Origin of the sequence: Flavobacterium sp., assembly GCF_031411595.1 — a bacterium.
In the GTDB taxonomy this organism is placed as follows: domain Bacteria; phylum Bacteroidota; class Bacteroidia; order Flavobacteriales; family Flavobacteriaceae; genus Flavobacterium.
This window is the reverse complement of the sequence record NZ_JANOBI010000005.1, coordinates 1-51,657: the sequence shown is the minus strand read 5'-3', so window position 1 is coordinate 51,657 and position 51,657 is coordinate 1. Positions and strand designations below refer to the sequence as shown.

The window sequence follows — 51,657 nt, the reverse complement described above, 5'->3', positions numbered from 1 at the left end:
ACAGCTCTAATTTCGGAGTTTTAGCTACGGATCTTAACGGAGATGGTGTTATAGATAACTCGGATCTTGATAATTTGTTTCCAAACCTTGATAACTCGGTTTACGCACATTATCCATTTTAATGTTATAAAAGAATTGAATGAAGATGTTGCTATGGAATTCCATAGCAACATCGGACTTCAATCGAAATAATTAGTAACCAATTTAATTTTAATTATATGAGAATAACTATTAATGTTTTTAGCAAGAAAGCTTTACTTTTTTGCTTGCTGTTGCTCTCCCTTTCGGGAAGCGCGCAGAATCTTGTTTTGACTTTGACGAACCAGTCGTCAACGTCGAACACCTTTGATTTCGACTTGATGTTGACAGTACCCGCAGGAGGTAAGAGAATTTACTCTGTTTCATGTGGTGTTAACTTTAATGCCGCGATCTTGAATGGCGGTACTCCTAGTATCACGACATCTACGGTGGGAGGCGAATCTTTTAGTTTGGTACCAGGAAGCCGCGCCCCTGAGTTCTCAGGAAGCGCTATTCCCGCTCCGACTACCAGTTACAGAGGTCCTGGAACGCCACAATTAAGAGTTGTAACAGCATCGACTGCAAATGTTTTTGTTGATCTTCCAGCCGGAACGTATAGGTATGGTAAATTCAGATTTACCAATACGGTGAACTGGACAGCCAGTAGCAATGCCAATTTATGGATCTCGCCAACGGCACTTATCCCTAACGCTGGAGGTACGAATGCTCAGGTTGGGCAGTCTACTACTGCTTCAACTAATCCGACGACTAATACTACAACAAGCAACCCTGCATTGCTCTTGTCGCACACTTCAACAAGTACGTTTTCAGTTCCTTTGAACTCTTGCCCGTCATCAGTTGCAGCTAGTAATTTAGTTGCTGAATCACCATGTGCTGGTGCTGCTAACGGAAGTGCTACAATCACACTTACAGGAGGAGCTAGCGGTACCGCTACAGTTTCTTACAGTGTTGATGGAGGATCGGCCCAAAATGCTACGATGAGTGCTTTCGCATTCACAGTTTCAGGTTTAACAGCAGGAAGCCACACGGTTGCTGTTACTTATCCTGGTTGTTCTGCTGTTTCGACTTCAGCGTTTACCATTGGAGCAGGAGCACCGCTTACGACTAACGGAAGTGTAACTACTTCTATCTGTGCGGGTCAGTCTTTTACATGGCCAGCAAACGGATTGTCGTATACTACAGCACAATCAAACCTTCAGTTTGTTTCTGGATGTAATACAGCAACGTTAAACTTGTCAATTACGCCACTTACAACAACAGGAAGTGTAACTACATCAATCTGTGCAGGACAAACTTATGTTTGGCCAGCCAACGGACAATCGTATACTACAGCTCAATCAGGGCTTACAGTAGTTACAGGATGTAATACAGCTACATTGAACTTGTCAATTACGCCACTTACAACAACTGGAAGTGAGTCAGTATCAGCATGTGGTACTTCATACACATGGCCATTAAACGGTCAAACGTATAACGCAAGTGGAACTTACACAGAAGTTGTTGGATGTAACACAGCTACATTGACATTGACATTGACTCCATTCACTACAACAGGTAGCGAGTCAGTATCAGCTTGTGGAACTTCTTATGTATGGCCATTGAATGGATCAACGTATACTTCTTCAGGAACTTATACGCATGTTGTAGGATGTAACACAGCTACATTGACATTGACATTAACTCCAGCTACAACAACTGGAAGTGAGTCAGTATCAGCTTGTGGATCTTCATACACATGGGCATTAAACGGTCAAACGTATAACGCTTCAGGAACTTACACTCACGTTGTGGGATGTAACACAGCTACATTAACATTGACATTGACTCCAAACACTACAACAGGTAGCGAGTCAGTATCAGCTTGTGGTACTTCATACACATGGGCAGTTAACGGTCAAACGTATAACGCAAGTGGAGTTTACCCTTACGTTGTAGGATGTAACACAGCTACATTAACATTGACATTGACTCCAAACACTACTACAGGTAGCGAGTCAGTATCAGCTTGTGGTACTTCATACACATGGGCAGTTAACGGTCAAACGTATAACGCAAGTGGAGTTTACCCTTACGTTGTAGGATGTAACACAGCTACATTAACATTGACATTGACACCAAACACTACTACAGGTAGCGAGTCAGTATCAGCTTGTGGATCTTCATACACATGGGCAGTTAACGGTCAAACGTATAACGCAAGTGGTGTTTACCCTTACGTTGTAGGATGTAACACAGCTACATTAACATTGACATTGACACCAAACACTACTACTGGAAGTGAGTCAGTATCAGCTTGTGGTACTTCATACACTTGGGCATTAAATGGATCAACGTATAATGCAAGCGGAACTTACACTCACGTTGTGGGATGTAACACAGCTACATTAACATTGACATTGTCTCCATTCACTACTACAGGAAGCGAGTCAGTAACGGCTTGTGGTACTTCATACACATGGTCAGTAAGCGGTCAAACGTATAATGCAAGTGGTGTTTACCCATTCGTTTCAGGATGTAACACAGCTACATTGACATTGACATTGAACACATCAGCTATCACTTATTATGCAGATACTGACGGTGACGGATTCGGATTCGGAACTGGAACACCATCTTGTACAGGTCAACCAGCAGGAACATCTGCAAACAATACAGACTGTGCACCATCTGATCCATTGAAATGGAGAACTGGTAACTTCTTTGTAGATGCTGATAACGACGGATACAACAATGGATTCCCAGCAGCACCAGTTTGTTACGGAGCTTTAACACCATCAGGTTATGTTGCTGTTAATAACGGAACAGATTGTAATGACAATGTTGCAACGATTAATTCAAATGCTTCTGAAGTATTAGCAAATGGAGTTGATGACAACTGTGATGGAACAACCGACGAGGTAACACCATTATCTTCATTGATTACTACAAGCTGTGGTGTAACATTGACTAACTTGTCAAACACATTGTTCGCTTATCCACTGAGTAACTTCCAAACTCAAACAGGACCTATCCAAGGATACCGTTTCAGAGTAACTAACGGAGCTACTGTAAGAACATTAGATTCTTCAACAAACAGTTTTGCTTTAACAAGCTTAGTAGGTGGAGCAACTTATGCTACTACTTATACTATTGAAGTTTCTGTTAAACACGGAGGATACTACAGAGCTTACGGACCATCTTGTTCAGTAAGTACACCAGCAGTTCCTAACACTACTAATATCTCTAATCCATCTTGTGGATCTACATTAACAGATATTAATAACACTATTTTCTGTACTCAAGTACCAAGTGCTTCAGGATACAGATTCAGAGTTAGAAACGGAGCTACTTTATTAGGTACAGTTGATACAGCGGTTAACCGTTTCAGTTTGACTAGCATTGCTGGTTACCAATTCGGAACTACGTATACAATTGATGTATTGTTAGCATTTAACAATGTTTACCGTCCAGATACTGAGTACGGACCAGCTTGTTCAATTACTACACCAGCTACGCCAGGAACTTCAAGAGTTATTCAACCAACTTGTGGAAGTACTATCAATGCGTTCTGGACTACTATCTTTGCTCAACAAGTAAGTGGAGCTCAAGGATACAAATTCGTAGTAACTAACGGAGTTCAAACAAGACAGTATACTACGGCTAACCCTAGATTTGCATTGCAAAACCTTCCAGGTGGAGCAGCAGCTAACACAGCTTACACCATCCGTGTAGATGTATTGTACAATGCTAGCTATGTTCAAGGAACTGTACTTTGTACCATTACTACATCGCCAACAGCTTCAAGACAAGCTAGTGCAGCTTTAGATATCTATGAAGTTAAAGCGTATCCAAACCCTTATGCAGACACTTTCAAATTGGATGTTAACACATCTAGTGAAGATCAAGTTGGTGTAAGAGTATACGATATGTTAGGTCGTGAGGTAGAATCACGTCAATCTAGCGTAGATGCTATCACTAATTTAGAAATTGGTTCTCGTTACCCATCTGGAGTTTACAACATTATTGTAACTCAAGGTGATCACGTGAAAACACTTCGAGTGATTAAAAGATAATTAATTGTCTTTAATAATAGAAAGCCTCTCCAGCAATGGAGAGGCTTTTTTATTTCAACAAATTAAATATGGGAAGTGAAATCTGAGTGTCGATATTATTTAAGTATTTTTTGATTCCAAATTAATGCTTGAGCCATAATAATGTATTTAATCATTTTATTATCTCGATGAATTGTTGAGACTAATTTTAGTTTACAATAATATTTTAGATTAACATCAGTCTGACTAACCAATTAAAGAAAATTAATTTATAAACAAAAAAAGTCCGATTTCATTATGAAATCGGACTTTAATATATACTTTAAAAAGTAACTTTTAGAACTAAGCTATTTTTCTGTTTTTTCTTATACTGTAGAATGCATAAAGTAATGCAACTATTCCTAACCATAATAGTTTTCCATTAATTGGGGCAGGAGGTGGGTCATTTCCTTCTAATCCACCACTTCCATCATCGTCGCCTGGTTGCGCAAAAGCAACAAAATCAACTAATAAAAAAAAGGTGATTAGGTATAAATTAAATAATCTGTTTTTCATTTCACATAGAGATTAAGTTGCAAATATAAGAATCATTATTGAAATATCGAATTTGATTTTTAAAATAATGAATAGAAACTATCTTTTAATGTTGAATAATGCTATTATTGGTGTCTGTTAATCAAATTCAGAAGTGAAAAATAATTTTACATTTGGGTATTTGCTTACCGTCATTTGAATCGTAAAATCAGAATCTGCTAAAAATACTAATTGATTGTATTTGTCTTTAGCCAAAAATTTTTGCTTGATTCTTTTAAACTCTTTAAACTCTTCACTTTTGGCATCATCCGGTTTTACCCAACAGGCTTTGTGAACAGGGAAATTCTCATAAGTACATTTTGCACCATACTCATGTTCCAATCGATATTGAATCACTTCATATTGCAGCGCGCCAACAGTTCCTATTACTTTTCGGTTATTCATTTCCAAAGTGAATAATTGTGCAACACCTTCATCCATAAGTTGGTCAATGCCTTTGTCAAGTTGTTTCGCTTTTAATGGATCAGCATTGTTGATATACCTAAAATGCTCCGGAGAGAAACTCGGAATTCCTTTGAAATTCATCACTTCTCCTTCAGTCAAAGTATCTCCAATTTTAAAATTTCCGGTATCATGCAATCCTACAATATCACCAGAATAGGAAATGTCAACGATTTCTTTCTTCTCAGCAAAAAAAGCATTTGGACTAGAAAATTTAAAATTCTTTTTCTGACGCACATGAAAATAAGGCTTGTTGCGCTCGAATGTGCCCGATACAATTTTTATAAACGCCAGACGATCGCGATGTTTAGGATCCATATTCGCATGAATTTTAAAAACGAAACCAGTCATTTTTTCTTCTGTAGGATTCACCAATCTTGTCTCAGATTCTTTAGGTCTTGGCGATGGAGCAATGTCTACAAAACAATCTAACAATTCCCGAACTCCAAAATTATTCAATGCTGAACCGAAAAACACGGGTTGTAATTTACCTTCCAAATACAATTTCTGATCAAACTTTGGATACACTTCATCAATGAGTTCCAATTCTTCACGTAGTCTTTCTGCGGGTTTTTGACCGATAATTTTTTCTAATTCCGGATTTTGAACATCTGAAAAAGCAATAGTTTCTTCAATGTTTTTGCGACTGTCGCCACTAAACAAATTGATGTTTTGTTCCCAAAGATTGTATATGCCTTGAAAATCATAACCCATTCCAATCGGAAAACTCAATGGCGTTACAGTCAATCCTAGTTTTTGCTCGACTTCATCCATCAAATCAAAAGCATCTTTTCCTTCACGATCTAATTTATTGATGAAAACAATAATCGGAATATTTCTCAATCGACAAACAGCAACTAATTTCTCAGTTTGCTCTTCGACACCTTTGGCAACGTCAATCACAACAATGACACTGTCGACTGCTGTCAGCGTTCTGAAGGTGTCTTCTGCAAAATCCTTGTGCCCAGGAGTATCAAGAATGTTTATTTTTTTGTCCTTATAATTGAACGCCAAAACCGAAGTCGAAACTGAAATTCCTCTCTGGCGTTCGATCTCCATAAAATCGGAAGTGGCTCCTTTTTTAATCTTGTTGTTTTTTACGGCACCGGCTTCTTGAATCGCACCACCAAAAAGTAGTAATTTTTCTGTCAAAGTAGTCTTTCCGGCATCAGGATGCGAGATGATTCCGAAGGTTCGTCGTCGTTGTATTTCTTTTAAAAAACTCATAAATAGTCGTAAATGGATTGCAAAAATAGTATTTATTCAACAATAAAAACCAATAAGAATTTAAAGTGCATTTTTAAACATTTTACATAGTAAAAAAACAGTAAGAAATACCGTTAATAATTTTTTGTTAATAGTATTCACTATACTTGTTTAATGTAATTGAATTGTTATTTTTGTTGATTCAAATTCAAAAAGAATTAAATTTTAGATACGGCTAATTTTAACTTAAATTATAAACGGAAAATTTTAAAATAATGAAAATAAAACAATTGTTTCTTGGAGTATTACTTTCTTTAAATTTAATAAGCTACGCCCAAAGTAGTAAAAAAGAAGTTTTATTTACAATTGATGACAAACCCTACTTCACTGACGAATTTTCTAGAGTTTACAACAAGAATTTAGACCTTGTTAAAGACGAATCTCAAAAAGACTTAGCACAATATCTCGAATTATTTATTGGTTACAAACTCAAAATCAATAAAGCCAATAAATTGGGTTTACAAAACGGTGATGCCTACAAAGCGGAACTGGCCACTTACAGAACCCAACTTTCAAAAAACTATTTAAGCGATTCTAAAGTAACCAAAGAATTGGTGGAAGAAGGTTACCAACGTTCACTAAAAGAAATCAAAGCTTCCCATATTCTTTTGATGGTAGATGAAAATGCGGCTCCGGAAGATACTTTAAAAGCATACAACAAAATTGTTGAAATCCGCAATCGCGCTCTTAAAGGAGAAGATTTCGGAAAGTTAGCGGCAGAATTTTCTCAAGATCCATCCGCTAAAGACAACAAAGGCGATTTAGGATATTTCAGTTCTTTCAGAATGGTTTATGCTTTCGAATCTGCAGCATTCAAAACGCCTGTTGGAAAAATTTCGAACCCAGTTCGTACACGTTTCGGATACCACATCATCAAAGTGGAAGACAGCAGAGACAATCGTGGTGAAGTAACCGTAGCTCACATTATGTTGCTCAATCCAAAAGATGATAATGCGGATGAAAAAGCTAAAATGAAAAAGAACATTGATGATATTTATCAAAAATTGCAACAAGGTGAGAATTTTGAAAGCTTAGCCAAACAGTTTTCTGATGACAAATCTTCTTCTTCAAAAGGTGGCGTTTTAGCTCGTTTTGGTTCGGGGCAATTGAGTTCTGAAGAATTTGAAAATATCGCTTTTTCATTGACAAAAGACAAACCATTATCAACGCCTTTTCAAACCAAGTTTGGATGGCACATAGTGAAATTGATTGAAAAACACGCTGTACGCACGTTCGACGAAATGAAAGTGGAGCTTGAAAATAAAGTATCTAAAGATGATCGATCTCGATTAATCACCAATTCACTCAACGAAAAATTAAGAAAAAAATACGTCGTTAAAAGAGATGACAAAATGTATGCAGCGTTATCAAAATTAGTTACAAACGACTACTACGATAACAAATGGGAAGTTCCTGCCGACACCAAAGCATTCGATAAAAAATTGTTTGCCATCAATGACAAAATCATCACGGGCACTACTTTTTTAATTTATTTGAAAACCCAACAAAAAGCTGGTATCACTTTAAAACCGATCAATAAATTGGTGGATAGTTTTTATCAGAAATTTTTAGATGAACAATTAACGACTTATTATACGGATCATTTGGAAGGAGAATTCCCTGAGTTTTCTAATGTAATGGACGAATACCGTGACGGATTATTGCTTTTCGATTTGATGGAAAAAGAAATCTGGGATCGCTCTAAAACCGATACGCTAGGTTTGAAAAATTTCTACGAAAGCAACAAAGCGGTTTACCAATGGAAAAACAGATTGGATGTAATCATCGCTTCATCTACCAACATGGATGTCATTAAGAAAGCCCAAAAATTGCTCAAACAAAAAGTGGCTCCTGAAAAGATCAAAGAACAATTGAACACCAAAGATAAAGTAACAGTAATGACGAATGTTGGTGTGTTTGAAGACGGTAATGATGCTTTGCCAAAGAACCTTAAACATGAAGTGGGTGTTTCAGAAATCGAGAAAGATGGCGATTATTATTTCGTAACGATGGTCAATAAAATCATGCCGGCTGGGCCGAAAACCCTCGAGGAATGTAAAGGAAAAGTGATTAATGATTACCAACAATTTCTAGAACAAAACTGGGTTAGCGAATTGAAGAAGGAATTTACGATTAAAACTTTCCCTGATGTTTTTGACAGAGTAAAAAAAGAACTTAATAAATAATGTTCAAGTTTGCTGTTGTTATTGGATTGATGGCTTGCTTTACGGCTTGCAATCTTTTTAAATCCAACACCAAAACTGCAGCCATTGCCCGAGTTAATTCGGATTATCTTTATAAAGAAGATATTGCCAATTTAGTTCCCAAAGGAATATCGAAAGAAGATAGTATTGTCATTGTAAGGAATTTTATAGACCGTTGGGCTGCTCAGAAATTGTTGATTCATGTTGCTGAAGTCAATTTGAATGCCGGGAAGAAAGCGGAATTTGATACTTTAATCCAGCAATACAAAATCGACCTTTACACAAAAGCCTATCTAGAAGAAGTGGTCAAAAGAACGACTGATACCGTTGTTTCTTTAACCGAATTGAAAAAATATTATAGCGAAAACAAAGAGAATTTTAAAACCAACGGAACATTAGTTCGTTTGCGGTACATCAATATAAAAAAGGACAATCCTAAATATGAAATCATCAAAAGCAAATTTTTTGATTTCAGAACATCAGATAAAAAGTTTTGGGATACTTACACTTTGCAGTTGAATAGTTTTGCGTTGAATGATTCCATTTGGGTCGAGTTGAGTCAAGTGTATGCAAAGCTACCTTTCATCAACCCTGACAACAGAGACGACTATATTGTTCCGGGGAAAACAATTCAAAAAACGGATGCCGGAAATAACTACTTAGTCAAAATCAGTAATGTAATTGATAAGAATCAAATCGCTCCTTTTGATTACCTGAAACCAACGTTGCAAGAAGTGATCATTAATAAAAGAAAATTAGAATTAATAAAGAATTTTGAAAAGGAAATCACCGATGATGCCATTAAAGATAAAAAGTATGAAGTGTATAAATAAAAGTGTGGTATTATCCATTTGCTTTTTGATGATGGCGGCAAGTATTTTTGCTCAGGAAATTATTAAGGATACGGTAAAAGCTAAGAAACCTGTAGTTGAAGGCAAGCGACAAAAAATAGATGGCGTGATTGCTACGGTTGGCGATTACAATATTTTAGATTCCGATATCGATAAAACTTTCTTAGAATTATCAAGCCAAGGCAATTCCGTTAAAGACATCACACGTTGTCAGATGTTGGGCAAATTATTAGAAGATAAATTGTATGCACACCAAGCGGTTCAAGACAGTATTATCGTAACTGATGATGAAGTCAAATCAAAAATGGAAGAGCAAACCAACTACATGGTCGAGCAATTGGGTTCGATGGATAAAGTGGTGAAATACTTCAAAAAAACCAGTGAAGCAGATTTTAAAAGTGATCTTTCTGAAATCATTAAAATGAATAAACTTGCGAGTTCGATGCAAAAAAAAATCGTCGATGCCGTGCAAATTACACCTGAAGAAGTTCGGACTTTTTTCAAAAAAATTCCTACCACTGAATTGCCGCTTTTTGGAGCTGAAATGGAAGTATCGCAGATTGTTGTGATGCCCAAAATTTCTGAGGAAGAAAAGCAAAAAGTAATCGACAAGCTCAAAGAATTTAAAAAAGAAGTTCAGGAAGGCGCCAGTTTCTCGACCAAAGCGGTGTTGTATTCTCAAGATCCGGGATCGAGTTCTAATGGTGGTTTTTATAAAATGAATAAGAAAACGCCATTCGTAAAAGAGTTTAAAGATGTGGCGTTTAGTTTGTCTGAAGGCGAAATTTCAGAACCTTTTGAAACCGATTTCGGCTGGCATATCATCTACATCGAAAAGATAAAAGGACAAGATGTAGATCTTCGCCACATTCTTTTGGTACCAAAAACGGATGATAAATCGCTAAGTGAAGCCAAAGAAAGAATTCTACAGATTAAAAAGAAAATTGAAGATAAATCGATTTCGTTTGCCGATGCAGCCAGAACGGAATCTGATGAAAAAGAAACCAAAGCCAACGGTGGTGTTTTGATCAATCCAAAAACGCAAGACACGCATTTCGAATTGACCAAAATGGATCCGTCTTTATACTCACAAGTATCGAATTTGAAAGAAGGCGAAATTTCTGTTCCTCAAATCGATACCGATCAATCAGGCAAGAAAAAATACAAGTTGATTATGGTGACCAATCGTATCGAAGAGCATACAGCCGATTATGCGAAAGACTACATCAAAATTAAAGACTTGGCATTAAAAGAAAAACAGATCAATGCCATTGCGAAATGGTCTGATGAAAAAATTAAAGAAACATACATCAAAATTAATGGTGACTATCGCAATTGTGAATTCACCAACAATTGGCTTAAAAAATAAGATTCAACATTTAGTATTTTCTAAATCTAAAATCCAAAATCTAAAATCTAAAATCCTACCGGAATGTCAGACGTAACAGCAATACAAAATCTCGTTCAAAAAAGAATCGAATTAAAGAATGAAATCTCCAAAATCATTGTTGGGCAAGACGAAGTTGTAGATCAGATACTGTTGAGTATTTTTTCGGGCGGCCATGCTTTATTGGTTGGTGTTCCCGGTTTGGCCAAAACACTAATGGTCAATACGATTGCTCAAGCTTTGGGATTGGATTTTAAACGCATTCAGTTTACGCCGGATTTGATGCCATCCGATATTTTGGGAAGTGAAATTTTAGATGAAAATCGCCAGTTTAAATTCATAAAAGGCCCCATTTTTTCCAACATTATTTTGGCAGATGAGATCAATAGAACACCACCAAAAACGCAAGCTGCTTTATTAGAAGCGATGCAGGAACGCGCGGTAACCATTGCCGGTCACAATTATAAATTGTCTTTGCCGTATTTCGTATTGGCGACTCAAAATCCAATCGAACAAGAAGGAACGTATCCTTTGCCAGAAGCGCAATTAGACCGTTTTATGTTTTCGATTAAATTGGATTATCCTTCTTTTCAAGAAGAAGTGGAAGTCGTAAAAAGCACCACTTCCGATAAACAAGCGACTATAAATCCGTTATTCACAGCGCAAGAAATTATCGATTTTCAACATTTGTTACGTCGTATTCCGGTGCCGGATAATGTGGTTGAATATGCGGTTACTTTGGTAAGCAAAACACGTCCGGACAACGCACTGTCAACAGATTTTATTAAGAATTATATTGATTGGGGTGCAGGACCAAGAGCTTCGCAGAATTTAATTTTAGCCGCCAAAGCCCATGCCGCTTTCAACGGAAAATTTTCTCCGGACAGCGAAGATGTGAAAGCGGTTGCGATTGGAATATTAAGACATCGCGTGGTGAAAAACTACAAAGCCGACGCAGAAGGAATTACTATCGAAAAGATTATCGCTTCGTTATTTTAATCCGAAAGTTCGTTTCCTTTTAATATCGCGTCCAATTCTTTGTCATAAAAAAACAACGACATACTACCCATCATTTCTATGGTATTATTGGTTGTATTGTTTACATTGAGTTGCAATTCATAATCATGATTGTTATATAGCCAAATGCCATCTTCAGAAGTAAAAGATTCAATCTTCGTGATGCCAATTCGATCGGTATGATTGGTGATTTTGCTTTTGAAAATCACTTTTTGTGTGGTTTTATCGAATAAAATTATCGCAGTTGAAAATGGATGCACATGAATCGTAGCAGCATGCAAACGTAAACTGTCTTTAATTTCCAATTGACCATTGACATCGCTTGTGAATGTTTTTTTACCCGGTTGAATCACCCAATGCCCGGAAAGTTTATTTCCATTTTGATCTTGATAAACATGGTTTTTGGTTTCCACCGGAACACACATGTTGCTTGCAGGATCTAGCGGACTTTTATAAGGATCATTTTCATCAAAAGGCAATTCTATAAAAATCGTTCTGCACATTAATGGCTTGGTATTTCTATCTTTTGAATAACGAATGGTTACTTCATGCTTGATTAATTTCCGGATGTCTTTAAGATTATGATTTAAAGCTTGAGTTGAAATGTAAAGCAAATTTTTACCTTTCATTGGAACGCCATAACCTTTCGGGAATTCGTAACTTTCAAAACCGTGTGACAATGTAGCCATTCGTGGATACTGTTTTCCAATTCGATTTTTTAAATTGAAAATGCTATAATAACTGACATCATTAAAATCGATATTGGTGTGGCAAATAAAGTCTTTTGAAATCGTCGCTTTTGTTTTTGAATCAATGGCTTTTACTTTAAAACCGGTGATGTATATCAGACTGCTGTCCGTCGTAAGTTGTACGTAATTGGTAGCTTTCGGGCCTTCCATCGATCGGTAAATGCCATCAATATAAAAGTCGGGCGAAATCATTTTATACTCTATTTTATCATTGCTAACGTCCCATTGATTGTCAATAATTCCCGTTTTATACAACAAGTAACTTTTAACAATGGCCTTATGTCGGTTGGGCAATTGCCAATAAAAAATTCCCGCGGCAATAATGGAAAGAAAAACGACAGCTCCTAAAAATTTATATATCTTTGATTTCTTCATACTTACAAAAGTACAATATTATGCATTTGACTTCAACCAAAGAAAGGGTTTTCGGTTTAGATTTAATGCGTGCTTTGGCTATTATTTTGGTGCTTCTTGGCCATTGCTTGTGGATTTATCCCAGTACTAATGTTTTTTTGACTTCAATATTTCAAGTTTTTGCTTTTCTTGGCGTTGAGATTTTTTTTGTACTCAGTGGTTTTCTTATTGGTTCGATTGTATATCGTTTGTATGTCGATGAAGAGTATAGCAAGAAAACTGTTTTTTATTTTTTAAAAAGAAGATGGTTTAGGACACTACCAACGTATTATTTGGTTTTGTTGATGAATGTTCTAATTGCTTTTTTCTACACTTCTTTGGATGGAAATGTTTGGCGATATTTCCTATTCCTTCAAAATTTTAATGGAACGATGCTGCCTTTTTTTCCAGAATCATGGAGTTTGAGTATAGAAGAATTTAGTTATTTTCTATTGCCTTTAGCGTTATTGCTTTATAAACCTAAAAATCGATCTCTTTCTTTTGTTGTGATTATAAGTGTTTTAATATCGATGAGTTTAATGGCTAAGATGCTATTCCATATCGCAACCAATAATACTGATATTAATCTATGGAATGCTGCGGTAAAATCGGTCGTTGTTTATCGATTGGATGCTATTTTTATTGGTGTTTTGTGCAGTTGGATAGCTTTTAATTTTCAATTGTTTTGGAAAAAATTCAGCAAGATGTTTTGTTTGTTCGGTATTTTGAGCATGGCTTTTTTGTTTGTGGGGATTGGTTATTTTCGAATTTTGATTACAACCCATCCGCTATTTTGGAATGTATTTTATCTGCCTTTGGTGTCGATTTCAATAGCTTTTTTTCTACCCATATTATCGCAATGGAAAACATTTGATTCGAAACTTTCGAAACCAATCACATTCATTAGTATGATTTCATATTCAATCTACTTATTGCATTATAGTATCATTTTGCAATTGATGAAAAGTTGGATAGTTATCGATCCTCAAAATCTACTGAAGCTTCACATTTTTACGGCAGTTTATATTGCTATAACGGTCACTTTAAGTTACTTTGTGTATCGTTTTTTTGAAAAACCAATGATGGATTTAAGAGATAAAAATTAAGAATTTTCATTTTTTCTTACTTTAATTTTGTTATTGCTAAAAAATATCAAACTAAAACGACCTATTCGTAAATTATGTAGTGCAACCAACATATTTGATTAAAAACTTTTTAGTAGTACAACGTTTTCGTAAATTCGCACAGCAAACAAATTAACCTTTATTGATTATGGCTTTTGATATTGAAATGATTAAAAAAGTGTACGCCAATATGACCACTCGTGTAGACAAAGCACGCGAAATTGTTGGTCGACCGCTTACACTTACAGAAAAAATATTATACAATCATTTGTGGGAAGGAATGCCTTCTCATGCCTTTACGCGTGGAAAAGATTATGTTGATTTTGCTCCCGATCGTGTAGCTTGTCAAGATGCGACAGCACAAATGGCTTTATTGCAATTTATGCATGCCGGTAAAAGTAAAGTGGCTGTACCAACAACGGTTCATTGTGATCACTTAATACAAGCGAAGGTTGATGCCAAAACAGATTTAGCACGCGCGAAAACACAAAGCAATGAAGTCTTTGAATTTTTATCTTCTGTTTCTGATAAATATGGTATTGGTTTTTGGAAACCAGGTGCCGGAATTATTCACCAAGTAGTTTTAGAAAATTATGCTTTCCCTGGAGGAATGATGATTGGAACTGATTCTCACACTGTAAATGCAGGCGGATTAGGAATGGTAGCGATTGGAGTAGGTGGTGCAGATGCTGTCGATGTGATGTCAGGAATGGCTTGGGAATTAAAATTTCCAAAACTGATTGGTGTAAAACTTACGGGTAAATTATCCGGATGGACAGCTCCAAAAGATGTGATTTTGAAAGTAGCTGGAATTCTTACCGTAAAAGGTGGGACCGGAGCTATCGTTGAATATTTTGGTGAAGGAGCAACAGCAATGTCTTGCACTGGAAAAGGAACCATTTGTAATATGGGTGCTGAGATTGGTGCGACGACTTCCACTTTTGGTTATGACGCTTCAATGGATCGCTATTTGCGTTCGACCGATAGGGCAGATGTAGCCGATGAAGCCAATAAAATTGCAAAATACTTAACCGGTGATGACGAAGTATATGCCAATCCAGAATTGTATTTTGATCAGGTTATTGAAATCAATTTATCTGAATTAGAGCCGTATTTAAACGGACCATTCACTCCGGATTTGGCGACTCCGATTTCTAAGATGAAAGAAGAAGCTATCAAAAACAATTGGCCGTTGAAAATTGATATAGGTTTAATAGGTTCTTGCACTAACTCTTCTTATGAAGATATTGCCAGAGCAGCATCGTTGGCACAACAAGTTTCCAATAAAAATTTGAAAACAAAATCTCAGTTTACGATAACACCAGGTTCTGAGTTGGTTCGTTATACTATTGAGCGCGACGGTTTTATTGATATTTTCGATAAAATTGGAGCTACAGTATTTGCGAATGCCTGCGGACCATGTATAGGAATGTGGGATAGAGAAGGTGCCGAGAAGGAAGAACGCAATACGATTGTGCATTCCTTCAACAGAAATTTTTCTAAACGCGCCGATGGAAATCCTAATACTTTAGCTTTTGTTGGATCACCTGAATTGGTAACAGCATTAGCCATTGCGGGTGATTTGTCTTTCAATCCATTAACGGATACTTTGATTAATGAAGATGGAGTTGAAGTTAAATTAGATGAACCAACCGGAAACGAATTGCCACCAAAAGGATTTGATGTTGAAGATGCTGGTTTTCATGCGCCATCGGAAGACGGTTCTAAAGTACAAGTTTTGGTTTCGATAACTTCTGAAAGATTACAACTTCTAGCACCATTCGAACCATGGAATAAACAAAACATTACGGGTGCGAAATTATTGATTAAAGCCTTTGGTAAATGCACCACTGACCATATTTCAATGGCTGGACCTTGGTTGCGTTTCAGAGGACATTTGGATAATATTTCCAATAATATGTTGATTGGTGCGATTAACGCTTTCAATCAAAAAGCAAATTCGGTTAAAAATCAGTTGACGGGTACATATGATGCAGTGCCTGCTGTACAGCGCGATTATAAAGCTGCAGGTATTCCAACGATTGTTGTTGGAGATCATAATTATGGAGAAGGTTCTTCTCGCGAACATGCAGCTATGGAGCCTAGATTCTTAGGTGTGAAAGCTGTTTTGGTGAAATCATTCGCTCGTATTCATGAAACCAATTTGAAAAAACAAGGTATGTTGGCTTTGACATTTGCTAACGAATCGGATTACGATAAAATTCAAGAGAACGATATCATTAACTTTATTGATTTAGTTAATTTTGCTCCGGCTAAACCGCTGACATTAGAGTTTATCCACGATGATGGAACAAAAGACATCATCATGGCGAATCACACTTACAACGATGGACAAATAGGTTGGTTTGTTGCAGGTTCTGCTTTAAATTTAATTGCCGCTGCAGGAAATGCTTAGATTTTAATCTTTATAGAAATGTGAAATCCTCGAAGAAATTCGGGGATTTTTTTTTGACTTTTTTTGATGTATTCTTATAATAAGGTTGCGCTAATTTTTTGATTAAATTGTTTTTTTATTTTAAGTGGAATAATTTTCTGATTAAAAAATTACTTATAAACAAACGATAATCAAATAGTTAATAACTTTAATGTCTTATAGTAACGATGATTTCTTACAAGTGTATTAAACTTTAATAGTTATTTCTTACAAATGATTGATTATGGCGTTTTTAAACGTTAAAATTCACATAATTAAGTCGTTCGTCGGTTTTATGTGCTTTTAATCTTGTTATGTTTGTAATGCATTGTTTAGTAATCCCCATTATGAAAAATGCATGTTAAAATAAAACTCAAAATTAATAATTACAATTTTAAATCTTAACCTGCGTGCTATGAATAATTTACTTTTCTTTTGGGATTCTCCCAACGCTTATCTGCATTAATTTTCCCTTAAATAATTAACGACCTATCAAAGAATTTTGACTTCTTTTTTGATCTAAAAGTTTGTTATTTGGGAACTGCTTTTATTGTAAAATGTTTTTTGCTAAAACATCAATTACGTCATCTTTTTTTTTAATTTATTTGTAAGTAAATACTTAATTAAAAATATTTTTTAAGTATTTAATCGAATAAAAATTACACTTTATCGAATATTTAATTTTCAGTAACCAATTATCATATTAATTTGTGGTGTGTTATTATTGTCCCCAAATGATAGTAATGCTTCTCCCTAAAAACAAAGAAGTATGAAAACCTTAACCTACTATTATGAAAAATTTTTTACTCATGTTACTGATAGCAGTAGCAGCCCACGGACAAAATCAAAGCTACACAGCTAGCACAGAAAGTTTCCCGAATCCTGACAGAGGATTTTACCACTATTCATCAAGTGGATCAACAACGAGTTATTCGTTTATAAGCGCAAGTACATTGAGTTCTTACAGAACACAAAACATTTCAGTAGTTCAAAGAATTTTTTATTTGACTCAGTTTACGTCATCGCCAATTTCAAGCGCATTTCTTGCGAATATGCAAACTGATTTTAATACGATCCGAAACTCAGGAATGAAAGTAATGATCCGATTTGCTTATTCACAAAGCGAATCCGCAGCAGTTTTAGATGCTACAAAAGCACAAATGCTAGCTCATATTCAACAAGTAGCACCAATTATTGCAGCCAACAAAGATGTTATTTCAATGTATCAATACGGCTGGATTGGATGTTGGGGCGAAAATTATTACACGAGTCAAGTTGCCGATTTCGGTAATGGCGATTACACCCAATATACTACTACACAATGGGCCAATCGAAAAGAAGTTTTAGAAGCTATGATTAATGCCACTCCAATTGAAATTCCAATTCAAGTGCGTTATCTGTTTTACAAACAAAAATTATATCCAAGCGGGCACAATAGAATCGGTTTTTATAATGATGCTTTTCTTGGTGAATGGGGAGATTCAGGAATGTTTTTAGTCAATAATGTGCAAAGTGCTCCGAGTACAACCGATAGTAATTATCTGGTGGCTCAAACAGAAAACTTACCTATGACAGGTGAAACCAATCAGATTAATGCTCCAAGAACTGACTGTAGTAATGCAGTAGTTGAATTGAACAAATACAATTGGAGTTTAATGAATAAAGATTATTTAACTGCCAACATTACCAGTTGGACATCACAAGGTTGTTACGCTGAAATGGAAAGAAAACTGGGCTATCGATTTGAATTATTAAATTCATCCTTTTCAAACAATACACTAACAATCAATCTTCAAAATTCAGGTTATGCGAATGTTTATAAATCGAGAAAAGCATACGTTGTCTTAAAAAACACCGCAACAGCTACCGAGTATTCCGTTGAAATCAGCAGCGATTTAAAAGCCTGGAAAAAAGGAACAGCAATTCAATTGATTAAAAGTTTAGCCGGAGCAGCTCCAAACGGAACTTACCAATTGTATTTGAATTTACCCGATCAAACACTAACCAATCCATATTTTTCAATTCGATGTGCCAACACCGGAACTTGGGATGCTACCAAAGGATACAATAACTTAAATCAGACGGTTACAATTACAAGTTCAACGACTACCGACCCTGTAATAATAGATCCAGTTGTAATTGACCCAGTAGTAATTCCACCAGTAATCGTGATTCCACCAGTAATAATTGTGCCTGTTGTTTTACCAGTCGAAATATTATTTGTAAGCAGCACTAGCACTCTTGTAATCAATAACCTTCCAAGTCAAAATTATACGATAAAAGTATACAACCAAAACGGACAGTTAAAAGCAACATCAACAGATTTAAGCGGATTACGCAGAGGCTATTACATTGTTAAAGTGAAGTGCAACGGAATAACCACCACGAAAAATATCTACAAGCCATAATAAACCAGACATCATTGCCAAAATACAATTTTTAGTTTATTAATTTTATTTATTATTACACGAAAAACCTGCTCATCAACACGAGCAGGTTTTTTTATTGTTTTTTTGGGAAGTTCAACATATCAACTTTTTTATATCTTTAACCAATACTGAAAAAACAAACCAAAACCGATATTATGGAAAACCAAAACCAAGAACATTTTAAAAGAGAACTCGGATTATTCGACGGAACCATGCTGGTCGTAGGGTCTATGATAGGTTCAGGAATATTTATAGTAAGCTCCGACATTGCACGTCAAGTGGGTTCTGCAGGCTGGCTAACTTTAATCTGGGTAATTTCGGGAATCATCACCATGATAGCCGCAGTCAGTTATGGCGAGTTGAGCGCGATGTTTCCCAATGCAGGCGGTCAATATGTTTATCTTAGAGAAGCCTACAACAAACTCATCGCATTCTTATACGGTTGGAGTTTCTTTGCCGTCATTCAAACCGGAACCATCGCAGCTGTAGGCGTAGGGTTTTCGAAATTTGCAGCCTATTTGTTTCCGGTAATGAGCGAAGAAAATATTCTCTTTCAAAGTGGTGGTTTCACATTACACGCCGCACAAATTGTCTCGATAATCACCATTGTAATTCTGACGTATCTCAATAGTCGAGGCGTAAAAAACAGCAAAACACTACAATCTATTCTAACCGTAATTAAAATTCTGTCGTTGTTGGGATTGGTAGTTTTTGGTTTCCTATTAGGTGCCAAAGCCGAAATATGGAATGCCAATTGGACTGATATGTGGGCCACAAAATCCTACATAAAAGAAACCGCTTCTTGGCTGCCAATTAGTGGAGTAGCTCTAATTTCAGGAATTGCCGCCGCGATGGTAGGTTCATTGTTTTCAAGCGATGCGTGGAATGGCGTAACTTTTATCGCAGGTGAAATCAAAAACCCAAAACGCAACGTTGGTTTGAGTTTGTTCCTGGGAACTTTCATCGTAACCATCATTTATATTCTAGCGAATCTAATGTACTTGGCCGTAATTCCATTCGACGAAATCGCAACCGCCAAATCAGATCGCGTAGCCGTAGTAGCTTGCCAATATATTTTTGGAAATATCGGCACTTTGATTATCGCCGTAATGATCATGATTTCAACATTCGCTTGCAACAACGGATTAATCATGGCTGGTGCACGCGTCTATTATACCATGGCCAAAGATGGTTTGTTCTTCAAAAAAGCCGCACATCTCAATTCGGCAAGCGTTCCCGCATGGGCATTATGGGCGCAATGCATCTGGGCTTCCGCTTTGTGTTTGACAGGCAAATACGGCGATTTATTAGATTTCGTCATCATCATCGTTTTAATCTTTTACATCCTCACGATTTACGGTATTTTCATCCTTCGCAAAAAAAAGCCGGACGCCGAAAGACCATACCGCGCTTTTGGTTACCCATTTCTTCCGGCTTTTTATATTGTCGTGGCTAGCGCAGTTTCCATCGCGTTGTTGTTTACGAAAACGAGCACGTGTGGTTGGGGTGTTTTGATTATGCTGGCAGGAATTCCGGTGTATTATCTAACCAAGTCAAAAGAATAGTTGTAAGTTATTGGTTGTCGGTTTTTGGGCGTGACCACAAGGGTCGGGCTTTCGCACTCGCTTTTTTGTGCCGAACGCCGGCGCAAAAAGAGCTCAGACAATGGCTCTATCCCTCACGCGGGTTTCCGGTTACTAGAATACCCTAGCCCCGATAGTAATGGAAATCCTTTTGTGACGGTGTTCGGCACAAAAGATTGGGAATGGATAGCGGGATTAGCTTCTAAAATAAATAATGACAAATAAAAAATCCGCCTCAATAAGAAGCGGATTTTCTATTTTTGGCGTTTTGACTAACTACTAATAATAAGTATAACGTCTTACTTTCGCAATATATTTCGCCAAGCGAATCACTTGATGGCTGTACCCATATTCGTTGTCATACCAAATATACAACACGATGTTTTTTCCGTCGGCAGACACAATCGTCGCGTTGCTGTCATAAATCGATGGCGCTGAGGTTCCGATGATATCCGAAGAAACCAATTCGTTGTTTAAAGAATATTTGATTTGCTCTACAAGTTCACCTTCCAAAGCATATTTTTTCATAATCGCATTGATTTCGGCGATTGAAGTTTCTTTGCTGACTTCCAAATTCAACACGACCAAAGAACCATTAGGAACCGGAACGCGAATCGCATTCGATGTCAATTTCCCGGTTAAAGTAGGCAATGCTTTAGCCACTGCAGTTCCCGCACCGGTTTCTGTAATCACCATATTAAGTCCCGCAGCTCTACCACGACGGTATTTTTTGTGCATATTATCAACCAAATTCTGGTCATTGGTATACGCGTGAATCGTTTCTAAATGGCCTTTTACGACACCTAAAGTATCTTCAACCGCTTTTAGAATAGGAGTGATGGCATTGGTGGTACAAGATGCCGCCGAGAAAATATCGATTTCATCAGGATTGTATTCGTTTTGATTCACACCATGAACAATATTCGGTACACCTTTTCCGGGTGCGGTCAACAATACTTTTGAAACCCCTTTTGAAACCATATGTCTTGCCAAAGCGTCATGCGTTGTAAAGGCTCCGGTGTTATCAATCACCAAGGCATCACTGATACCGTATTGCGTGTAATCAATTTCTTCTGGGCCATTTGCTGTGATGATATGTACCGTAGTTCCGTTGATAATCAAAGCATTATTTTCAGCATCTGCAATGACAGAACCTTGAAAATCGCCGTGAATGGAATCATAACGCAACAACGAAGCTCTTTTTTCTAAAGTAACAGCGTCGTTTTTATCCCGCGTAACAATCGCACGCAAACGCAATTGGTTGCCTTTGCCCATTTTCGACATCAGTTCGCGAGCAAGCAAACGGCCGATACGACCGAATCCGTATAAAACTACATCTTTGGGTTGAATGTCTTGGGTGTCTCTCGCGTTTCTTAATTTGTCGATAACGAAAGCTCTCGCATTGCCGTATTTGTTGTTTTCTAAATTGAATTCGTAGGTGAGTTTACCAATGTCGAGTTTTGAAGGCGGCAAATCCATTGAAAGGATTGCTTTTGCAATTTCAACCGAGTCGAAAATGGAAATTGGTTTGCCCACAAATTCTCCAGCATATTCATGAAGGTTGATGATGTCGCTCACATTTCGATTGATCAGTACATTGCGAAACAAAACCATTTCGATGGATTTGTCATACCATAAATCGCTGATGACTTTAATAAATTCGACGCTTGCTCTTCGTCTGTCGACTTGAAAAGAAACTTCCTTTTCGTAAGAATTGATGTTGCTCATGTTTGGAAATTATAAAATAGTTAGTGTTGTTTATGCTTTAATTCGGTGCAAAAGTATTGATTTCAAACGTTTTCGTAAAATGTTTTTTAACTTTTTTTGAAATAAAAAAGCCACCTCAAATGTGAGATGGCTTTTTCAGAACTACTAACTAACCAATTTTAAATAATGATTCTGATACGTTGACCTATTTTGTTAATCATTTCGATACTAACACTTTGGTTTTCATCTTTTTTCTCTAAGATTCTCGAAGTGGTTTCGACATCAGTCGTTTTCATATTGTCGATACTCAGAATAATCGTTCCTTTGAGTTCATCATAATACGGTTTCAAATTATCGTTGTTGATTTCTTTGATGCGAACACCCGAATCGATATTGAACTTCTTCTTGTCCGTGGCATCAATGTTTTCCAATTCAATGCCTTTAAATTCCGTTGTTACGAACTCGTTTTTGTTTAATACAACGGGAACAGTATAGGTTTTATTGTCTCTGATGTAAGAAACTTGCACTTTGTCATTCGGTCTTTTCGTATTAATGAAACCCGATAATTCAGCATAAGTGGTAATATTCTGATTGTCGAGTTTTACGATGATATCGCCTTTGGTCAAACCTGCTTTTTCGGCGCCCGAATTTTTAGTTACTTTTTTAATGTAGAATCCTTGCGTTTCTTTGATGCCCAATTCTTTCGAAGCGGAACTGTTGAGTTCGCCACCTTCAACACCTAAAATACCACGTTGCACATTACCGAACTCCATAATATCTTCGATGATTTTTCTCGCAATATTCGATGGAACTGCAAACGAATACCCAACATAAGAACCGGTTTGTGATGAAATCATGGTATTAATCCCAATCAATTCTCCGCGAGTATTGACTAAAGCGCCGCCGCTATTACCAGGATTCACTGCCGCATCCGTTTGAATGAACGATTGAATTCCGTTGGTATCTAAATTTCTGGCCTTTGCAGAAACAATACCAGCTGTAACGGTTGACGTTAAATTATACGGATTACCAACAGCCAAAACCCATTCACCAACTCTTGCATTATCAGAATCGGCAAAAACAGAGTAAGGTAATTTTTCATCGGCATTGATTTTCAATAAAGCAATATCCATTTTAGAATCGGTGCCGACCAATTTTGCTTTGTATGTTTTTTTGTTGTTTAATGTGATTTCGATGTCCGAAGCGTCTTTGACCACGTGATTGTTGGTCACGATATAACCGTCTTCAGAAATGATAACGCCCGAACCGGTACCAACTTGCTCTTGTTGTTGACCGCCACTATACCCGTAGAAAAATTCCATCATTGGATTGGAAACTGTTCTGTAGGAAACATTTTTAACGTGAACCACCGTGTGAATGGTTTTGTCAGCCGCTTCAGTAAAATCTAATCCTTCGGGAACCAAACCTACATTTTTAGCATAATTTTCCGGCGCTAATGTGACTACATTTTTTTGTTTTGAAAAAAATCCGTCATTGTCTATCAATAATTTGTAGCCTCCAAGTGTTGTAGCTCCACTTAACAATGACACTAAAAATAAACTCGAAAATTTTTTCATTTTGCTTTTAAAATTTTAGTTAAACGTTTTGGTTTTTAAATTTCAAACGTAAAATTATAAAAGTATTGTTTTCGAGAAAACAGTTTAACGCTCGTTTAACAAGGATTAACTTTTCATTAGTATTCAAGCGATTCGACAACAAAACGGAGTATTCATTTTTATATATTATTTGTACCTTTGGGATTCATTCGAACACTGTATGCAAATTACATTCTATAAATACGAAGGCACCGGAAACGATTTCGTGATGATCGACAATCGCGGGCTTACTTTTCCCAAAGACAACATCAAGTTGGTCAAACATTTATGCGACCGACGCTTCGGTATTGGTGGCGATGGTTTGATTCTCTTGGAAAATGATTTGGATGCCAATTTCAAAATGGTCTACTACAATTCCGATGGAAATCCAAGTTCGATGTGCGGCAATGGTGGTCGATGTATTGTTGCTTTTGCCCAAAGTTTGGGAATCATTAAAAATGAAGCGGCGTTCGAAGCGATTGATGGTTTGCATCATGCCACCACTTTCGACGGCGGTATTGTATCACTTCAAATGGGCGACGTTGATAGCATCAATATCGAAAAGGATTATGTGTTTTTAAATACCGGCTCGCCACATCATGTGACTTTCGTAGATGATTTGCGACATTTGGATGTGAAAAACCAAGGCAGTAGAATTCGTTATAGTGAATTGTATGGAAAGGCCGGAAGCAATGTCAATTTTGTAAAACAGATTGATGATGTGACGTTTGCGATTCGGACTTACGAAAGAGGCGTAGAAGATGAAACACTTTCTTGCGGAACCGGAGCTACAGCAGTTGCGATTGCGATGCATGCTTTAGGAAAAACAACTTCCAATTCGGTAGAAATTCAAGTCGAAGGCGGAACATTAACCGTTTCGTTTGATGAAAAAGACAACCAATACACGAATGTATTTCTAAAAGGCCCGGCCACTTTTGTTTATAAAGGAGAAATCGCATGCTAACACTAAAAGGAGAATCCATCTATTTGCGCGCGCTCGAACCCAATGATTTGGAGTTCTTGTATGAAGTCGAAAATAATGAATCGATTTGGGAAGTCAGCAATACCCAAACGCCTTATAGTCGATTTTTAATCAAACAATATTTAAAAAACGCGCATCAAGATATATACGAAGCCAAACAATTGCGGTTGGCAATTTGTAAAGACCAAAATTTCCCCGCGGTTGGACTTATAGATTTATTCGATTTTGATCCCAAAAATAACCGAGCAGGCGTTGGCATATTAATTCAAAATCAAGAAGACAGAAACATCGGAATTGGTAAAGAAGCATTAGGATTGTTGATTCAATATGCTTTCAGAAAGTTAAATTTGCATCAATTGTATGCGAATATCAATACCGAAAACCAACCGAGTTTAAGTCTTTTTACTACATTTGGTTTTCAAAAAATCGGAGTCAAAAAACAGTGGAATTTAGTCGACGGCCAATACAAAGACGAAGCTTTATTCCAATTAATCAATCATCAACTTTAAATCATTTACGTTTTGAATTTTAAAAAAATCGCAGCACTGGCTTCCGTAGTTTTAATCACTATTTTAATCATTTACGGCTATATGATGTATCGGGATATTTTTGCCGATAATACGAAATTTTCTGAGGAGCAAGTTTATGTTTACATTCCAACCGATGCGAATTATGAAGCGGTAAAACAAGCCGTAATTCCATACATCAAAGACATGGATCGTTTTGAAAAAGTAGCTCAAAAGAAAGCTTATCCTGAGAGAACCGACAAATCCGGTAAATTTCTATTGAAGAAAGGAATGAACAGTAATGAAATCATCAATTCACTACGCCAAAATGTTCCTGTTAATATTGCATTTAACAACCAAGAGCGACTTGAGAATTTCGCCGGTCGAATTAGTACTCAGATTGAAGCCGATAGTCTAAGATTACTTAACGCATTCACAGACCAAAAGTTTTTAGACGAAAACGGATTCACAAAGCAAAACGTATTGGCGATGTTCGTTCCCAATTCGTATGAGTTTTTCTGGAATACTTCCGCTGAGAAATTCCGCAACAAAATGCTCAAAGAATACCACAAATTCTGGACAGCAGAGCGTTTAGAAAAAGCTAAAAAACTAAATTTGACACCGATTCAAGTTTCCATTTTGGCTTCCATCGTACACAAGGAAACGGTCAAAAAAGATGAAAGACCTAAAGTGGCGGGCGTTTATCTCAATCGCTTAGCAAAAGGAATGAAACTAGAAGCCGATCCAACAGTAATTTATGCAGTGAAATTACAATCCAACGATTTCAACCAAGTGATTAAACGCGTGTTGAATAAAGATTTGGCTACCAATTCACCATACAATACTTATATGTATGCAGGTTTGCCACCAGGACCTATCGCGATGCCTGACATTACTGCATTAGATGCTGTATTAAATCCGGAGCATCACAACTACATTTATTTTTGCGCAAGTGTCACCCGATTTGGTTACCACGAATTTGCTGTGACACCAGCCCAACACGAAGCCAATCGCCAGAAGTATGTCGCCTGGATTTCGAGTCAAGGTATAAAACGATAAATTTTGAAACCAAACCAATTACTATTAACGGTATTTTTTTGCGCCATCGCTTTACCGAATGTTTTTGGTCAAGGTAAACTCGATTCGTTTTTAAAACCGTCGGATACTTTAAATCTTCCAAGAAGAAATACGGTGATTATTTCAGAAGCGGCTGTTTCAGCGGCTGTTTTGGTTGGCTTGAATCAAGTTTGGTATGCTGATTATCCGCGTTCTGATTTTCATACGATCAATGACAATGCAGAATGGCTGCAAATGGATAAAGCCGGTCACGTATTTTCATGCTATCATTTGGGAAGCTTTGGAAAAGACGCTTTGGCATGGAGCGGTGTCAGTAGAAAAAACCAATTGATTTATGGTTCCACGATGGGATTTGCATTCATGTCAGCCGTTGAGGTTATGGATGGCTATTCATCCAATTGGGGCGCTTCATTAGGTGATGTGGCTGCCAATGCTGCCGGAACGGCGTTGTTTGTTTCGCAGGAAATGGTTTGGAAAGAACAGCGAATTATTCCTAAGTTTTCATTTCACACCACACCTTACGCTTCAGCGAGACCAAATGTTTTGGGAAGTTCTTTGGATGAACAAATTTTAAAAGATTACAACGGACAAACCTATTGGCTTTCAGTGAATCTTCATTCGTTTTTTAAGGAAACTAAAATTCCAAAATGGTTCAATGTGGCTATTGGCTATGGCGCCGAAGGAATGATTACGGGAAATGAAGAATTGGTCAACACGGTTTTTCTTACGGAATCGGAAAGATTCAGACAATATTATTTGAGTTTCGACGCCGATTTGACGAAAATTCAAACGAAATCACACGTTTTAAAAACGATTTTTCAGATTTTTAATACGATTAAAATCCCGGCTCCAACGTTTGAAATCAGCGGTCGAGGCGATTTCAAATTTCATTATTTATACTTTTAGAAAAATTTAACTGATTGATATTGAATAACTTATTATTTGTTGTACATTTGCACCGCAGAAATTTCTCGCGTGACAGGTTGAGAAGAAAACCAATGTATGCTCAAAAAATGGATATTCTACAGTAGTTTAACTTTAATAATTGCTTATTTAAGTTCCGGTTTCAAACCCTTCGATTCACAGAATCACAACTGGTTTCAATCGGCAAATCAAAAAGAAATGTCTTACTCATTTCCTTCTCAAGAAGAGCAGGATTACGCCAACCTCAATGTTCCTTTTACCGGAAAATTTTTCATAGGATTTAAAGAAGCGGTGGCTTTCAAAGAATCGCAAGGAAAATACCATAAAGTCAATTCTTTAGGCTATATGGGAAAATACCAATTTGGCTTGGAAACTTTACAAACTATTGGAATTCATGATAGTGTTGCGTTTTTGAACAATCCAAAATTACAGGAAAAAGCTTTCGTAGCGCTATTGTCTAAAAACAAATGGGAGCTTAAAGATGAAATTGAAAAATTCTCAGGTAAAATCATTTCGGGTGTTAAAATTACCGAATCAGGAATTTTAGCCGCAGCGCATTTGGGTGGCGCAGGTTCTGTAAAAAGATTCCTCAATAGTAATGGCGCTAAGAAATGTAAAGACGATTACGGAACTTCTGTTAAAAGTTACATGCGGGATTTTGGTGGTTACGAAACCAGTGGAATTATTGCCGATAACGACGCGAAAGTGAAATAAGAAACATAAAATTCAAAATACAAACCTGTCGAAAGATGGGTTTTTTTATGCCTAAAATTTATGAATGATGAAAATGGTTGGTCGATTGTGTAAGTCGATTTTGGTTTTTTTCCAATCCTGAATTCTCAAAGTTTTGATGTATTCTGTTGGCAATGTAATGTCGGCAGCAATGCACAGATGCGTACTAGGTTGCAAAGTCTGAATAATATCTTCAAGCAATTTGTTGTTTCGATAAGGCGTTTCGATAAAAATTTGCGTTTGATTTTTATCTGAAGACAATTTCTCCAAATGTTTCAAAGCGGTTTTTTTATCGGATTTATCAATCGGTAGATAACCATTGAATGCGAAACTTTGTCCATTCATTCCCGAACCCATTAATGCCAACAAAATTGAAGATGGACCCACCAAAGGAATTACTTGAATGCCTTTTTCGTGGGCAATTTTCACTATGACAGCACCGGGATCAGCTACGCCTGGACAGCCTGATTCGCTCATGATACCTACGTTTTTTCCTTCGAGGCAAGGTTGTAACATCGCATTGTGTTCCGCTACTTGTGTGTGTTTGTTTAAGGTACTCAAACGCAAAGAAGCTTGTACTTTTTCGGGATGAATACTTTTGATGAATTTACGAGCAGTTTTCTCGTTTTCTACGATGTAGTCGTCAATAAAATCAATGGTTCGTTTGATGGTAATCGGCAAAACCTCTAAAGGATCATTGTCGCCTAAAGTAATTGGAATTAGGTAGAGTTTTCCTATAGTTGTCGATTTCATGAAAAGAAGTTATTGGTGTTTTGCAATCAATTTTTCGGCAATAATGGCGCAAGTTTCATCGAGCATTTTATAAACGCTGTCAAATCCGAATTGTGAACCGTAATAAGGATCTGGAACATCTACATTTTCACCGGGAAAAAGTTCATTAAGAATGAGTTGCACTTTGTTTTTATGCGCTTCTTCTTTTGCTAAAGACACAACATCATTATAATTGGTGTTGTCCATGACATAAATATAATCATAAGCATCGAAATCTGCAGGTGAGAATTGTTTGGCTTTCTGCTTCGAAATATCCAAACCATTTTTTTTAGCGACTGCGATTGATCGCTCATCAGGTTGCTTTCCGATATGCCAACTTCCGGTTCCGGCGGAATCCACCAAAAAAGTATTTTTAGGAAGTTTGGAAGCCAATAATCCTTCTGCCAATGGTGAACGACAGATATTACCAAGGCAAACCATTAAAACTTTAACAGGCATTTTCTATAAGGATAATTTTTTGTGAATGTCTTCCACAAATTTTTTGAATTGTTTGTCTGTAGCCACTAAGTTGTCTACTGTTTTGCAAGCGTGTAAAACAGTAGCGTGATCGCGATCTCCAATTTGTGAACCGATATTGGCTAACGAAGCTTTGGTGAATTTTTTAGCGAAAAACATGGCCAATTGTCTGGCTTGCACTACGTGTCTTTTTCTTGTTTTCGATTGCAATACTTCTAAATCTAGTTGGAAATAATCAGAAACTGTTTTCTGAATATACTCGATGGAAATTTCGCGTTTTACATTTTTGACAAATTTCTCAACGACATGTTTCGCCAATTCAATCGTAACTTCTTTTTTGTTGAATGAAGATTGCGCAATCAATGAAATAATAGCGCCTTCCAATTCTCTGACGTTCGATTTGATATTGCGAGCCACATACTCGATGATTTCTTCGGGCATATCAACACCGTCGCGATACAAAATATTTTTCAAGATTGAAATCCTAGTCTCGTAATCCGGTTGGTGTAATTCTGCTGAAAGTCCCCATTTGAATCTCGATAACAAACGTTGTTCAATATCTTGCATGTCAACAGGTGCTTTATCCGAAGTAAGGATAACCTGTTTTCCGTTTTGGTGTAAATAATTGAAGATGTGGAAAAATACATCTTGCGTTCCTGATTTCCCGGATAAAAATTGAACATCGTCAATAATCAACACGTCAATCAGTTGGTAAAAATGAATGAAATCGTTTCTGTTGTTTTTCTTAACAGAGTCGATATATTGTTGGGTGAAAATTTCCGCAGAGATATACAACACGGTTTTTTCAGGGTATTTGTCTTTTATTTCAACACCAATGGCATGAGCTAAGTGGGTTTTTCCCAAACCAACACCGCCGAAAATCAATAATGGGTTGAAAGAAGTTCCTCCGGGTTTGTTCGCTACCGCCATACCGGCAGAACGTGCCAAACGGTTGGAGTCACCTTCAAGGAAATTTTCAAAACTGTAATTGGCATTAAGCTGCGACTCAATTTTTAAATTTCTAATGCCTGGAATTACAAATGGATTTTTTAATTCTGGACTTAAATTTTTAAACGGAGCATCGACTTCTTGAGATTTGATAGAACTTCTATGCGCACTCGGAAGTTGTTCTGTAAATGGTTGTTTGTTGCCGTAAGTGTTCTCCATTTTTATTTTGTAGAGCAATTTGGCATTTTTTCCCAATTCTTTGGTGAGGGCTACTTTTAATAATTTCACGTAATGCTCTTCCAACCATTCGTAGAAAAATTTGCTTGGCACTTGAATGTATAAAGCATTATCGGTTAGCTCAACAGACTTAATCGGTTCGAACCAAGTTTTGTAAGCTTGGTCTTGGATATTGTCTTTTATAAAAAGCAGACAATTTTCCCATACTGATTGCGCAGTTTTGCTCATATTATTTAGTAAATTTGTATTTTTATTAAAGGTTATCTTACAAAGAAAATCAGTCGATTATTCCTTACTTTTTGGGGTAACAAATATGTGAACAAAAATCGTTAAAAAAAAATAAAATTAGGGTTGATTTATTAAAAATATTGTTGTAAGACACTTTTTTTGTGTCGGAAAGATAGTGAAAATATTAAACAAAAATGCAATATGGAGCATCAAATTCAAGTACGCGTTCGTTATTCAGAAACTGACCAAATGGGTGTCGTTTATCACGGCAATTACATTCCTTATTTTGAGATAGGTCGTGTAGAATGGCTCAGAGACAAAGGCGTTTCTTACAAAAGCCTCGAAGAAAACGGTATTGCATTACCAATAGTTTCGATGACTTTGAATTACAAAAAACCGGCACGTTATGATGATCTCCTTACTGTGAAGACAACGTTTAAAAAACACAGTTCTGTTAAGATTGAATTTGACTGTGAAATTTGGAGCGAACAAAATGAGTTGTTAACAACGGCTTATTTTATTTTGGTGTTTGTTGATATGAAAACAGGAAGGCCGATGACTCCGCCGGATTATATTAAAAAGGTGATGGAAATCAATTAAGCCTTTAATTTAATATTGACTTCAAACATATTTTCAAAAGTTTCTAAAACAACTTGTGCATTTTTCTTTCTCGTGGCAATCTCAATCTCGCAGTCGGCTTCCATTTTTTGAGCGATAATGGTCAAGTTTTTCTCTTTAATAACACGCATTACTTTATTCATATTCTTATAATCAAAAGAAATTTGATAGTGGATATCAATCGTTTTTTCTACAATTGGTGAAGCTTCAAGTGCCATTTGTGCTGCGGTTTTATATGCGGTAATCAATCCGCCAACACCCAATTTGGTACCTCCAAAAAATCGAACCACTACAATTAAAATATTGGTTAGTTCATGTGATTGAATTTGCCCGTAAATCGGCATTCCAGCACTATTGCTGGGCTCACCGTCATCATTGGCGCGAAAAATTATTTTTTCAGTTCCAATTTGATAAGCATAACAAAAATGAACGGCATTGAAGTGTTTCTTGCGCAAAGGTTCCATCAAAGATTTGACTTGATCTTCAGTATTTAAAGGGAAAGCGTAACCGAAAAATTTACTGTTTTTTTCTTTGAAGAGGATTTCTTCAGAAGCGAAAGCAATGGTTTTGTAAGTGTCTTTGAATTCCAATAGTTATTCCAATATCTTTTTTTCAAACAAATCTACCACATCTTCTTGACCCACATTCAAATTCCAAACTTGAATGCCTAAAGCCGCTGCGGCATCAGTATTTTCTTTTTTATCGTCAACAAACAAAGTGCGTTTTGGAGATAAATCGTGTTTTTTGAGAATGTAATTGAAGATTTCAGGATCGGGTTTGCGCATGCCCATTTCGAAAGAATAGTAGACTTTTTCAAAACATTGATAAAAATCACTAAAAAACGATATGCCAGCCATGTGCTCAAAACGGCTGATGTGAATCGCGTCGGTATTGGTGAGCAAAAACAAACGGTATTTGTGGGAAAGCATTTGCAGAAATTCCAAACGATATAAAGGAAATTCTCCAATGACGGAATTCCAAGCTTTGCGAATATCGAGTATATCAGCTTCGGGAATATATTTTTTAAAGCTTTCAATGAATTGCAACTCGGTAATTTTGCCTCTTTCGAACAAATCATTCATGGTTAACAATTCTTCATTCGGACCGTCTAAACCTAATTTTTTAAACTCTACAATAGAAGTTTCTTTTTCTAAGTTGACAAAAATGTCTCCAAAATCGAATATTATCGTGTTAATCATGGTTTCTAAAAATTAAAAGTTCATCTTCTAGAATCGACTTTCTAATGGTTTCTTTTGAATGCAATTCTGGTGCTTTGACGCCGTTTTCTATTAGGATACTTCCTTTAAAAACTCTTGCTTCATCCCAAAGATTCTCATCAATAAAAGTCTGTAAAGTCTGCCTTCCGCCTTCAATAATGACGGATTGTATTGCATTGTCAAATAAAAAATCAGCAATCTGTTTTCCTATTTTTTGCGTGTAATCAATTTCGTTGGCAGTAAGCACAATGGTTTTTGATGTATTTCCAAAGATATAATTTTCTTTTGAAATTCGATTGCGTTGGTCTAAAACTATTTTAACAGGATTTTTGCCGGTCCAATCGCGCACATCGAGTTTCGGATTATCATCAATAACCGTTTGTGTTCCGACCAAAATCGCTTGTTCTTCGCTGCGCCATTTGTGAACAAGTTGTCTTGAAAATGTATTAGAAATCCAGTAAGGTTTGCGTTCATTCGCTTCCAAATCTTTGCGAAATTCATTCGTTGGTGCGATAAACCCATCTTGGCTTTGCGCCCATTTCAAAATAATGTACGGTCTTTTTTTGTTGTGAAACGTAAAAAAACGTTTATTCGATTCGATGCATTCTTGCTCTAAAACACCAATGATTACTGTTTTCCCGGAAGCGATGATTTTTTGAATACCTGTTCCAGAAACTTTACTATTGGTATCCACAGTTCCTACTATAATTGTTGGAATTTCATGCTTGATAATCAAATCACAACAAGGTGGTGTTTTTCCGAAATGACTGCATGGTTCGAGGCTTACATATAATGTCGATTTTTTCAATAGTGACTGATCTTTCACAGAACGAATCGCGTTCGCTTCCGCATGTGGTCCGCCGTAAGCCGAGGTGTAGCCTTCGCCAACAATTTTGTCATCACATACAATCACAGCACCGACAGATGGGTTTGGCATCGCGTTAGGCAATCCATTTTTTGCTAATTCCAAGCAACGTTTCATGTATTTTTCGTGTATCTTCACAGCACAAAAATAAGACTTTACTTTTACAATGAATACGATTGTGATCAGACCGATTCAGAAACAAGATAATGCCCAAATTGCAGCGGTCATTCGCAAGGTTTTAATCGAATTGAATGTGCCGAAAGTTGGAACTGCTTATGCCGATCCGCAACTCGATAGCATGTTTGAAACGTATGATCATCCAAGAGCGATTTATTATGTCATCGAAAATAACGGCATCATCGTTGGCGGTTGTGGCGTGAGTCAATTGGAAAACGAATCGGAATCCATTTGTGAATTGCAAAAAATGTATTTTCTGCCAGAAGTCAGAGGTTTAGGATTGGGCGTCCAAATGATTCAGAAATGCCTTCAAAGTGCTCAAGAATTTGGATTTAAAAAATGTTATCTCGAAACCATGCCTTATATGGAAGCGGCCCAACAACTCTACAAGAAAGTTGGGTTTGATTATATTTGTGCTCCAATGGGCAATACAGGTCACGTTTCTTGTCCGGTTTGGATGTTGAAAGAACTATAACGAAACCATGCGAATCAAAAATTACAGAACTTATTTTGTCGAAACACTAACGCCAATCTATGATGCGATTGAAGCCGAAAGTTTTTTTTATTTGATTTTAGAACAGCAACATCAAATGAAAAGAATCGATTTGGCATTGCAACCCGAATCGACTTTTTCTGAAAAGCAAATCGATGATTGGAATGTTATTGTAAAGCAACTCCAACAAGAAATTCCGATACAATATATATTAGGCAAAACGTCTTTCTACGGATTGGATTTTGAAGTCGATGAGAATGTATTGATTCCACGTCCCGAAACTGAAGAACTTGTCGATTGGATTTTGATGGATTGTAAGACTGTAAGATGGCAAGATGGTAAGATTGTCGATATAGGAACAGGAAGTGGTTGTATCGCGATTTCACTTGCGAAGAATCTACCTCAAGCTCATGTTGCTGCGATTGATGTTTCTGAAAAAGCATTGAACGTAGCAAAAAAAAATGCTATTTTGAATGAAGTCGATGTGACTTTCATCCACCAAAATATTTTAGAAACGGAAGATTTGAAGGCTACTTTCGATATCATCGTTTCAAATCCGCCATATGTTCGAAACCTTGAAAAAACCGAAATCAAAAACAATGTTTTGGCACACGAGCCTCATTTGGCGTTGTTTGTTGAAGATGATGACGCATTACTTTTCTATAAGAAAATTGCCGTATTAGCTCAAAAAAACCTCAAAGAAAATGGGCAGTTGTTTTTCGAAATCAATCAATATTTAGGAAAAGAAATGATTGATTTATTATCTTCAATGGGTTTTGTTGAAGTTGAATTGCGGCAAGATATTTATGGGAATGACCGAATGATTTCTGCCACGATATAGAATTACGAATTATAAATTACGAATTACGATTTGTGGAATATTGTAAATTCATTATTCATATCGCAACGCTTCAATCGGATCTAACTTCGATGCTTTCAAAGCGGGATACGAACCCGAAACAATCGCCACAATAAAAGTAGTAACAAACGCAGAAACTATCGCGGCCCAAGGCGTTACGAAGTCGAAGGTTAGGAGTGATGCGATGCCATAACCAGCCGATATTCCGAGGATAATTCCGAAAACGCCACCCATTTGTCCAATCACTAAAGTTTCAATAAAAAATTGTGTAGCAATGGTACTTCGTTTGGCGCCCAATGCTTTTCGAACGCCAATTTCACGCGTGCGTTCGGTAACCGAAACGAGCATGATATTCATCAAAGCAATCGAAGAACCGAAAATGGTAATGATGCCAATCACCCAAGCCGACATGCCGAGATATTGGGTAATGCTCAAAATCTTATTGATCAAATCATCGCTTCTTGAAATGCCGAAATTATCGTCTTTAATAGGCGTTAATTTACGAACCCTACGCATCGTAATGTTAGCGTTGTCTACAGCTTGGTCGAGCAGTTCTTTTTTATCTATCATCACACTGATGGTGTAATTGATATTGGGCTCTGAAAATAAAGATCTTGCCACTTGAATCGGAATCAAAACCCGCAAATCCTGGCTGTTGCCAAACGTTGAGCCTTTCTCTTTTAAGACACCAATGACTTTGAATTTGGCACCGCGAATTGAAATCACTTTATCAATCGGATTGACATCTTTAAGCAAATCTTTTTGAAAATCAGAACCGACAATGCAAGAATACGTATTGTTGGAAATGTCGAAACCCGTGAAATTTCTACCTAGTGTAGTTTCCAATCCGGAGTTGATTAAGAAATAATCATCAACGCCCATCACCGTGATTTCTGGATCGGTTTTTTTGTTTTCGAATTTGACTTCCGCATTACTCACAGCAGTAAACGAAAGCGAAGTATGGGTTAAAGGGAAATTGTATTTTTGTTTAAACGCAACCGCTTCAGGATACGAGATAATCGGATTGATGATTTCGCGTTCGTCGCCACCGCGATTTCGGGTTTCAAAAGCATATTGATTGATGTTGAAAGTATTCGAACCCATCGAAGCAAAATCGGTTGAAAGTGTGTTTTCTAAAGCGGCTACAACGGTTAAGATGCAAACCAATGCCGTAATTCCAATGGCAATAATCAACACCGTAAGAATCGTTCGCAAGAGCTGCGTTCTGATAGAACCCAAGGCAATTCGGATGTTTTCTTTGAATAATTTTAGCATCATGCGAGTTTGTCACGAATTTACAATTTTTGTTACAAGTTTGCTTTTGAAGCGGATTATTTATTTTAAAATAAGATATTTGCAAAGCGTTTGTCTTTCGAATCTGTCTAGCAATCCAAAAATCTAAAAATCCAAGAATCTAACAATGGCTCAAAAACCAAGCATACCCAAAGGAACTCGAGATTTTTCACCAGTTGAAGTGTCTAAGAGAAACTATATTTTTTCGATAATCAAACGCAATTTCGAGCAATATGGTTATCAGCCGATCGAAACGCCTTCGTTTGAAAATTCGGATACGTTGATGGGAAAATATGGGGAAGAAGGCGATCGTTTGATTTTTAAGATTTTGAATTCTGGAGATTATTTAGATAAAGTTTCCGCTGATGAATTGCAAGCACTCGATTACAAAAAACTAACAGGAAAAATTTCCGAAAAAGCACTACGCTACGACCTAACAGTACCATTCGCTCGCTATGTAGTGCAACACCAACACGAAATTGATTTCCCTTTCAAGCGTTACCAAATTCAACCGGTTTGGCGTGCGGATCGTCCACAAAAGGGAAGGTTTAGAGAGTTTTTTCAATGTGATGCTGATGTAGTGGGTTCCACATCGCTTTGGCAAGAAGTCGAATTGGTGCAATTGTACGATGCCGTTTTTTCAGATTTGGGTTTGAAAGGCGTCACCATTAAAATCAACAACCGAAAAATTTTATCCGGAATAGCCGAAGTCATTGGCGCGAAAGACAAACTCATCGATTTTACGGTAGCGTTAGACAAACTCGACAAAATAGGCGAGGACGGCGTCAAAAAAGAAATGATCGAAAAAGGCATTTCAAAAACCGCCATCGAAAAAGTACAACCGTTGTTTCATTTTACAGGAAGTATTGAAGAAAAAATTCAAAAATTATCAGCGTTACTATCGACTTCACAAGAAGGCATGAAAGGTGTTGAAGAATTGCAATTCATCTGCGATAACCTAACCAAATTAGGCCTTCGCGATTCCGTTTTAGATCTAGATGTGACTTTAGCGCGCGGATTAAATTACTACACCGGCGCTATTTTCGAAGTCGCTCCACCAAAATCCGTAGCCATGGGTTCTATCGGTGGCGGCGGAAGATATGATGATTTGACTGGAATTTTCGGATTGCCTAATGTTAGTGGCGTTGGTATTTCGTTCGGTTTGGATCGCATTTATTTGGTGCTCGAGGAACTCAACTCATTTCCGGAAACGGTTGTAACTTCTACAAAAGCGTTATTCATCAATTATGGTGAAAACGAAGCTTTCTACGCGATGCAAGCGATTCAAAAACTCAGACAAAATGCTATAAAAGTAGAGTTGTATCCCGATGCCATTAAGGTCGGAAAACAATTCGCTTATGCCGATAAAAGACAAATTCAATTCGCCGTGATTGTGGGTGAAACCGAAATGCAAGAAGGTAAATTTGGCTTGAAAAACTTACAAACCGGCGAACAAACTACACTTTCGTTTGAGGAATTGAAGTTACAATTGTCTTAAATAAAGGTTCTAAGGTCCTGAGGTTCTAAGGCCCTGAGGCTTTCTTTGTAAGCTGAAACCCTAGCCCTGATAGCAGCGAGCATCCTTTTGTGCCGGCGTTCGGCGCAAAAGATAAAGCGTATAGCAGGTTCCCGGCTCCTAAAAACCTTAGTCCCTTAGAACCTTAGTAACTCAGAACCTTAACCAAAAAAAAAGCTTCTCATTACTAGAACAAGAAGCTTTTACCTTAATTTGGGGAAAAAAGGGGGGAATTATTCGATTATTATTTTCTTGCTTAAATCGCCTTTGTTGGTAAGCACTTTCACGATATAAGCTCCTGTACTAATATTGCTGACAGGGATTTTAATTTTAGTTTGATTGGAACTTGTTACATCCCAAGCTTTGATCGATTGACCCAACATGTTGTATAGTTCCACCGATTTGATGGTCGCATCAGTCAAGCTGTTGGTAATATTAATCGTATCATCATTATTGGTAAACGACACCACCACTTCTTTACTCAAATCGAAGTCATTCACTCCAAGTGAGCTATTGGTGAATCGAAGTGAGAATCGCGTGTCGAAAGTTCCAATCGGCAAATTGATTTCAAAGTGGTTGTTTCTAATATCATGGTACTCATTGGTTAGGTTGTCATGAATGTAGATTTCTTGATTACTTTCGAAATTTTCGGTAGCATCTAAAGTAAATTGTACGTTTCCTTCCGTAGCATTTTTCACACTAAGCGGTAATATTTTACTATCAACGAAACCATCTACACCTTCAATTACCAGATTTTGTCCCGGAATTGCAAAGTAAAAATCATTCGGTTGGCTGTCGAGTTGTGGCGCATCATAACCGGAATCGAAACCTTCCGTAGCGAATTCGTTCATAAAGCCTAACAGAATTTGACGGTGGTAACCATTCACGGAATTAAATCCTAATCGTATTTTTGAGAACGTATTGTTTTCTACTACACGGTCTTCATGGTTGTCGAAATTTTTATCCACTATTGAAACGCTATTTTGTCTGAACATCACATTCGAAGTAGGATCAGTTTCTTTGATGAATCCTCTTTGACTGTTATCAAAAGTGATGTTGCCACCTGTAGCGCTTCCATAGACTAAGAATCCTTGTCCAACCGGAATAAATCTAGCCGGAACTCTAGAACTGGTTCCCATTCCGCTAATACCTGCTGGCGCTACTGGCGGTGTTCCACCTACAAGATTTCTTGCAGCGTAACCACCTTGATATTCCACAAGGTTGTGCGATGTATTGGTGCTGTAATGTTCCCAGAAATATAAAGCTCCGGTAGTCACAGCAGTATTGGCAGCGATAAACGCATCAGCATCAAGCGCAGAAGGATAAGGGTTTCCGCAAAGATTTAGATTTCCACCCGCAATGGCAGTTGTAATTACACCATTGTTAGGTTTTCCAACAAAAGTATAATTCTGATTTGCTGTAGCAGCACTCGTACCTTTCATAGTATATCCTTGAGCCGCTTGTAAAGCTCCGTTTTGTCCGACTGCAGCCCAATTGGCATATTGAGGTGTTAGGTTTTGGAATTTGAAAATCCAATAACTGCTCAACGTAATCGGTGAAGTGGCCGCGCCATTATATCCTCCTGTCCAGGTAATATTTTGGATGTTATTAGGATCAGTTCCATCACGCAATACACCATTAACAGTGAAACCATTATTGTTTGCTGTTGTGCTTAACGTTCCTACAGGCGATGACCAATAATTGTAATTGAATTTATTAGATTGTCCTTGTTGGTCTCTTTCTAGAGAACCGGCACTGGTTACATCCAATTCACTGTTGGCAGATTGTACCAATTGCGATTTACCTTGTAAGTCGATTTTACCATCCAATTTTAAATACCAATCATTTTGAATTTTCGTATCGTTATTCATTGTGATCGTTACACCCGGATCTACAAACATCGCCAAATCGGTTGAATTTGCAGTTTCGGTAATGTTGTGTTTCACTTGAATGATAGAATAGTCATAGTCAGTCACATCCATTCCACGGATATCTTTAGTCGCATCGTTCACAGCCGTAGCGAAAGTTCCTGTTGTTTTGGTAACGAAAGGCATTGGCGCTTCTTGCACTTTGATGACTTTGTGGTTGTAGATTTTCATACCCGTTCCTGTATCAATACTTGGTGTGATGAAATCATCTACAATATCATCTTTATAGCCATCCATTTTATAGTATCTCAAGATATTGGCGTAAGGTAAACTTCCAACATCTTTTGGCACAATAGCACCTCTGACTTGTGAAGCTGTATTTTGAATTTCTTGATAAACCATACGTTGCAATTGCGCATCGGTCAAGGCTACGTTGAATACTCTAATTTCATCGATTTTACCTTTGAAATAATTGTTGGCTGCACTTGGATTTTTACCTAAAGTCAATACACTCGAGGCAATACTTCCGCCGGCTGCACCACTGGCTACCATTACACCGTTGAGGTATAATTTTAATGTTGATCCGTTAAAAACGGCACCCACATGATACCATTGTGCAGTATTGAGTGCAACGGCAGAATATGTAATAGTTGATCCATTGACAACAGCTTCTAAATTTCTACTGCCATTGATTCGCAACTGGAAGGTTGATGGGCCAGCAACAATAACTCCTGTTGAAGAAAATGCACTGTTCAAATCAACCCACGCCATAACTGAAGCGTTGGTTAAGATTGGCAAAGCAGTTGCATCCACACCGTAGTCATTTCTTCCATCAAAATCTAAGAATAGTTTTCTGTTTAAATCTCTTGGAGAGCCTCTCACGATGTCATTCGTATCGAATATGTCAGTAATACCATCGCCGTCAGCATCGCCAGTGCCATCAATTTTACCGTCACCATTGGTATCAAAACTACCATATAAACCAGTTTGAATATCATTAATACCATCATCGTTGGAGTCTAATTGCAAGAAATCCGCAATACCGTTAGAGTCACTATCCTGAGCATAGGCTCTTGTTGTTGTTCCAAACAAAGTGGAGTTATCATATAAGTTTAATAATCCATCGCCTTCAGAATCTAGTCCGTCGCCTTTACCGTCACCAGTAATATCGCCATCACCATTCAATAGATTCGCTTCATCAACATCAAAGAATGAATCGTTATCACTATCTAAATCCAAATAGTTTCTTACGCCATCACCATCTGTATCAGGAACAATGTAAGTACCCGCAGTTATCAAAGTATCAATATAATCATTAATTCCATTGGCATTGGCGTCGGCCCAACTAGCCGCAGTGGTTTTATCCATAGTTGACTTCCCGTTACTGTAAGCTTTGAATCCGGCTTCTTCGATACTCGGAATACCATCATTATCGTCATCAACATCCACAATATCGGCAATGGTATCGGCATCAGAGTCTATACAATTTTGGTTGATGATAATCTGTACATCATCGATAAAATTCCCATAAGATAATCCTCCTGTTGATGAAATAGCAGTAAATGCTAAAACAATTTGGGTCTGACCAACCGGAATGGTATAAGTTCCCGAGTAAGAACCCCATGAAGTATTTCCATCAGTCATTGTCGCAACAGTTGCAATGGTTGCCAAAGTAGCTCCAAATCTTACTGCAGCTACGTCTGTACCCGATCTTCCTCTATGCTTAATAGACCAATTGATGTTCCCTCCAGCACCGTTCAAACAAAATGTTTGGTAGAGATTTCCTGCCACATTCGCGTTTAATTCGGCAAATTGATTCCCGGCAGCTGATGGTACTCCGTTAAATCCTGTACTCCATATCTCGATAAAATTTTCTGCGCTATTTGCCCAACCTGTTACACTAGCAGCGGGTGCAATACTGTAGGTTGATGGTCCGATTACAGGTGTTTCAAAACTTCCATTTACAAATGGGTCGCTAATACAAGTACCACACTCTATAGCGTCAGTAACGCCATCATTGTCATCATCCAGATCGGCATTGTTTGGTATTCCGTCGCTGTCATTATCTAGCAAACCAGAGCCTTGAATGGCAAAAGTATATAGACTCTCGTCGCTATCGTTGTTTGCAATATTAATCGTTGCCACTCTTGTAAATACAGCACTTGGATTAAAAGTAACTGAGAAAGTTGTGCCAGCACCGGCACCAATTGTAAGTGTACCAGGATTTGCTGAAATACTAAATTCAGAAGCGTTAAGTCCGGTGATTGTCGGATTGGAGATGGTCAAAGCAAGTGAACCTGTATTTTGTATTGTAAAGACACGAGTGATAGTCACTAGATTAATATCAGCAGGGCCGAAATCTGTTCCGTCAGAAACCGAAGTTACGGCATCGCCATTAGCTATGGAAATCCCAAGTCCTTGCACATCAATTTCTCTGGTTACACCAGTTCCTTGAATATTAAAATTATACGGATTTTCGTTACTGTCGTTATTGCTAAAAGTAAGCGTAGCAGTTCTTAGACCTAATGCAGTAGGAACAAAAGTTATCACAAAAGTTGTACTGCTAAAAGCGGCTACTGTTGCACTTGGTAGTGTTGTTACTGTAAATTCAGAAGCATTGGTACCCGTAATGTTTATTGTTCCAACATTTAGTGTAATATTTCCGTTGTTGAAAATTGTAAATGTTCTTGTGCTTGTTGTTGAACTAAAATCTGTCCAGTCAGTTGTAGTAGGCGTTATATCGTTATCTGCAATTGAAGTAGCATTTCCTTGTACATCAATTTCAGGAATAATACCAAATCCTCTTATGTCAAAGATATATGGGTTTTCATCCGTATCATCATTAACGATATTAATGGTTGCATTCCTAGTATTAATAGCACTAGGTGAGAATGTTACCACAAAAGTAGTCGAACTGTAAGCAGGCACCGATGATGCCGGAGGTGTAGTTACACTAAAGTCTGAAGCATCAACACCTGTAATTGTTATTGCACCGATCGCTAAGGCAATGTTTCCTGTATTTCGAATCGTAAATGTTCTCGTTCCAGCAACGGAACTAAAATCGGTCCAATCAGAAGTTGTTGGAGTAGTGTCGCCATTTACAATCGATGTAGCATTTCCTTGAATATCTATTTCTTGTGAAAGACTCGTTCCTTGAATATCAAATGTATAAGGATTTTCGTCTAAGTCATTATTTACGATAGCAATATTGGCTGTTCTTACTCCAAGCGCTGTTGGTGCAAAAGTTACTGTAAATGTTGTACTTGCACCTATTGCAACTGTGCCACTTGGAGGTGTTGTAATCGTAAATTCACTTGCATTAGTTCCAGAAATTGTAATTGTTCCTACAGTTAATAACGAAGCACCCATATTTCGAATAGTGAAAGTTCTGGTTGTGTTTGTCGACCCAAAGTCAGTCCAATCTGTTGTTGATGGCGTAGTATCACCACTTACAATGGAAGTAGCATTTCCTTGAATATCTATTTCGTTATAATTTACAGTTGCAATTACAGCAACTCTTGGGCTTGAAATACAAGTTCCATTCACTGCTTCAACATAGTAAGTAGTAGTTGAGGTAATAAATGGCGTTGTAAAACTTGTTCCAGAGCCGATTGAAGTACCTCCAGAAGAAACATCATACCAGTTTAAAGTTCCTACAGAAGCTGTAGCTGCCAACAATACAGTTCCTGGTCCAGTTCTTGATCCAGGAGTAGTTCCTGTAACGGTTGGGTTAACAAATATTGTCAACACTTTAGTTGAGGTAACATTTGAACAAGGCGCACTTGCAATGGCTGTTAATGTCAATGTCACACTTCCAGCTGAGATGTCTGCAGCACTTGGAGTATATGTGCAAAGTGTCAACGAATTGGCATTTGCAAAAGTACCTGTTCCGCTTGAAGTCCAAGTTACACCTGTTTGATTCGTAGCACTCGATCCCGCAGTAATATTGATTGCACCAGAGGTGTAGCAATTAGTCATAGCTGCACCCGCTACTGCTGTTGGTACCCGAGTAATAGTCAATGTCTTAGTAGAAACGACATTGGAACAGCCAGCATTAGAGGCAGTCAATGTTAGTGTTACACTTCCTGCAGTAATATCAGCAGCGCTAGGAGTATAAGTACATGTCGTTAAAGAATTAGCATTCGCGAAAGTACCTGTTCCACTTGATGTCCAAGTTACGGTTGTATGATTTGTAGCTGTAGATCCTGCTGTAATATTAACAGCACCAACGGAAGAACAAGTTGTAATTGCTGTTCCTGCGGCTGCAGTCATTGGTCTGCTAATGGTCAAGACCTTTGTTGAAGTAGCATTAGAGCAAGGAGCAGTTGCAAAAGCAGTTAACGTAAATGTGACGCTACCAGCTGTAATATCAGCAGCACTCGGATTATAGGTGCATAGTGTTAATGAATTGGCATTCGTAAAAGCTCCTGTTCCACTTGAGGTCCAAGTGACACTAGTTTGATTGGTCGCACTCGATCCTGCTGTGATATTTATGGCTCCTGTTGATGAACACGTGGCAAAGGCAGCACCAGCTACTGAAGTTGGTTGGCCTATAATAGTCATTGTCTTACTTGAAGTAACATTTGCACAGCCGCCGTTTGAAGATGTCAAAGTCAATGTTACACTACCTGCAGTAATATCAGCCGCACTTGGTGAATAGGTACAAGTAGTTAATGAATTAGCATTGGCAAAAATTCCGGTTCCACTTGATGTCCAGGTTACCGTCGTTTGATTTGTTGCACTTGAACCTGTTGTAATATTAACAGCACCAACGGAAGAACAAGTTGTAATTGCAGTTCCAGCAACAGCAGTCATTGGTCTATTAATGACAAGTGTTTTTGTTGAAGCTACTGGGTTACATGGAGGATTTCCATAAGCAGTTAAAGTGAATGTTACACTACCAGCAATAATATCGGATGGACTTGGATTGTAGGTACAAAGTGTCAATGATGTTGCATTGGTAAATGTTCCAGAACCACTAGAAGTCCACATAATACTTGAGTTATTAGTTGAACTTGAGCCAGCGGTAATATTGATCGCTCCTGCAGTTGAACAAGTATATAATGTTGGCCCCGCTACTGATGTAGGAGACGAAAAGATTGTTATTGTTTTAGTTGCTGATGTATTTCCACAATACAAACTGTAAGCAGTTAATGTCAATGTTACACTTCCAGCAGCAGTATCAGCAGCACTCGGATTGTAGGTACAAGTTGATAATGAATTTGGATTTGCAAATGTACCGCTTCCGCTACTAGTCCATGTAACACTTGAATGATTAGAGGCACTAGAACCAAAAGTAATATTTACAGGGCCGTTGCTTGAACAAGTCGTTAGATTTGATCCTGCAACTGCTATTGGGTTTTCATATACAGTCAAGAATTTTGAAGAAGTTGCGTTTCCACACGGCGAATTCCCATAACCTGTTAATGTTATAATTACTGTTCCACCTGCAATATCGGCAAGACTAGGAGTATAGGTGCAAAGTGTCAATGAATTGGCATTGGTGAAAGTACCTGTGCCACTTGATGTCCATAGAATAGACGAATAATTCGTTGCGCTTGAGCCTCCAGTTACATTAAAACTTGGAGTCGTTGAACAACCGGCAACAGCAGGTCCAGCTACAGCTGTAGCCGGTGCAATTATAACCACACTGGTAGTGTTGAAACTGCCTATGACAGTACTACAACCGGCACCAGATGATAAATTTGTTATTGTAACTGTAGTTGTTCCAATGTTTAAAGTAGAAGTTGTTATGGTTCCGGTTCCCGGACTACCTGCTGTAAATGTCATTGTAGTTGTTGTACTGCCGGAAGTTGCTCCGGACAAACTATAGGTTACATTATAAGTTCCTGAAGGCAATGTTGACGATCTCAAAGTAATAGTAGAGGAAGAAACATTACACAAAGGACCGTTATTTGTCGGTGCTACTGTTAAAGCATATGTAGGGCAAACCCATGATACAATTACTTGTCCACTGGCTCCATCACCACCAATAGTATTAAAGGACGATCTGTCACCACCACCACCACCACCACCACCGGGTGATGCAGTATTAGCGAATCCATCATTTCCGGCAGAACCTGCTGCAGCACCTGCACCTGCACCTATGGGCACTGGAAAAGGAGCTGTGGTTACTGTCCAAGGATTTGTACCGGAAGTACCATTACTTAATGTCCCAGCTGAAGTGGCACCAGGGCCACCATGTCCGGTGCTGCTATTTCTTCCTGCACCTCCAGTTCCACCAGTATACTTAGTTGTACCGATGCTAGCAGAGGCTAAACCACCATTTCCACCAATACCGCCATTACCGCTAATAGGTGGATTTCCACCATTACCGCCTTTCGCCAATAGTGTTGCTGATGAACTAAACCATGAGTCTCCACCATTTCCACCGATACCACCACTGACACCAAGTCCGCCTGTACCAACAGTAACAGTATGATTTCCAGCGGCTACTGGCAGAGCTAAGTTTGCACTATAAGCGCCACCGCCACCTCCACCGGCACCATCAGATGTTGTAGTATTTCCACCACCGGCACCACCGGCACCCCAAGCTTGAACTTGAACCGATGACACACCAGCCGGAACAGTAAATGTTCCAGTCGAATTATATGTTTGGGTAGTTTGTGAATACCCAAAATTTACTAATAGCAAAAAGCTTATTAGGATTAATTTTTTCTCATTTAAAAATGTAGTTGTTTTCATAACTTCTTTTCCCCCAGAAAAGTGTATTTGGTTAATATTATGATTTAACAACTCAAAAGTAGTTAGGGAATTTTAATTTACAAAATTTTTCATCGATAAAATACATAAAACATCGATGAAATGCGCTTTTTTATATAAAAAGAAATATAAATCTTACAATGTTTTTGTGTTTAAATAAAAAAAAGCCCCTCATAATGAGGAGCTTTCACCTTAATTTGGGGAAAAAAGGGGTTTATTTGATGATTATCTTTTTGCTTAAATCACCTTTTGTGGTATGCACTTTTACGATATAGGTTCCGGTGCTAATATTAATAACAGGAATTTGAATTTTATTTTGATTTGAATCTTTCACATCCCAAGATCTAATCGATTGTCCTAAAATATTATAGAGTTCAACAGATTTGATTGTTGCATCTGATAAGTTATTATTGATGTTGATTGTATTGTCGTTGTTCGTAAAAGTTACAACCACTTCTTGATTCAAGTCGAAATCATTCACACCTAGCGATGCATTTGCGAAACGCAATGAGAAACGCGTGTCAAAAGTTCCTATCGGTAAATTGATTTCAAAAGGATTGTTGCGGATATCATGGTATTGGTTGGTAACATTATCATAGATGAATATGCTTTGATTTGAATCGAAATTTTCAACCGCATCTAAAGTGAATTGTACATTTCCTTCCATACCATTTTTTAGACTTAGGGGTAATATTTTGCTAGAGTCGAAAGCACCAACACCTTCAATGACTAAGTTTCTAGCAGGAATTGCAAAATACAAATCATTAGGTTGTGAATCGAGTTGCGCTGCATCATATCCTGGATCAAAACCATCGGTAGCAAATTCATTCATAAAACCTAAGAGAATTTGTCGGTGATAATGATTCACAGAGTTGAACCCTAATCTGATTTTAGAAAAGCTATCGTTCTCGATTACTCTATCTTCATGATTGTCATATTGTTTGTCGATGATAGATAACTGCTGATTACTTTGTCTGAACATAAAATTAGAAGTTGCTTCGTTTTCTTTGACAAAACTTCTTTGATCATTATTAAAGGTTATGTTTCCACCAGTACTGCTTCCGTATACTAAGAATCCTTGTCCTACAGGAATAAATCTGCTAGGTATTCTTGTACTTGAACCTGTTCCGCTTATACCCGTTGGTGATACTGGAGGTGTTCCGCCCACAAGATTTCTGGCAGCATAACCGCCTTGATAATCTAATAGGTTGTGAGAAGTATTGGTGCCGTAATGTTCCCAGAAATATAAAGCTCCTGAAATTGCAGTAGTATTGGCAGCAATAAATGCATCAGCATCAAGTGCAGAAGGATAAGGATTTCCACAAAGATTTAGATTGCCCGCAGCAATAGCAGTTGTTATGGTTCCATTGTTGGGTTTACCAACAAAAGTATAATTTTGGGATGCAGTAGCACTACCAGTTCCTTTCATAGTAAATCCTTGAGCTGGTTGTAAAGTTCCGTTTTGTCCCACTGCTGCCCAATTGGCATATTCAGGAGTTAAGTTTTGGAATTTAAAAATCCAATAACTGCTCAAAGTAACAGGAGAAGTTGCTGCACCATTATATCCTGTAGTCCAAGTAATGTTTTGAATGTTATTTGGGTCTGTTCCGTCACGCAATACACCATTAACAGTAAAACCGTTATTGTTTGATGTCGTGCTTAAAGTACCTACAGGCGAAGACCAATAGTTGTAATTATACTTATTCGATTGTCCTTGCTGGTCTCTCTCGATAGATCCTGCGCTGGTTACATCGAGTTCGCTATTGGCAGTTTGAACTAGTTGAGATTTTCCTTGCAAATCAATTTTACCATCCAATTTCAAATACCAATCGTTTTGAATTTTGGTATTATTATTCATCGTTACTGTAACGCCCGGATCAACGAACATTGCTAAATCAATAGCATTGGCAGTTTCAGTAATGTTGTGTTTCACTTGAATAATAGAATAGTCATTATCGGTAGCATCTAGTCCGCGAATATCTTTAGTTGGGTCGTTTACAGCCGTAGCAAATGTTCCGGTTGTTTGTGTAACGAAAGGCATTGGTGCTTCTTGTACTTTGATGACTTTATGGTTGTAGATTTTCATTCCGGTTCCGGTATCAATACTTGGAGTGGTTAGATTGTCTACAATATCGTCTTTGAATGCGTCCATTCTGTAGTATCTTAAAAGATTCGTGAATGGTAAAGCTTGAATATCTTTTGGCACGATAGTACCTCTAACTTGCGAAGCTGTATTTTGAATTTCTTGATAGATCATGCGTTGCAGTTGCGTATCGGTTAAGGCTGTATTAAACACTCTAACTTCGTCAATTTTACCTTTAAAATATCTTGAATTCGTAAGAGGATCTTTGCCTAATGTCAGTAAAGAAGCATCAGCAGCTATGTTTCCTGTTACCGCTACACTATTGACCATCAATCCATTTAAAAATAATTTTAATAAAGCACCATCATAAACCGCGGCTACATGATACCATTGCGATACGTTGAGCGACACAGGATTGTATTTAAGCTGAGTTGTATTTAAAACCGTTTCCAATTTACCACCACTGGTAACTCTTAATTGAAATTTATCTTGACCAACGATGAAACCATCGGTCAAAAAAGTACTGCTCAAATCAATCCATGCCATCAAGGTTGCTTGAGGTAATCCACCTAAAATAGCACTGTCTTGACCATAATCGTTTCTTCCGTCGAAATCTAAAAACAATTTTCTGTTTAAATCTCTTGGTGAACCTTTGGCTGCGGTATTGGTGTCGAAAGTATCAATAATACCATCGCTGTCAATATCGGCTGTACCATCAATTTTTCCGTCGTTGTTGGCATCTAAGCTAGCATACAAACCCGTTTTGATATCATTAATTCCGTCAGCATTGGAGTCGAGTTGTAAAAAATCTGGAACTCCATTAGCATTAGTATCTAAAGCATAAGCTCTTGAAGTGGTTCCAAAGGTTGCGGAATTATCGTAAAGATTTAAAAGACCATCTCTATCAGTGTCACCACCGTCACCTTTTCCATCGCCGTTGATGTCGCCATCGCCGTTGAATGTACCCGCTTCATCAACATCAAACAAAGAGTCATTATCGCTATCTAAATCTAAATAATTTGGAATACCGTCGCCATCAGTATCAGGAAGTACATAAGTTCCGGCTGTAACCATGGCATCAATATAATCGTTGATTCCGTTAGCATTGGTATCACGCCAAGTAGCAACACTGCTTTTATCCATAGTGGAAGTATTGCTGCTATAGGCTTTAAATCCGGCTTCTTCAATGTCTGGAATTCCATCATTTTCATCATCCAAATCAATAATATTAGCCATACCATCACCATCGGTATCGATACACGCTTGATTGATGGTGATTTGTACATCATCTATAAAATTACCAACCGAGGCACTTCCTGAAGCAGTATATCCAGCTTGGAAAGCCAATACAATTTGAGTTTGTCCAGATGGAATAATATAAGTACCGGAATATAATCCCCATGCCGCAGTTCCGTCAACCATTGTGGCGATAGGAGTATTGGTTTGTGCATCTAATAAGGTTGTGCCAAATCGAACAAAAGCTTGATCGACTCCGGATCTTCCTCTGTGTTTGATAGACCAAGTGATGGTTCCGGATGCACCATTTAAACAAAAAGTTTGGTATAAAGTTCCTGGAACGTTCGCATTCAATTCGGCAAATTGATTTCCTTGTGCTGCAGGAACTCCAAGGAATCCTGTGCTCCATAACTCAATCATGTTTTCAGGTGAGGACTGCCATCCGGGAACGCTCGCTACGGGAAGTATCATATAATTGTTTGCAGGAATCAAAGGCGTTGAGGTTTCAAAACCACCATTGATAAAAGGATCGGTAAGACAGCTACCACATTCAATCACATCAGTAATTCCATCATTATCATCGTCGGCATCTGTTCCGTTATTTACGCCGTCGCCATCGCTATCGATGTTTACACCGGTAGCAATAATGCTAAAATCATACGGATTTTCATCGCTATCGTCATTAACAATGTTTAATGTTGCTACTCGAACACCAACTCCGAGAGGTGAAAATGTTACCGTGAAAGTTGTTGAACTATAAGCAGGTACTGGTGAAACAGGAGAAGTGGTTACTGTAAATTCACTCGCGTTTGGCCCTGAAAAAGCAATACTACCAAGTGTTAAAGGCACATTTCCTGAATTTTGAATCGTATAGGTTCTGGTGAAAGTCACATTACTGAAATCCGTCCAATCTGCTGTAGTTGGTGTATTGTCGCCATCAACAATGGTTACTCCATTTCCTTGAACCGTTATTTCTTGAGCGATACCAGTTCCTTGAATGGCAAAGTCATAAGGGTCTTCATTATTGTCATCGTTTACAATAGAAATTGTAGCCAATCGTGTACCCGCCGCTGTTGGATTGAAAGCTACCGTAAAAGTAGTCGAACCACCAATTGCTACTGTACTCGAAGGAGAACTAGTCACTGTAAATTCAGAAGCATTGGCTCCGGAAAAAGAGATTGTTCCAATATTTAAAATGGCTACGCCAGTATTTCTTATAGTGAATATTCGCGTGGCATTGGTTGAACCAAAATCTGTCCAATCCGCAGCTGATGCAGTAGCATCGCCATCTACAATAGAAGTGGCATTACCTTGAATGTCAATTTCGGGATTATTTACCGTTGCAACTACAGCAGTTCTAGGAGTAGAAGCACAGCCACTTGCATTTATTGCTGTAGCATAAAAGGTTGTTGTTGTTGAAATTGTTGGCGTTGTAAATGAAGTACCGCTTCCAATCGGACCACCACCGGTTAAAGTGGTGTACCAGAAAATAGTGCCAGCAGAACAAGTTGCGCCTAAAACTACGGTACCGGTATTCACCCTGGAACCAGGAGTTGACCCAGTGATAGTTGGCACCGGATTTACCGTCATTGTTATTGTATTGGATGTTGCAGGTGATGCGCTAACGCATGGTGCATTAGACGTCATTACACAAGTTATAGTATCGCCATTAGCTAGAGTAGAAGTTGAGAATGTTGCACTGTTGGTTCCAACATTAGTTCCGTTTTTCTTCCATTGATAGCTTGGACTAGCCCCACCATTGGTTGGCGTTGCCGTAAAAGTTTCGCTTGTTCCGACACAGGTTGTTGTAGCCGTGGCACTAATACTAACACTTGCAGTTACATTCGGATTAACCGTCATGGTAACTGTGTTTGATGTTGCAGGTGAACCAGATAAACAAGGCGTTGCATTTGATGTCAAAACACAAGTAACTGTGTTTCCATTGGCTAATGCATTATTAGAATAGGTTGTACTGTTGGTTCC

Annotated in this window: 32 protein-coding genes; 18 read left to right on the top strand and 14 right to left on the bottom strand. The window is 37.8% G+C overall.

Going from position 1 to position 51,657, the window contains the following annotated elements; genetic code table 11:
* Window positions 1-218 precede the first annotated feature (218 nt).
* Window positions 219-4,091: a T9SS type A sorting domain-containing protein gene (locus tag RMO03_RS00860; protein ID WP_309640183.1), complete on the top strand. Its 3,873-nt coding sequence runs from the start codon at window positions 219-221 to the stop codon at window positions 4,089-4,091.
* Between the two features lie 321 nt (window positions 4,092-4,412).
* On the opposite strand, the gene RMO03_RS00855 is transcribed toward RMO03_RS00860, so the two are convergent.
* Together RMO03_RS00855 and RMO03_RS00850 are read right to left on the bottom strand one after the other, a co-directional pair.
* The gene (locus RMO03_RS00855) at window positions 4,413-4,625 is read right to left on the bottom strand and encodes a hypothetical protein (protein ID WP_309640182.1); all 213 of its coding nucleotides are present in this window, start codon (window positions 4,623-4,625) and stop codon (window positions 4,413-4,415) included.
* Window positions 4,626-4,742: 117 nt separating this feature from the next.
* Window positions 4,743-6,332 (bottom strand): peptide chain release factor 3, encoded by a 1,590-nt coding sequence (locus tag RMO03_RS00850; RefSeq protein ID WP_309640181.1) that lies wholly within the window; start codon window positions 6,330-6,332, stop codon window positions 4,743-4,745.
* 254 nt (window positions 6,333-6,586) lie between these two features.
* On the opposite strand from RMO03_RS00850, the gene RMO03_RS00845 reads away from it, so the two are divergent.
* From RMO03_RS00845 to RMO03_RS00830, 4 genes are all read left to right on the top strand, one after another.
* Complete coding sequence (locus tag RMO03_RS00845) at window positions 6,587-8,557, top strand: peptidylprolyl isomerase (protein ID WP_309640180.1); 1,971 nt, start codon at window positions 6,587-6,589, stop codon at window positions 8,555-8,557.
* Window positions 8,557-9,408 (top strand): hypothetical protein, encoded by an 852-nt coding sequence (locus RMO03_RS00840; protein WP_309640179.1) that lies wholly within the window; start codon window positions 8,557-8,559, stop codon window positions 9,406-9,408. Before RMO03_RS00845 ends, RMO03_RS00840 begins: the two co-directional genes overlap by 1 nt.
* Complete coding sequence (locus RMO03_RS00835; RefSeq protein WP_309640185.1) at window positions 9,371-10,795, top strand: peptidylprolyl isomerase; 1,425 nt, start codon at window positions 9,371-9,373, stop codon at window positions 10,793-10,795. The genes RMO03_RS00840 and RMO03_RS00835 overlap by 38 nt, the downstream gene beginning before the upstream one ends.
* A 63-nt stretch (window positions 10,796-10,858) precedes the next feature.
* Complete coding sequence (locus tag RMO03_RS00830) at window positions 10,859-11,812, top strand: MoxR family ATPase (protein ID WP_309640178.1); 954 nt, start codon at window positions 10,859-10,861, stop codon at window positions 11,810-11,812.
* On the opposite strand, the gene RMO03_RS00825 is transcribed toward RMO03_RS00830, so the two are convergent.
* Entirely contained in the window at window positions 11,809-12,954 is a 1,146-nt protein-coding gene (locus RMO03_RS00825; RefSeq protein ID WP_309640177.1) for a hypothetical protein, read from the bottom strand. The two genes, RMO03_RS00830 and RMO03_RS00825, sit on opposite strands and share 4 nt — an antisense overlap.
* A 20-nt stretch (window positions 12,955-12,974) precedes the next feature.
* Here RMO03_RS00825 and RMO03_RS00820 point away from each other — a divergent pair, with 20 nt between their 5' ends.
* The 4 genes from RMO03_RS00820 (at window position 12,975) to RMO03_RS00805 (ending at window position 20,524) form a co-directional block, all read left to right on the top strand.
* Window positions 12,975-14,078 (top strand): acyltransferase, encoded by a 1,104-nt coding sequence (locus tag RMO03_RS00820; RefSeq protein ID WP_309640176.1) that lies wholly within the window; start codon window positions 12,975-12,977, stop codon window positions 14,076-14,078.
* Window positions 14,079-14,244: 166 nt separating this feature from the next.
* A complete protein-coding gene (locus RMO03_RS00815) occupies window positions 14,245-16,512 on the top strand; it encodes an aconitate hydratase (protein WP_309640175.1) in 2,268 nt (755 codons plus the stop codon).
* Between the two features lie 809 nt (window positions 16,513-17,321).
* Window positions 17,322-18,938, top strand: a complete 1,617-nt coding sequence (locus tag RMO03_RS00810) for a DUF4832 domain-containing protein (RefSeq protein WP_309640174.1) — start codon at window positions 17,322-17,324, stop codon at window positions 18,936-18,938.
* A 176-nt stretch (window positions 18,939-19,114) separates the two neighbouring features.
* Window positions 19,115-20,524: an amino acid permease gene (locus tag RMO03_RS00805; RefSeq protein ID WP_309640173.1), complete on the top strand. Its 1,410-nt coding sequence runs from the start codon at window positions 19,115-19,117 to the stop codon at window positions 20,522-20,524.
* 297 nt (window positions 20,525-20,821) lie between these two features.
* Here the strand turns inward: RMO03_RS00805 and RMO03_RS00800 are convergent, their stop codons facing one another.
* Together RMO03_RS00800 and RMO03_RS00795 are read right to left on the bottom strand one after the other, a co-directional pair.
* Window positions 20,822-22,270 carry a glyceraldehyde-3-phosphate dehydrogenase gene (locus RMO03_RS00800; RefSeq protein ID WP_309640172.1) on the bottom strand — a complete coding sequence of 483 codons (1,449 nt, stop codon included), beginning with the start codon at window positions 22,268-22,270 and terminating at the stop codon, window positions 20,822-20,824.
* A gap of 158 nt (window positions 22,271-22,428) precedes the next feature.
* Window positions 22,429-23,826 (bottom strand): trypsin-like peptidase domain-containing protein, encoded by a 1,398-nt coding sequence (locus RMO03_RS00795; RefSeq protein WP_309640171.1) that lies wholly within the window; start codon window positions 23,824-23,826, stop codon window positions 22,429-22,431.
* 199 nt (window positions 23,827-24,025) lie between these two features.
* On the opposite strand from RMO03_RS00795, the gene dapF reads away from it, so the two are divergent.
* The 5 genes from dapF to RMO03_RS00770 all read left to right on the top strand — a co-directional run bounded on the left by dapF (window position 24,026) and on the right by RMO03_RS00770 (window position 28,047).
* Window positions 24,026-24,808 carry a diaminopimelate epimerase gene (gene dapF, locus RMO03_RS00790; protein WP_309640170.1) on the top strand — a complete coding sequence of 261 codons (783 nt, stop codon included), beginning with the start codon at window positions 24,026-24,028 and terminating at the stop codon, window positions 24,806-24,808.
* The gene (locus tag RMO03_RS00785) at window positions 24,802-25,335 is read left to right on the top strand and encodes a GNAT family protein (RefSeq protein WP_309640169.1); all 534 of its coding nucleotides are present in this window, start codon (window positions 24,802-24,804) and stop codon (window positions 25,333-25,335) included. The genes dapF and RMO03_RS00785 overlap by 7 nt, the downstream gene beginning before the upstream one ends.
* Before the next feature lie 12 nt (window positions 25,336-25,347).
* On the top strand, window positions 25,348-26,391 hold the full coding sequence (gene mltG, locus RMO03_RS00780) for an endolytic transglycosylase MltG (protein WP_309640168.1): 1,044 nt from the start codon (window positions 25,348-25,350) through the stop codon (window positions 26,389-26,391).
* 3 nt (window positions 26,392-26,394) lie between these two features.
* Window positions 26,395-27,315 carry a DUF2279 domain-containing protein gene (locus tag RMO03_RS00775; protein WP_409024899.1) on the top strand — a complete coding sequence of 307 codons (921 nt, stop codon included), beginning with the start codon at window positions 26,395-26,397 and terminating at the stop codon, window positions 27,313-27,315.
* Window positions 27,316-27,411: 96 nt separating this feature from the next.
* On the top strand, window positions 27,412-28,047 hold the full coding sequence (locus tag RMO03_RS00770) for a peptidoglycan-binding protein LysM (protein ID WP_309640167.1): 636 nt from the start codon (window positions 27,412-27,414) through the stop codon (window positions 28,045-28,047).
* Window positions 28,048-28,098: 51 nt separating this feature from the next.
* On the opposite strand, the gene RMO03_RS00765 is transcribed toward RMO03_RS00770, so the two are convergent.
* Genes RMO03_RS00765 through dnaA form a run of 3 tightly spaced genes read right to left on the bottom strand, consistent with a single transcriptional unit; the run spans window position 28,099 to window position 30,726 of the window.
* Window positions 28,099-28,818 carry an SAM-dependent methyltransferase gene (locus RMO03_RS00765; protein ID WP_309640166.1) on the bottom strand — a complete coding sequence of 240 codons (720 nt, stop codon included), beginning with the start codon at window positions 28,816-28,818 and terminating at the stop codon, window positions 28,099-28,101.
* A 9-nt stretch (window positions 28,819-28,827) separates the two neighbouring features.
* Window positions 28,828-29,295 (bottom strand): low molecular weight protein-tyrosine-phosphatase, encoded by a 468-nt coding sequence (locus RMO03_RS00760; RefSeq protein WP_309640165.1) that lies wholly within the window; start codon window positions 29,293-29,295, stop codon window positions 28,828-28,830.
* A gap of 3 nt (window positions 29,296-29,298) precedes the next feature.
* A complete protein-coding gene (gene dnaA / locus RMO03_RS00755; protein WP_309640164.1) occupies window positions 29,299-30,726 on the bottom strand; it encodes a chromosomal replication initiator protein DnaA in 1,428 nt (475 codons plus the stop codon).
* 201 nt (window positions 30,727-30,927) lie between these two features.
* Between dnaA and RMO03_RS00750 the strand changes: the two genes are divergently transcribed.
* On the top strand, window positions 30,928-31,326 hold the full coding sequence (locus RMO03_RS00750; protein WP_309640163.1) for a thioesterase family protein: 399 nt from the start codon (window positions 30,928-30,930) through the stop codon (window positions 31,324-31,326).
* Here the strand turns inward: RMO03_RS00750 and RMO03_RS00745 are convergent.
* From RMO03_RS00745 to ribD, 3 genes are read right to left on the bottom strand one after another with little or no spacing between them, the layout of a single operon-like run.
* Window positions 31,323-31,934 (bottom strand): YigZ family protein, encoded by a 612-nt coding sequence (locus tag RMO03_RS00745; protein ID WP_309640162.1) that lies wholly within the window; start codon window positions 31,932-31,934, stop codon window positions 31,323-31,325. The two genes, RMO03_RS00750 and RMO03_RS00745, sit on opposite strands and share 4 nt — an antisense overlap.
* A gap of 3 nt (window positions 31,935-31,937) precedes the next feature.
* Window positions 31,938-32,543 carry an HAD family phosphatase gene (locus tag RMO03_RS00740; protein WP_309640161.1) on the bottom strand — a complete coding sequence of 202 codons (606 nt, stop codon included), beginning with the start codon at window positions 32,541-32,543 and terminating at the stop codon, window positions 31,938-31,940.
* Window positions 32,536-33,564, bottom strand: coding sequence for a bifunctional diaminohydroxyphosphoribosylaminopyrimidine deaminase/5-amino-6-(5-phosphoribosylamino)uracil reductase RibD (gene ribD, locus RMO03_RS00735; protein WP_309640160.1), 1,029 nt, complete (start codon window positions 33,562-33,564; stop codon window positions 32,536-32,538). Before ribD ends, RMO03_RS00740 begins: the two co-directional genes overlap by 8 nt.
* Before the next feature lie 28 nt (window positions 33,565-33,592).
* Here ribD and RMO03_RS00730 point away from each other — a divergent pair, with 28 nt between their 5' ends.
* Both RMO03_RS00730 and prmC read left to right on the top strand, forming a co-directional pair.
* On the top strand, window positions 33,593-34,078 hold the full coding sequence (locus RMO03_RS00730; RefSeq protein ID WP_309640159.1) for a GNAT family N-acetyltransferase: 486 nt from the start codon (window positions 33,593-33,595) through the stop codon (window positions 34,076-34,078).
* A gap of 7 nt (window positions 34,079-34,085) precedes the next feature.
* A complete protein-coding gene (gene prmC / locus RMO03_RS00725) occupies window positions 34,086-34,937 on the top strand; it encodes a peptide chain release factor N(5)-glutamine methyltransferase (protein WP_309640158.1) in 852 nt (283 codons plus the stop codon).
* Window positions 34,938-34,988: 51 nt separating this feature from the next.
* Here the strand turns inward: prmC and RMO03_RS00720 are convergent, their stop codons facing one another.
* Window positions 34,989-36,233: an ABC transporter permease gene (locus tag RMO03_RS00720; RefSeq protein ID WP_309640157.1), complete on the bottom strand. Its 1,245-nt coding sequence runs from the start codon at window positions 36,231-36,233 to the stop codon at window positions 34,989-34,991.
* Window positions 36,234-36,375: 142 nt separating this feature from the next.
* On the opposite strand from RMO03_RS00720, the gene hisS reads away from it, so the two are divergent.
* The gene (gene hisS / locus RMO03_RS00715) at window positions 36,376-37,746 is read left to right on the top strand and encodes a histidine--tRNA ligase (protein ID WP_309640156.1); all 1,371 of its coding nucleotides are present in this window, start codon (window positions 36,376-36,378) and stop codon (window positions 37,744-37,746) included.
* Window positions 37,747-37,997: 251 nt separating this feature from the next.
* Here the strand turns inward: hisS and RMO03_RS00710 are convergent, their stop codons facing one another.
* Together RMO03_RS00710 and RMO03_RS00705 are read right to left on the bottom strand one after the other, a co-directional pair.
* Entirely contained in the window at window positions 37,998-46,337 is an 8,340-nt protein-coding gene (locus RMO03_RS00710) for a choice-of-anchor D domain-containing protein (protein WP_309640155.1), read from the bottom strand.
* 232 nt (window positions 46,338-46,569) lie between these two features.
* Window positions 46,570-51,657 (bottom strand): choice-of-anchor D domain-containing protein (locus RMO03_RS00705; RefSeq protein WP_309640154.1); only part of this gene is annotated, 5,088 nt, incomplete at its 5' end.

What these genes read in the sequence shown, in the direction of transcription:
- RMO03_RS00720 (WP_309640157.1), bottom strand. Translation starts at nt 36,233, where the DNA reads ATGATGCTAAAATTATTCAAAGAAAACATCCGAATTGCCTTGGGTTCT.
- RMO03_RS00825 (WP_309640177.1), bottom strand. Translation starts at nt 12,954, where the DNA reads ATGAAGAAATCAAAGATATATAAATTTTTAGGAGCTGTCGTTTTTCTT.
- RMO03_RS00760 (WP_309640165.1), bottom strand. Translation starts at nt 29,295, where the DNA reads ATGCCTGTTAAAGTTTTAATGGTTTGCCTTGGTAATATCTGTCGTTCA.
- RMO03_RS00830 (WP_309640178.1), top strand. Translation starts at nt 10,859, where the DNA reads ATGTCAGACGTAACAGCAATACAAAATCTCGTTCAAAAAAGAATCGAA.
- RMO03_RS00795 (WP_309640171.1), bottom strand. Translation starts at nt 23,826, where the DNA reads ATGAAAAAATTTTCGAGTTTATTTTTAGTGTCATTGTTAAGTGGAGCT.
- RMO03_RS00815 (WP_309640175.1), top strand. Translation starts at nt 14,245, where the DNA reads ATGGCTTTTGATATTGAAATGATTAAAAAAGTGTACGCCAATATGACC.
- RMO03_RS00730 (WP_309640159.1), top strand. Translation starts at nt 33,593, where the DNA reads ATGAATACGATTGTGATCAGACCGATTCAGAAACAAGATAATGCCCAA.
- RMO03_RS00810 (WP_309640174.1), top strand. Translation starts at nt 17,322, where the DNA reads ATGAAAAATTTTTTACTCATGTTACTGATAGCAGTAGCAGCCCACGGA.
- RMO03_RS00710 (WP_309640155.1), bottom strand. Translation starts at nt 46,337, where the DNA reads ATGAAAACAACTACATTTTTAAATGAGAAAAAATTAATCCTAATAAGC.
- RMO03_RS00800 (WP_309640172.1), bottom strand. Translation starts at nt 22,270, where the DNA reads ATGAGCAACATCAATTCTTACGAAAAGGAAGTTTCTTTTCAAGTCGAC.
- RMO03_RS00750 (WP_309640163.1), top strand. Translation starts at nt 30,928, where the DNA reads ATGGAGCATCAAATTCAAGTACGCGTTCGTTATTCAGAAACTGACCAA.
- prmC (WP_309640158.1), top strand. Translation starts at nt 34,086, where the DNA reads ATGCGAATCAAAAATTACAGAACTTATTTTGTCGAAACACTAACGCCA.
- dnaA (WP_309640164.1), bottom strand. Translation starts at nt 30,726, where the DNA reads ATGAGCAAAACTGCGCAATCAGTATGGGAAAATTGTCTGCTTTTTATA.
- hisS (WP_309640156.1), top strand. Translation starts at nt 36,376, where the DNA reads ATGGCTCAAAAACCAAGCATACCCAAAGGAACTCGAGATTTTTCACCA.
- RMO03_RS00840 (WP_309640179.1), top strand. Translation starts at nt 8,557, where the DNA reads ATGTTCAAGTTTGCTGTTGTTATTGGATTGATGGCTTGCTTTACGGCT.
- RMO03_RS00770 (WP_309640167.1), top strand. Translation starts at nt 27,412, where the DNA reads ATGCTCAAAAAATGGATATTCTACAGTAGTTTAACTTTAATAATTGCT.
- dapF (WP_309640170.1), top strand. Translation starts at nt 24,026, where the DNA reads ATGCAAATTACATTCTATAAATACGAAGGCACCGGAAACGATTTCGTG.
- RMO03_RS00785 (WP_309640169.1), top strand. Translation starts at nt 24,802, where the DNA reads ATGCTAACACTAAAAGGAGAATCCATCTATTTGCGCGCGCTCGAACCC.
- RMO03_RS00740 (WP_309640161.1), bottom strand. Translation starts at nt 32,543, where the DNA reads ATGATTAACACGATAATATTCGATTTTGGAGACATTTTTGTCAACTTA.
- RMO03_RS00855 (WP_309640182.1), bottom strand. Translation starts at nt 4,625, where the DNA reads ATGAAAAACAGATTATTTAATTTATACCTAATCACCTTTTTTTTATTA.
- RMO03_RS00835 (WP_309640185.1), top strand. Translation starts at nt 9,371, where the DNA reads ATGCCATTAAAGATAAAAAGTATGAAGTGTATAAATAAAAGTGTGGTA.
- RMO03_RS00850 (WP_309640181.1), bottom strand. Translation starts at nt 6,332, where the DNA reads ATGAGTTTTTTAAAAGAAATACAACGACGACGAACCTTCGGAATCATC.
- RMO03_RS00765 (WP_309640166.1), bottom strand. Translation starts at nt 28,818, where the DNA reads ATGAAATCGACAACTATAGGAAAACTCTACCTAATTCCAATTACTTTA.
- RMO03_RS00860 (WP_309640183.1), top strand. Translation starts at nt 219, where the DNA reads ATGAGAATAACTATTAATGTTTTTAGCAAGAAAGCTTTACTTTTTTGC.
- RMO03_RS00845 (WP_309640180.1), top strand. Translation starts at nt 6,587, where the DNA reads ATGAAAATAAAACAATTGTTTCTTGGAGTATTACTTTCTTTAAATTTA.
- RMO03_RS00820 (WP_309640176.1), top strand. Translation starts at nt 12,975, where the DNA reads ATGCATTTGACTTCAACCAAAGAAAGGGTTTTCGGTTTAGATTTAATG.
- RMO03_RS00805 (WP_309640173.1), top strand. Translation starts at nt 19,115, where the DNA reads ATGGAAAACCAAAACCAAGAACATTTTAAAAGAGAACTCGGATTATTC.